Origin of the sequence: Paenibacillus sp. FSL K6-0108 (assembly GCF_045040695.1) — a bacterium.
GTDB lineage: Bacteria > Bacillota > Bacilli > Paenibacillales > Paenibacillaceae > Paenibacillus > Paenibacillus pabuli_B.
The window spans coordinates 3,921,659-3,979,329 of sequence record NZ_CP150288.1 but is presented as its reverse complement, the minus strand read 5'-3'; the positions used below and the strand labels follow the sequence as shown (position 1 = coordinate 3,979,329).

The 57,671-nt window shown below is 46.2% G+C and carries 47 protein-coding genes and 3 pseudogenes (2 of these 50 running past the window's edge); 43 read left to right on the top strand and 7 right to left on the bottom strand.

All coding sequences use genetic code 11. From position 1 onward, the window contains the following. The 5 genes from MHB49_RS17935 to MHB49_RS17915 form a co-directional block, all read left to right on the top strand. Window positions 1-1,233 carry the 3' portion of an alpha-galactosidase gene (locus tag MHB49_RS17935; protein WP_405152401.1) on the top strand. The gene continues 153 nt to the left of window position 1, outside the view, so the window shows 1,233 of its 1,386 coding nt (coding positions 154-1,386); its start codon lies beyond the left edge, outside the window; the stop codon is at window positions 1,231-1,233. 10 nt (window positions 1,234-1,243) lie between these two features. Beyond that, entirely contained in the window at window positions 1,244-3,367 is a 2,124-nt protein-coding gene (locus MHB49_RS17930; RefSeq protein ID WP_405152400.1) for a glycoside hydrolase family 3 N-terminal domain-containing protein, read from the top strand. A gap of 185 nt (window positions 3,368-3,552) precedes the next feature. Further along, window positions 3,553-4,464 (top strand): ABC transporter permease, encoded by a 912-nt coding sequence (locus tag MHB49_RS17925; protein WP_405152399.1) that lies wholly within the window; start codon window positions 3,553-3,555, stop codon window positions 4,462-4,464. Window positions 4,465-4,479: 15 nt separating this feature from the next. Then, entirely contained in the window at window positions 4,480-5,352 is an 873-nt protein-coding gene (locus MHB49_RS17920; RefSeq protein WP_405152398.1) for a carbohydrate ABC transporter permease, read from the top strand. Between the two features lie 20 nt (window positions 5,353-5,372). Beyond that, complete coding sequence (locus tag MHB49_RS17915; protein WP_405152397.1) at window positions 5,373-6,998, top strand: extracellular solute-binding protein; 1,626 nt, start codon at window positions 5,373-5,375, stop codon at window positions 6,996-6,998. A 247-nt stretch (window positions 6,999-7,245) separates the two neighbouring features. On the opposite strand, the gene MHB49_RS17910 is transcribed toward MHB49_RS17915, so the two are convergent. After that, on the bottom strand, window positions 7,246-7,368 hold the full coding sequence (locus MHB49_RS17910; RefSeq protein WP_405152396.1) for a hypothetical protein: 123 nt from the start codon (window positions 7,366-7,368) through the stop codon (window positions 7,246-7,248). Between the two features lie 151 nt (window positions 7,369-7,519). Between MHB49_RS17910 and MHB49_RS17905 the strand changes: the two genes are divergently transcribed. From MHB49_RS17905 to phnE, 12 genes are all read left to right on the top strand, one after another. After that, a complete protein-coding gene (locus tag MHB49_RS17905; protein ID WP_405152395.1) occupies window positions 7,520-8,323 on the top strand; it encodes an inositol monophosphatase family protein in 804 nt (267 codons plus the stop codon). A 297-nt stretch (window positions 8,324-8,620) separates the two neighbouring features. Next, window positions 8,621-9,409, top strand: coding sequence for a DeoR/GlpR family DNA-binding transcription regulator (locus MHB49_RS17900; RefSeq protein WP_405152394.1), 789 nt, complete (start codon window positions 8,621-8,623; stop codon window positions 9,407-9,409). A gap of 184 nt (window positions 9,410-9,593) precedes the next feature. Then, the gene (locus MHB49_RS17895) at window positions 9,594-10,811 is read left to right on the top strand and encodes a pyridoxal phosphate-dependent aminotransferase (protein ID WP_405152393.1); all 1,218 of its coding nucleotides are present in this window, start codon (window positions 9,594-9,596) and stop codon (window positions 10,809-10,811) included. A 104-nt stretch (window positions 10,812-10,915) separates the two neighbouring features. Further along, window positions 10,916-11,809: a carbohydrate ABC transporter permease gene (locus MHB49_RS17890; RefSeq protein ID WP_405152392.1), complete on the top strand. Its 894-nt coding sequence runs from the start codon at window positions 10,916-10,918 to the stop codon at window positions 11,807-11,809. 173 nt (window positions 11,810-11,982) lie between these two features. Next, window positions 11,983-12,648: a carbohydrate ABC transporter permease gene (locus MHB49_RS17885; RefSeq protein WP_405152391.1), complete on the top strand. Its 666-nt coding sequence runs from the start codon at window positions 11,983-11,985 to the stop codon at window positions 12,646-12,648. A gap of 62 nt (window positions 12,649-12,710) precedes the next feature. Further along, complete coding sequence (locus MHB49_RS17880) at window positions 12,711-13,991, top strand: ABC transporter substrate-binding protein (RefSeq protein ID WP_405152390.1); 1,281 nt, start codon at window positions 12,711-12,713, stop codon at window positions 13,989-13,991. A 52-nt stretch (window positions 13,992-14,043) separates the two neighbouring features. Beyond that, window positions 14,044-15,552, top strand: coding sequence for an alkaline phosphatase family protein (locus MHB49_RS17875; RefSeq protein WP_405152389.1), 1,509 nt, complete (start codon window positions 14,044-14,046; stop codon window positions 15,550-15,552). A gap of 6 nt (window positions 15,553-15,558) precedes the next feature. Further along, window positions 15,559-16,698 (top strand): M20 family metallopeptidase, encoded by a 1,140-nt coding sequence (locus MHB49_RS17870; RefSeq protein WP_405157166.1) that lies wholly within the window; start codon window positions 15,559-15,561, stop codon window positions 16,696-16,698. Window positions 16,699-16,814: 116 nt separating this feature from the next. Then, on the top strand, window positions 16,815-17,513 hold the full coding sequence (locus tag MHB49_RS17865; protein WP_405152388.1) for an HpcH/HpaI aldolase/citrate lyase family protein: 699 nt from the start codon (window positions 16,815-16,817) through the stop codon (window positions 17,511-17,513). A 44-nt stretch (window positions 17,514-17,557) separates the two neighbouring features. Next, window positions 17,558-18,484, top strand: a complete 927-nt coding sequence (phnD, locus tag MHB49_RS17860) for a phosphonate ABC transporter substrate-binding protein (protein WP_405152387.1) — start codon at window positions 17,558-17,560, stop codon at window positions 18,482-18,484. A gap of 23 nt (window positions 18,485-18,507) precedes the next feature. Beyond that, window positions 18,508-19,224, top strand: coding sequence for a phosphonate ABC transporter ATP-binding protein (gene phnC, locus MHB49_RS17855; RefSeq protein WP_405152386.1), 717 nt, complete (start codon window positions 18,508-18,510; stop codon window positions 19,222-19,224). Window positions 19,225-19,338: 114 nt separating this feature from the next. Continuing rightward, window positions 19,339-20,154 (top strand): phosphonate ABC transporter, permease protein PhnE, encoded by an 816-nt coding sequence (gene phnE, locus MHB49_RS17850; protein WP_405152385.1) that lies wholly within the window; start codon window positions 19,339-19,341, stop codon window positions 20,152-20,154. A 154-nt stretch (window positions 20,155-20,308) separates the two neighbouring features. Here phnE and MHB49_RS17845 read toward each other — a convergent pair whose 3' ends face one another. Beyond that, complete coding sequence (locus MHB49_RS17845; RefSeq protein WP_405157165.1) at window positions 20,309-20,374, bottom strand: hypothetical protein; 66 nt, start codon at window positions 20,372-20,374, stop codon at window positions 20,309-20,311. 349 nt (window positions 20,375-20,723) lie between these two features. After that, window positions 20,724-20,804: pseudogene (locus MHB49_RS17840) on the bottom strand (DNA-binding response regulator); the annotation flags it as partial. A 503-nt stretch (window positions 20,805-21,307) separates the two neighbouring features. Here MHB49_RS17840 and MHB49_RS17835 point away from each other — a divergent pair. From MHB49_RS17835 to MHB49_RS17805, 7 genes are all read left to right on the top strand, one after another. Then, window positions 21,308-22,855, top strand: a complete 1,548-nt coding sequence (locus tag MHB49_RS17835; RefSeq protein ID WP_405152384.1) for a spore germination protein — start codon at window positions 21,308-21,310, stop codon at window positions 22,853-22,855. Window positions 22,856-22,861: 6 nt separating this feature from the next. Beyond that, window positions 22,862-24,076 carry a Ger(x)C family spore germination protein gene (locus MHB49_RS17830; RefSeq protein ID WP_405152383.1) on the top strand — a complete coding sequence of 405 codons (1,215 nt, stop codon included), beginning with the start codon at window positions 22,862-22,864 and terminating at the stop codon, window positions 24,074-24,076. 38 nt (window positions 24,077-24,114) lie between these two features. After that, window positions 24,115-24,297: a hypothetical protein gene (locus MHB49_RS17825; RefSeq protein WP_405152382.1), complete on the top strand. Its 183-nt coding sequence runs from the start codon at window positions 24,115-24,117 to the stop codon at window positions 24,295-24,297. A 7-nt stretch (window positions 24,298-24,304) separates the two neighbouring features. Continuing rightward, window positions 24,305-25,408, top strand: coding sequence for an endospore germination permease (locus MHB49_RS17820; RefSeq protein WP_405152381.1), 1,104 nt, complete (start codon window positions 24,305-24,307; stop codon window positions 25,406-25,408). A 294-nt stretch (window positions 25,409-25,702) separates the two neighbouring features. Next, window positions 25,703-25,960 carry a hypothetical protein gene (locus tag MHB49_RS17815; protein ID WP_405152380.1) on the top strand — a complete coding sequence of 86 codons (258 nt, stop codon included), beginning with the start codon at window positions 25,703-25,705 and terminating at the stop codon, window positions 25,958-25,960. Between the two features lie 128 nt (window positions 25,961-26,088). Further along, window positions 26,089-26,316: a hypothetical protein gene (locus MHB49_RS17810; protein ID WP_405152379.1), complete on the top strand. Its 228-nt coding sequence runs from the start codon at window positions 26,089-26,091 to the stop codon at window positions 26,314-26,316. Window positions 26,317-26,377: 61 nt separating this feature from the next. Beyond that, window positions 26,378-26,989, top strand: coding sequence for an NAD(P)H-dependent flavin oxidoreductase (locus MHB49_RS17805; RefSeq protein ID WP_405152378.1), 612 nt, complete (start codon window positions 26,378-26,380; stop codon window positions 26,987-26,989). An 80-nt stretch (window positions 26,990-27,069) separates the two neighbouring features. Here MHB49_RS17805 and MHB49_RS17800 read toward each other — a convergent pair whose 3' ends face one another. Then, on the bottom strand, window positions 27,070-27,864 hold the full coding sequence (locus MHB49_RS17800; protein WP_405152377.1) for an AraC family transcriptional regulator: 795 nt from the start codon (window positions 27,862-27,864) through the stop codon (window positions 27,070-27,072). Window positions 27,865-28,082: 218 nt separating this feature from the next. Between MHB49_RS17800 and MHB49_RS17795 the strand changes: the two genes are divergently transcribed. Continuing rightward, window positions 28,083-30,323 carry an AraC family transcriptional regulator gene (locus MHB49_RS17795; RefSeq protein WP_405152376.1) on the top strand — a complete coding sequence of 747 codons (2,241 nt, stop codon included), beginning with the start codon at window positions 28,083-28,085 and terminating at the stop codon, window positions 30,321-30,323. A 129-nt stretch (window positions 30,324-30,452) separates the two neighbouring features. On the opposite strand, the gene MHB49_RS17790 is transcribed toward MHB49_RS17795, so the two are convergent. Further along, complete coding sequence (locus MHB49_RS17790; RefSeq protein WP_275446193.1) at window positions 30,453-31,337, bottom strand: carbohydrate ABC transporter permease; 885 nt, start codon at window positions 31,335-31,337, stop codon at window positions 30,453-30,455. 421 nt (window positions 31,338-31,758) lie between these two features. On the opposite strand from MHB49_RS17790, the gene MHB49_RS17785 reads away from it, so the two are divergent. The 14 genes and pseudogenes from MHB49_RS17785 to MHB49_RS17720 all read left to right on the top strand — a co-directional run bounded on the left by MHB49_RS17785 (window position 31,759) and on the right by MHB49_RS17720 (window position 51,038). Beyond that, window positions 31,759-32,616 carry a sugar ABC transporter permease gene (locus MHB49_RS17785; RefSeq protein WP_247903179.1) on the top strand — a complete coding sequence of 286 codons (858 nt, stop codon included), beginning with the start codon at window positions 31,759-31,761 and terminating at the stop codon, window positions 32,614-32,616. A 122-nt stretch (window positions 32,617-32,738) separates the two neighbouring features. After that, complete coding sequence (locus MHB49_RS17780) at window positions 32,739-34,244, top strand: extracellular solute-binding protein (protein WP_405152375.1); 1,506 nt, start codon at window positions 32,739-32,741, stop codon at window positions 34,242-34,244. A gap of 33 nt (window positions 34,245-34,277) precedes the next feature. Then, entirely contained in the window at window positions 34,278-35,420 is a 1,143-nt protein-coding gene (locus MHB49_RS17775) for a glycoside hydrolase family 105 protein (protein ID WP_405152374.1), read from the top strand. Between the two features lie 234 nt (window positions 35,421-35,654). Then, window positions 35,655-40,739 carry a pectinesterase family protein gene (locus MHB49_RS17770; RefSeq protein ID WP_405157164.1) on the top strand — a complete coding sequence of 1,695 codons (5,085 nt, stop codon included), beginning with the start codon at window positions 35,655-35,657 and terminating at the stop codon, window positions 40,737-40,739. Between the two features lie 34 nt (window positions 40,740-40,773). After that, window positions 40,774-42,396 (top strand): glycoside hydrolase family 43 protein, encoded by a 1,623-nt coding sequence (locus tag MHB49_RS17765; RefSeq protein ID WP_405152373.1) that lies wholly within the window; start codon window positions 40,774-40,776, stop codon window positions 42,394-42,396. A gap of 783 nt (window positions 42,397-43,179) precedes the next feature. Next, window positions 43,180-43,857 carry an Lrp/AsnC family transcriptional regulator gene (locus MHB49_RS17760; RefSeq protein ID WP_405152372.1) on the top strand — a complete coding sequence of 226 codons (678 nt, stop codon included), beginning with the start codon at window positions 43,180-43,182 and terminating at the stop codon, window positions 43,855-43,857. 60 nt (window positions 43,858-43,917) lie between these two features. Then, on the top strand, window positions 43,918-44,397 hold the full coding sequence (locus MHB49_RS17755) for a hypothetical protein (RefSeq protein WP_405152371.1): 480 nt from the start codon (window positions 43,918-43,920) through the stop codon (window positions 44,395-44,397). 14 nt (window positions 44,398-44,411) lie between these two features. Continuing rightward, window positions 44,412-45,227, top strand: a complete 816-nt coding sequence (locus MHB49_RS17750; RefSeq protein ID WP_405152370.1) for a patatin-like phospholipase family protein — start codon at window positions 44,412-44,414, stop codon at window positions 45,225-45,227. Next, a complete protein-coding gene (locus MHB49_RS17745; RefSeq protein ID WP_405152369.1) occupies window positions 45,227-45,529 on the top strand; it encodes a phasin family protein in 303 nt (100 codons plus the stop codon). The genes MHB49_RS17750 and MHB49_RS17745 overlap by 1 nt, the downstream gene beginning before the upstream one ends. Window positions 45,530-45,568: 39 nt before the next feature. Next, on the top strand, window positions 45,569-47,200 hold the full coding sequence (locus MHB49_RS17740) for an ABC1 kinase family protein (protein ID WP_405152368.1): 1,632 nt from the start codon (window positions 45,569-45,571) through the stop codon (window positions 47,198-47,200). 170 nt (window positions 47,201-47,370) lie between these two features. Beyond that, window positions 47,371-47,508, top strand: a pseudogene (locus MHB49_RS17735) (putative ABC transporter permease); the annotation flags it as partial. Window positions 47,509-47,537: 29 nt separating this feature from the next. Continuing rightward, on the top strand, window positions 47,538-47,828 hold the full coding sequence (locus MHB49_RS17730) for a hypothetical protein (RefSeq protein WP_405157310.1): 291 nt from the start codon (window positions 47,538-47,540) through the stop codon (window positions 47,826-47,828). A 128-nt stretch (window positions 47,829-47,956) separates the two neighbouring features. Continuing rightward, complete coding sequence (locus MHB49_RS17725; protein WP_405152367.1) at window positions 47,957-50,416, top strand: RND family transporter; 2,460 nt, start codon at window positions 47,957-47,959, stop codon at window positions 50,414-50,416. A gap of 364 nt (window positions 50,417-50,780) precedes the next feature. After that, complete coding sequence (locus tag MHB49_RS17720) at window positions 50,781-51,038, top strand: hypothetical protein (protein WP_405152366.1); 258 nt, start codon at window positions 50,781-50,783, stop codon at window positions 51,036-51,038. A 378-nt stretch (window positions 51,039-51,416) separates the two neighbouring features. Here the strand turns inward: MHB49_RS17720 and MHB49_RS17715 are convergent. Beyond that, window positions 51,417-52,130, bottom strand: a pseudogene (locus MHB49_RS17715) (IS110 family transposase); the annotation flags it as partial. Window positions 52,131-52,182: 52 nt separating this feature from the next. After that, entirely contained in the window at window positions 52,183-53,781 is a 1,599-nt protein-coding gene (locus tag MHB49_RS17710) for a PucR family transcriptional regulator (protein ID WP_405152365.1), read from the bottom strand. 273 nt (window positions 53,782-54,054) lie between these two features. On the opposite strand from MHB49_RS17710, the gene MHB49_RS17705 reads away from it, so the two are divergent. The 4 genes from MHB49_RS17705 to MHB49_RS17690 all read left to right on the top strand — a co-directional run. Further along, window positions 54,055-54,852 (top strand): ABC transporter ATP-binding protein, encoded by a 798-nt coding sequence (locus tag MHB49_RS17705; RefSeq protein ID WP_110822780.1) that lies wholly within the window; start codon window positions 54,055-54,057, stop codon window positions 54,850-54,852. A 30-nt stretch (window positions 54,853-54,882) separates the two neighbouring features. Beyond that, a complete protein-coding gene (locus MHB49_RS17700) occupies window positions 54,883-55,761 on the top strand; it encodes an ABC transporter permease (protein WP_405152364.1) in 879 nt (292 codons plus the stop codon). A 26-nt stretch (window positions 55,762-55,787) separates the two neighbouring features. Beyond that, a complete protein-coding gene (locus tag MHB49_RS17695) occupies window positions 55,788-56,816 on the top strand; it encodes an ABC transporter substrate-binding protein (protein WP_405152363.1) in 1,029 nt (342 codons plus the stop codon). Between the two features lie 62 nt (window positions 56,817-56,878). Further along, window positions 56,879-57,671: the 5' portion of a cysteine hydrolase family protein gene (locus tag MHB49_RS17690; protein ID WP_405152362.1), read on the top strand. 20 nt of this gene lie beyond the right edge of the window; the window shows 793 of its 813 coding nt (coding positions 1-793); it begins with the start codon at window positions 56,879-56,881; the stop codon falls past the right edge of the window.

Here is a 57,671-nt window from a genome sequence, read left to right as displayed (position 1 = left end):
TATAAATATGCTTCGGATATGTTCACCGCGTTCTCGCATCCGGCGAACATTTGGCAGACGACCCGGCTGGAGACGGCGCTGGAAAAGGCTGATTTCGTCATCGTTGCCATCGAAGTGAATCGCTATTTCTACTGGTCCCAGGATTTCCACGTACCTCGGCGATTTGGCAGCAAGCAAATTTACGGGGAAAACGGCGGTCCCGGCTCTATGTTCCATACCTTGCGGAATCTGGGACCCATGCTCGAAATCGCCCGCACAATGGAACGGGTATGTCCAGACGCATGGTTCATCAACTATACCAATCCGGAAGCAAAATTGGTAGAAGCCATTTCAAAGCTCACCTCGATCAAAATCGTTGGTCTATGCCATGGGCTTGATATGGGAATCGAGCAGCTGTCCCATTTCCTCGAGATGGATATCAACGACATCGGAATGGAAGGCGGTGGCCTCAACCATTTCGGCTTCTTCACCAAAATCTGGAACAAAAAAACAGGGGAGGATTTGTATCCTTTGTTTGATGAAAAAGAACGCAAAGCCAACCGTCTGGCTCAATTCGATCATGTTGCCCTATCGAGAACGATGTACCGCACATACGGATATTATCCGTATCCAGGAACCAACCATTGTGGCGAATATGTATCTTATGCCGAAGATTTCTATGCGGGTCTGTCTTTGCAGTACAGATACGATCCTATTCGCGAAAAGCTGTGGGAGAGCGATTCAAGAACTCCGGATTTCGTATATTGTGCGAGCGGTAACAGTATCGATCAAGGCTTGTTCTCACAAGTTCAAACACAGGAGTTATGGGTGGAAGAGGCCTATATTTTCGACAAGGAAAAGGTGAGCTGCAGCAATGAATATGCCATTCCGATTATTGAAGCCATTTTCTTCGATGATGAGATTGAATTGAATGCTGTCAATTTGCCAAACAAAGGGGCGATCAAAGGGCTGCCTGACGATATGGTGGTTGAGACTCAAGCCATTGTTAACGGTAAAGGAATTACGCTGAAACCGATGACGGTTGAACTGCCAACCGCGATCATCGGAACGATTCATATTCAAGGAACGATTCACAAACTGCTGCTTGAGGCTTATGTAGAGAAGTCCAAGACGAAGCTTCTGCAGGCCATTTTATTGGACCCTCAATCCCCTACGTATTATCAGGCCTGCGCAATGATTGACGAGATGTGCAGACTGCAGCAAGATATCCTGCCTCCGCTGGAGTGGAAATAAAGGAGCAGTTATGGAAAATCGCAAAATCATCGAATTGCTTCAGGAAATGACGCTTGCCGAGAAGATCGGACAGCTTTCCCAGACTACCGGAGAGCATTACATCGGCAAAGTAGACAGCGAAATGGTCGAAACAGGCCCAGACTTTCCGGCCCATATGATAGAGGGAGATACCCTTTATACGATGGGAAGCATTATCGGCGTCTCGAGCGCCGGAATTACGAATCGGATTCAACGCCAATATTTGGAGAGGTCAAGACTCAAGGTTCCTCTCTTGTTCATGCACGATGCGATTCATGGCTACAAGACGATTTTCCCCATACCATTGGGCCTTTCCTGTACTTGGGATGAGCGTATTTTGCAGCAGGTTGCGGAGGACACCGCTTCCGAATTGCGTGCCACCGGTATTCATGTGAATTTCTCACCGATGGTCGACCTTGTGCGTGACTCCAGGTGGGGAAGGGTGATGGAGTCCTTCGGCGAAGACCATTTGCTATCCGGCAACCTTGGCCGGGCAATGATCAGAGGTTATCAAAAAGGAGAGCACGGCCTCATCGCCGATTCAGGAGTAGCGGCTTGTTTGAAGCATTTTGCCGCCTATGGAGCAGGCATCGGGGGGAAGGACTACAACGCCGTAGATATGTCCTGGAGAGAATTCTACGCCTACTATGGCAAGCCCTATGAAATTGCCTTGCAAGAGAAGCCTAAATTCGTCATGAGCTCTTTCAATAGTTTTAACGGCATACCTGTGAGTGCAAGCGAAGAGATGATGAAGGAAATTTTGAGAGACACTTATCAATTTGATGAGATCGTTATATCGGATTGGGGCGCTGTCTCCGAATTGCAGAACCACCGTATAGCAGCAAACGGTAAGGAAGCCGCCGAATTAGCCTTAAAAGCTGGCATTGATATCGAAATGGTTTCGACGCTGTACCTTCAGCACTACGAAGAAATTCTGGCGGAGAATCCGGCGCTTCTGCAGGAGATTGATGCAGCAGTATTGAAGATTTTGCAGCTCAAAAATGAACTGGGCCTGTTCGAAAATCCTTATGCAGACGAAGATCTGGAGCATGAAGTCCTTTTGAATCCACGTTTTCTGGAAAATGCAAAGAACGCTGCCAAACGAAGCTGTGTATTGCTGAAGAACGAACAAATGCTGCCTATAAAACAAGAATACAAAAACATCATCATCGTTGGCCCATTTGCCGGCAGCAATCAATTATTAGGAAATTGGAAATGCAAGGGGAGCTTCGATGACGTTGTTACTTTGCCAGAAGGAATGAAGCGAGCGAATGAATCCTTTAATCTGCAAGTCTACGAAACCCTCGAGGACTGTCCGACATCCCAATTGGAACAATGCGATTTCATTGTCGTGGCGATCGGTGAGCAATGGGAATTAAGCGGCGAAGGGCATAGCAGCGTAAACATCGAACTGGAGAGCAGCCAGCAGCAGCTGATCCGCGAAGTCAAGCAGACGAACAAACCGTATGCGTGCATCTGTTTCTCAGGCAGGCCGTTGGCTCTTCAAAACATTATTGATGATATTCCGGCTCTCTTGTGGTGTTGGTATCCAGGTACGCAAGCCGGAAATGCAATTGCCGAGCTGATTACAGGCCAGGGCACCCCTACCGGCAAGTTGACGATGTCTTTCCCTCGTCATTCGTCGCAAGCGCCAATCTATTACAATGAATACAGTACGGGACGGCCAGCCAATGAATCAAGCTACAGCAGCAGGTATCAAGACTGCGAGATTGGACCTTTATTTCCTTTCGGACACGGACTGACTTATACCGATACGCAGTATTCGGGCTTCCGGATTTCACGTCATGATCTGACAGATGATCAAGAATTAACGATCTCTTTTGAGGTAAGTAATCCAAGCAAATATGATTATGATGAGACGGTTATCTTATTCATTGAGGACCTCGTCTCAAGAGCGGTACGTCCCATCCGCGAGATGAAGAAATATCGAGTGATCAGCATTCCGGCATATCAGACCGTTTCTGTACAAATGACGTTGAGTGTGGACGATTTTCGTTATTTGGATCACCAGCTGCAACAAACGATGGAACCGGGGAAATTCAATATTTATATCAATCATCTTCAAAATCCCATTGCATCGGTAGAATATCGTTAACGAATCTGGCATCAAAAGGTTTTTCTGAAATGGCCACCAGACTCGCCCATTTATTAAATGAAATTAATTAATTGTGTAAAGTTTTTCTGCGCAGCAAATTGAACTCGATGAGGGAGTCTGGCGCCATTTTCGGATAATGCCTGGATTATGCAAAGCTTAAAGTGTGATAGAGAGGGGGTAAGGTGATGTTATCCAAATTGAGACACAAGTTTCTTTCCCAGTGGGAGCTTCAAGTCATGGTCTGGCCCAGCATCATATTGATGGTTGTTTTCTCATTTGTTCCGATGTTCGGACTGGTTATCGCATTTCAGGACTATTCTCCCTTATCTGGCTTTACGGGTTCTGAATTTGTGGGCTGGGATAATTTCAAAGCTTTTTTGGGGGACAACGATTTCTATAATGTGTTAACGAATACGTTAGGAATCAGTTTGATGAAGCTTTTGATTGGTTTTCCGCTTGAAATCGTTTTGGCTATTTTGATCAATCAAATCCGATTGAGTTTCTTAAAGAAATTCACGCAAACGGTTTCCTACTTGCCCCATTTCTTGTCATGGGTCATTCTTGGCGGCATGATTACATCATGGCTCGGATCGACCGGGCTTTTGAACAGTTTCCTGCTATCCACGCATCTTATATCTGAACCGATCTCTTTCTTGTCCAATGCAAATGCTTATTGGTGGATAGCAACGTTATCGGATATTTGGAAAGAGGTCGGCTGGGGAACCATTCTCTATTTGGCAGCCATAGCCGGGATAGATCCATCATTGTATGAGGCTGCCAAAGTGGATGGAGCCAAAATTTTGAAAAGAATCTGGCATGTCACGATTCCAGGCATCAAAAACATTATCGTATTGATGTTTCTGCTCCGCATTGGCTCGATTCTCGGGGCAAACCTGGATCAGACGCTGGTCCTGCAAAACGCTTCAAACATGCCGCGCAGTGAAGTCATTGATTCGTATGTGTATCACTTGGGCCTTGCGCAAGGAGACTTCTCGTTTGCAACGGCTGTCGGCATCTTTTCTTCTATTGTTTCGGTCACTTTACTTCTGATCGCCAATGTTCTGACCAAGAAGCTTAGTGACAGCTCCATTTTCTAGAAAGGAGGCAACCGCGTGGGACTGGATAGAGGCGAAAAAATATTCAATATGTTCAACATGCTGTTTATGATTGTTTTTATTTCCGTCATTGTATTTCCCTTGATCAATATCATTGCACTTTCCTTCAATAATGGTTATGACGCGATGAAGGGAGGCATCTACCTGATTCCCAGGAAGTTTACGCTGGTAAACTATGAGACCATTTTGAAAGATACGACTATTTACAGGGCGTTCGGCGTGACCGTAGCCAAAACTGTAATCGGTGTCATTGGGCATTTGGCCGTTACAGGTGCTGCAGCCTATGCTCTGAGCAAGTCCTATTTGTTGGGGAGAAAGATATTCATCCGTATGGGGATCATCACGATGTTTTTCTACGGAGGAATGATTCCATCATTTCTGGTCGTGAAATCGCTCGGTCTGGCAAACAGTTTCTGGGTCTACATTATCCCTGTATTATTCAGCTTTTACGATATGATCATATTAATGAACTTCTTCAGGAACTTGCCGGAATCCATCGAAGAATCGGCCAAGATCGACGGAGCTAGTGTATTTCAAATTTTCTTCAAAATCGTCGTTCCCTTATCTTTTCCGGTACTCGCCACGATTGCTTTGTTTCATGGCGTCTATCAGTGGAATGATTTCTTCGTCGCCAAGCTGTACGTGACGGATAAAACACTGTACCCGATTCAATATTATTTGTATCAGCTGTTAACGAGCGCTGGCGCGGCGAACTCTGCCAAAGCAGGGGTATATATATCCACAGCATTTACGACGCAATCGTTGCAGCAAGCAACCATGATCATTACAACCTTGCCGATTATGCTGGTTTACCCATTTCTTCAGAAATACTTTATTAGCGGCATGCTGGTCGGAGGCGTCAAAGAATAAGGATAAGAACGGGGGAGAACATGATGAAGAAATCGATCATCATTATGACTTTGGCTGCATTGACATTATCGTTGACAGGCTGCGGGGGGAAGGCAAACAAGACGGAGCTGCCGGACTCAACGATTGAAGTGGACAAAAATACGCCGAGTTGGAAGAAAGACACGGCCAAAGCCGAACTGGATTGGTATATTAACTTTGATTGGTTTGCCCAATCCTGGGGCAAGGACGTAGCCTCCAAATTCATTACAGAAGATACTGGAGTAAGCATCACATATCTGGGCGGCAGCGACGACAAGCTGAATACGATGATGGCCTCCGGAGATCTGCCAGATATCATTACGATGGATGGAAGCAACCCGTTAGTTAAGGATGCCGAAAAATTTGCGATTCCACTGGATGAGCTGGCCAAGAAATACGATCCTTACTTTTTGGAAACCGCTTCCAAACCTGAAACGCTCAAGTTCTTTACAAGGGATGACGGCCATATTTACGGGTATCCTAATTTCTCGAACACGAAATCCGATTATGAAAAGGGCGGCATTTATGGCAATCAGGCGTTTCTGGTGCGGAAGGATATCTATGAACTGCTGGGCAAGCCGGATATGACCACGCCTGAAGGATTTATTTCGGCATTGGAAGCCATGCAGAAGCTTGGTGCGAAGGATGAACTGGAAAAAAACATTATTCCGATTGGGGTGACCCCATTTACAGGAGATAGCTCTGAGAAGAACGGAGTGTTTAATAGAACGTTGGCTGATTTTATCGGAGTCCCGATGTTGACTGATGATGGTAAATACTACGACCGTTATACGGATGCCGATTTTCAGAAATGGCTTAAGGTGTTCGTTGAAGCACGTCAAAAAGGGTTGGCAGACCGGGATATGATTACGATGACCGGAGACGACAAGAATGCCCGGATAACGAACGGCAGCTACTTCGCCTATTTCGCTGCGGATTTGACCGCGGAGACGGATACGTTAACCGTGTGGGCGAAGGAACATCCAGGCAAGGAATACATCGCCGTTAACGGGCCCTCTTCTACGGTTGGACGAACGACCGCCTTGCCAGGAACGTCCATCGAAGGGTGGACCCAAACTTTCATAACTAAAAGCAGCAAGGATCCGCAAAAAGCGATGGAGCTCATAACATATCTGGTTAGCGAGGAAGGGAACAATGTAATGAATTTTGGACGAGAAGGGGAAACTTACAGTCTGGTGAATGAAAAGCCGGTCTTAAATGCAGACTTACTGGATTTCAAGCAGACTGATCCGGCGGGCTTTGAGAAGGAAATCGGCTTGACGACTCATCTGTGGCTGCAGGACAGTGCTTTGCTCTCGCGTCAAATGGGACTTTCGCAGTTTCCGAAGGCTTTGCAACAGGCCAAACAATGGACCAAAGACCACGTTGTTCCACAATTCGAAATCGCAGGACTGGACGTTTATTTATCTAAACAATCTTCGAGAAACGCAGAGAAGATCGAGCAGAACTGGTCGCAGACGATCGCCAAGATTTTGGATGCCAAGTCGGACAAAGAAGTCGATCAGGCGATGGCCGAGTTCATCCAATATCGAATGGATAATGGGTTCGATGAGTTGGTGAAGGAGCGAAATAGCCAAATTGAAGCGAATGTAAAGAAACTGGAATAAAATACAGGAACTAATCAAAAGAGGGCTCTCCGATCGAAGAGCCCTTTTCACTATATTCCGGCAGTGGTTATCGGCTTGCCGTTTGATAATGACAAATGCTTGTTGGCTATTCTGTCCGTCATTTTTTTACTTTTTAGCCCGCTCGAGTAAATTAGATATGTAATCCTTTTTTTCATCCGAATAAGAGAGTAGTGTGGTATACCCTTTTTGGATTGCGTTTAATTTTTTTTCATAATATTGCTTGGCCTCATTCGGATTGTTCCTCTGCGTTGTCTTCGAAGGCGTTAAGAAGTAGCGCTCTTTCACTCTCAAACAAAATAGGCCACTGTTCATCATAAGGCACTACACGAATCATTTCATCAATTCCCATTTTCGTTTGCCCCCCTTGTTGGCATTGTATCGCATGAATGGCTTGAAAACAACAAGATATAACGTGTTCGCAGTAGAGAAGTTGTAATCATGGAAGCAAAAACTTTTTTTGTGATATCATAGAAAAAAACACTTTGAATGGAGGTTTATAAATGTCTGAACAATACCTTCACGTACTCAAAGCATGTCTCATCGAGACCGGAAAAAATAGTTTGCGGCATTTGGAAGGCAACATTGATGTAGGTTCGAAAGCATCTCATAAAGAATTGGTTACATTTGTAGACCGCCAAAATGAGCAAATGATCATACAACGGATAAAGGAAAATTTCCCTCATCACAAAATTATGGGGGAAGAAAGTTATACAGGAGAAACGTTTGAACCGAATGATTTCGTTTGGATTGTTGATCCGATCGATGGGACAACGAACTATTTACATCAAAAACAAACTTTTGCGATCTCCATCGCTTTATATCAGAATGGACAAGGGATTTGCGGGGCTGTTTACAACCCTTCTTCTGATGAACTTTTTTGGGCAGAGAAAGGTTCAGGCGCATATCTGAACAATAAACGACTTTTGATGAATTCAACATCAGTGGCATTAACTGATTCATTATTTTCTACGTTTATTCGATATGATCAGCAAGAAGAGAGACTTGGATTTGAAAGGTTTGTACATCATATCGCTAATGAGTCAAGAGGAATCCGTATGATTGGATGCGGCTCTCTGGAACTGGCTTACGTGGCTTGCGGAAGATTTAATGCATATTTTAGTTCTCTTCAGAAACCGTGGGATTTTGCAGCAGGTAAATTGTTAGTCGAAGAAGCAGGAGGTAGAATTACTTGTTTAAATGGAGATCCGATAGATATATATATGGCAGGCAGCAGTATTCTTGCGGCCAGTAAGGAGCTTCATCAGGAAATATTAAATAAGTCCAAGAGAATCTTGTACACATAACATTTAGTAGATGTCGAACATAATCTTATCCAATTAATAATGGTTTTAGCACTAAAGGAGAACAATAGTCGAATAAATGAAACGGGAGCTCTGCGGTTGCGACTCCCGTTTATCGACAGGATTGTGGTTTTCATGTTGTGAATTCCGCATGGATGTGATAATGGATGGAATTACGTTGTTGTTGAGTTGTAAATGATCAAAAAACAAAGTTAAATATGTCATTTCCCCATGGATTCTTTGGTGTGATTCAGTTAAGATAAATGTAATAGAATGACATACAGAGTATGGAGGGTAAGCATGCATTCTTCCTATAGCGAAGTGGAGAAAAGAAGACAAGAGATATTGAAGGAACTAGAGGAACGGGACAAAGTCTATGTAAAAAAACTTGCCGAAAAATTCGGCGTGACAACCGAGACCATTCGGCGAGATCTGGACAAGCTGGAGAGTCTAAACAAACTAAAAAAAATATTTGGCGGAGCGATCAAAACGAGCGATCAAAAGCTGGAATGGGTATATAACGATCGAGAGTCGCTCAATTTGGAGGTCAAAAGAAAACTAGCAGCCGAGGCAGCCGAATGGGTGGAAGACAATGATATTCTATTCCTCCAGGCAGGGAGCACCATTGCCCAAATGCCGTCTTTCTTAAGAGACAAAAAGGAGCTTACGGTGGTCAGCAATTCCGTTCCAATCATTTTTGAATTCGCTCAATATAAGCGGAATGGGAAATTTGATGGACGAGTGATTCAGATTGGCGGAGAGCTTCAAGTTTCTTCGATGGGAATGTCAGGCGTACTTGCTCAAGACATGTTAAAGGACATTTCTGTAAACAAGGCTTTTTTTTCCTGCGGGGGTTTTACGCCTGAAAATATCAGTACATTTCAGAGCGAAACCGCGATAATGATGAAAAGCCTATTCAGTCAAAGCCAAAAGAAGGTGTTGGTAGCGGATGCTTCAAAAATGGGAGTCAATCATTTGTATAAAGTAACTGCCCTACATAATGTGGACATGATTATTACTGATACGAACTTGCCTGAAGAATGGAAATCACACACCGAATTGTCCTCATTACAATGGATTTCTATTTAAATTCAAGAGAATTGCTATAAAAACAACACCTCGTTTGTTTCCAAACGAGGTGTTGTTTTTATTTTGTTTTATATTTGTATTTATAAAATTTACAATATTAATATGTTGTTTTTACACTAAATTCACATTTGGGTGTTAAGATTCCATTGTAGAAACCACATGAAACGAAAGGGGAAACCAAACATTGAACTATCAACTGAGTCATCGTGCCAGCACGCTAAATCCTTATATCGGAGCAGAATTAAGAGATAAAGTCGAAACACTTCGCCGCTCAGGCCGCAAGCTTATCGCGCTTAACGTGGGCGAACCGGATTTTCCCACACCGGTCCATATCGCTCATGCAGGTATAGAAGCGATTATCAAAGGTGTGACGAAGTATACCCCCGTGCAGGGGACACATGATGTCCGGCAGGCTGTCTGTGACAAACTCGAGCGAGATAACGATCTTAGTTACAGCCCGGAGGAGGTGGTCATCACCACTGGAGCTAAGCAAGCAGTGGCGAATGCGTTGCTCTCAATTTGCAATGAGGGCGACGAAGTACTTTTGCCGATTCCCTGCTGGGGGAGTTACCCGGAAATGATCGCCTACGCAGGAGCGGTTCCTGTGTTTGTTGAAACCGAACCGGAACAAGACTTTCAGCTAAACGTGGAGCGGCTTGCCAATAAAGTAACTTCCAAGACGCGGGCTATTTTGTTGACAAATCCCAATAATCCGACCGGAACGGTGCTTGATCGAGAAACGTTGTATGCTATCGGCATGATCGCCGTTCGTCATGATCTTTACATTATTGCGGATGAAATCTATGAATATCTGAATTATGGTGAGAAAGTTCCCTCAATCGCGGCTTTAAGCGAGGAAATTAAATCGCGGACGATTACGATCAACGGGTTGTCCAAGGCGTATGCCATGACGGGCTGGCGAATCGGTTACGCCTGCGGCCCCTTACCCGTGATTCGAGCCATGACGGTCCTTCAAAGCTACACCACCTCCAATCCAAGTTCGATCGGTCAATATGCAGCGATTGTGGCGCTCAAAGATGAGGGGGATTCGGTCAATGAAATGACAAAATCTTTTGATGAACGAAGACAATATCTGATTCGTGAAATTCAATCGATTCGGGGATTGTCATGCCCCAATGCGAGAGGCGCTTTTTACTTAATGGTGGATGTGTCCCGTTACTTTGGTTCAGTTTATGAGGAGGGGACGATTGCTGATAGCAAGGACTTTGCCGAATATTTGCTGGATCAAGTGGGTGTCGTCGTAACGCCGGGGGACATGTTTCAGGCTCCACGATTTATTCGGCTTTCCTATGCTACATCCCTGGCACAATTGCAGGAGGCTGTTGCCTTGATCAGGGCGGCATTGTCTCTATTGAAAATGAGAGCGGAGAATCTGAAATGATTCCTAGTATGACTCGAATTCTGTAAGGCATCAATCGATGCAAAGGAGTGCATATGGATAAACATCTGGTTTGGGAAAGGAAGAGGGGATTGAGCGGGCAAACGGTGAAAAATAAAACAAGCATAGCCAAATGGATGTACACGAATTTAACGGCTTATGTATTGGTTTTTCCAGCCATTATGCTTCTTGTTGTATTTCATCTGTATCCGATGGGTATGACATTTTTTCTGAGCCTGACGGACTGGAATCTGATTACCCCTGATTTTAATTGGATTTTCGCAGGCAATTATTCGCGGATGTTTACCTCGTCCGAATTTTGGAGTGTTGTTGGACACACGTTTATATTTGGAATTTTCTCCGTCGGCTTTACGGTCTTGCTGGCTACTGTACTGGCTGTTGTACTGGACGAAAAAATGCGAGGCGTCAGGTGGTTTCGCTCGGTCATATTTTTACCCTACATTACGCCTATGGCGGCTATAGGAACCCTATGGGTGTGGATGTACAACAAGGATTTTGGTCTGATCAACTGGGTGCTGGATTTTTTCAATATTCCTGCCGCTCCTTGGCTGGCAAAGCCGGGGTGGGCCATGGCTGCGCTAATCATTACGAAAGTCTGGAAGGTGGTCGGCTACTATATGGTAATTCTGCTGGCAGGCAAGCAAAACATAGCGGACTCCCTGTATGAAGCAGCCAAGATGGATGGAGCGGGAAGGCTGCAAGTGTTTACCCGGATTACGCTGCCGCTGCTCTCTCCGTATATCTTGTTTGTTGTGATCGTCGCGTTAATTGGCGCTTTTGAAGATTTCGATCTGCTGTTTACGATGACCCGCGGCGGGCCGGCAGAGAGCACCAATATGATCATTTATTACATTTACCAGAATGCCTTTGAATTTTTTGATATCGGCTACGCTTCTGCAGCCTCATCGGTGCTATTTATTATCCTTATGCTCATCACATTTATCCAGATGAAAGTCTCCAAAAGGTGGGTGCACTATTAATGAGATTGCAGCAAGTTGCATTTAGATGGTTCGGATTCTTCCTTTTGATTCTTTTTTCAATTGTTATATTATTCCCCTTTATATGGATGTTGAGCAATTCATTAAAGAGCAACGATCAAGTGTACGTGTTTCCTCCTATGTTGTTCCCGGAAGTGTTCCACTGGGAAAACTACGTGGAAATATGGAAAATGGCTCCGCTGGGCCGGTATCTATTCAATAGCCTTTTCACAGCAAGCATCACGATCATGGTGCAACTGCTGTTGATCATCCCGGCTGCTTATGCCTTTGCCAGACTGCGTTTTAAGGGAAGCGGTTTTCTTTTTCTCTTGGTGCTGGCTACCATGATGATTCCGGACCAGGTTACGTTTATCCCTAATTTTTTGACGATCAAACAATTAGGGTGGGTGGATACGTATATGGGCTTGATCGCGCCATTCACCGTAAAAGCCTTTGGCATATTTATGCTGAGGCAAGCCTTTATGCAAGTGCCAAAAGAGCTTGAGGAGGCGGCCATTCTCGATGGCTGCGGACACACCAGAATCATGCGTCATCTCATGATGCCATTATCGGGTGCTGCTGTTGTGACGTATATCTTGTTATCCTTTATCTGGAATTACAATGAACTGTTTTGGCCGCTCATTGTAACCAATAATGAAAATTTGCGGACCGTTCAGTTAGGACTGTCGCGATTTATGGAAGAAGGCGGCGGAGGGAGCGGAGGAACGCAGTGGAATCTGGTCATGGCCGCTGCTACAGTCATTATCGCTCCATTAGTCGTATTATTCATTTCCATGCAGAAGTTTATTGTCAAAGGTGTGGCCACTACGGGTTTGAAGTAAGCGATAAGCCATTAAAAAACGAGGTGAAACCATTGAAAAGCAAATTCATTAAAAGTGTTCTCGTGGCGTCAAGTTTGGTTATGGTACTTGCAGGTTGCGGGCAAGGAGCTTCGTCTTCCTCCTCATCAGATCAAAATAGCAAGCAGAGTCCGGTACAAATCGAGTTCTGGTACGGCAATAGCGGCGTGATCGGGGACACCATCAAAGATTTGACCGAACAATTTAATAAATCGCAAAATGAAGTGAAGGTCAATGCGGTGTTCCAGGAAAGTACGAATAATATCGGCAAGAAATTATTGACGGCAATTGTGGGCAATGCTGTACCAGATGTTGTTCAGTTGAACGCGAGATTCTGGCCGGCCTTTGCTTACAATAAAGCATTGCTGCCGCTTGACTCTTATATTCAAAATGATCCGGAGTTTAAGTACAACGATTTTGTGGACAGCTTTGTAGACGACACTTTAATCGAAGGAAAGACATACACCCTTCCCTTCAACCGGAGTACACCGATCATGTACTACAACAAAGATGTCGTGAAGGAGATCGGGCTTGATCCAGAGCACCCGGTAACCACTTGGGATGATATGATGGCCGCCGCGAAGAAAGCGACCGTCGTCAAGGATGGGAAGACAGAACGATTCGGCTATGCGTCATTGCTGCCACCCCTCTACTACTACTCGTTGATGTGGTCCAATGGTGGAGATATTCTTACCCCGGATCATAAGGATGTTGTTATCGACCAAGCGCCGGCGATTCAAGGTCTGGAAATGTACCGGAAAATGATATATGACGATAAAACCATGATGCAGCCTATGGGTGGGAATAGAGATGGCGATCAGGAAATGATCAATTTCCAAAACGGCAAGGTAGCTTTCCTGCTGGCCTCGACAGGAGACCTTAACCAGATCCAACAGAATGTCAAGTTTGATCTTGGCGTTGGTTTTGTACCAAAGTTTAAAGAATATGCCGTTCCTACAACCTCTGGGGGAAATCTCGCTATTGTGGCGAAGGCACCGAAGGAAAAGCAAGATGCAGCCTGGAAGTTCATGAAGTTCCTTACCGATAAGCAGCAAACCATTTATTTTGCTCAGCATACCGGATATATGCCAATTCGCAAATCTGCCGTTGATGCGCCTGAAATGGCGAAGTTTTATAAAGAAAATCCGTTCTTCAAAATCACTATCGATCAACTTCCTTATGGTAAGGGAATCCCGGTCGTGCCTAACTTCGAAAAGATTGAGACTGAAATCCAAAATGCGCTCGGAAGAACCTATGCCGAAAACGTTCCGGCCCAAGAATCAATGAAGGAAGCTGCCGACAAGATACGTGAGCTGTTGAAATAATAAAGTGTAGCTAAAAAACGAATGATAATTTGATAGAAAAGGACTGAGAACCATGGGGAAAACGGCTGAGAAGAAAAGTCCTTCGGGACGGCGGGTACTCATTATAGGAACGGATGGATTAAGGCCCGATCAGGTTAATGCCGACACGACGCCCACTTATTGCCAGTTAATGGAAAGCAGCACGCTATTCAAATCTTTTTATTCCGCTTATCCATCGCTGACACGGGTGTGCATGGCCTCATTAACGACTGGATCCTATCCAGGGCAGCATGGTTTGATGGGCAATCTCATGTACGCGCCTCACTTTTCGGAAGACGGACTGCTCCAGACAGGTGACCATCGGGAAATATTGCAATTCCAGCATCGAACTGGGGAAGAGCTGCTCTTGCGTCCGACGCTCGGGGACCGATTGGCCCAAGCGGACTTGCGCTTGACGGTTTCGGGCGGAAGTTCGCCCGGAGCTTCATTGCTCTGGAATTTTAACCATCCGCAGCATGTCATGAATCCGTCTACCGACTATGGTCTTCCAGAGCTTAGCGAATTGCATGCTGCCCGAGGCCCAGTCGCTGACGAAACTGATGTCTTGATCCACAAGAAGGAACGCACTTTATGGGCCGTTCGCACGCTCATTGAACAGCAATTGCCCGATGAGCAGAATACCGTTATGGTGCTGTGGCTTCCCGAACCGGACGAAACACAACATTATTGCGGCATTGGTTCGCAAGAGGCTAAACAAGCCCTAAGACTGGTGGATCAATGTTTGTCCGAGATTCTGGAGGCTGTCTCGCAACTTGGCCTCGAGGATGAACTGGATATCATGCTCATCAGCGATCACGGACATTCGACAGCGAACATGGTCGGTAGTCTGGAGCACTATTTGAATCAAGCTCGGAAAGAATTGAATAGAGAACTGAATTTTATCGCGGTGGACGCTTTTATTTATGGGGACGAGAATCAAGTAGAGGAATTGCAGGCGCTCGCTGACTGGCTATCCGCCCAACCCTGGTGCGGTATGCTATTGGCGAGAGAACCGCTTCATCAGCAACTGAACAATGCTCTTCCTTTGAGTGCGGTGATTGGAAAAATTACCCACGAGAGAGCCCCTCTGTTGGCCGTTGTTCCAGAGTGGACCGATGAAATAAATCAGGATGGCATTCAAGGCGTTGTTCATTATTTAAACTCAAAGACGGAGAATAAAGCCTACCATGGCTCTATCCGGAATGAGGATATGCGACCGTTTTGCATGGGAATCGGCCCAAGCTTTAAAAAAGGTCATGTGACGGACATTCCGGCAGGCATTATTGACATTGCGCCAACGGCTTTGCACCTGGTTGGGGTTACGGGTGAAAGCGGCTTTACAGGAAGGGTTTTATTTGAAGGTTTAAAAGATTGCGAAGAGCAGGCGGTTCAGCACGACGCTGTGAAGTATGAAGAATTATATACGGATTCCGAACGAGTAAAAGGAATTCAGATCGCTAATGTGAATGGATCGACATATCTCACCGATTGTTTTTGTGAAAATACGAAAGAAGCTCTCGCGAAAGCCGCGAAGAAAGGATGAGATATGATGCTGACAAATTTTTGGGATAACAAGGAAGCGGACATGCTTGACCTGATCGAGAAGATTGTCAATATCGATAGCGGGACGTTTTATAAAACGGGTGTGGAGCAGGTGGGGGATGTGCTGGCCTCTGCTTATCAGGCGCTTGGATTTCAGGTTGCAGTCGATCAGCAGTCTGAGCGGGGGGATCATTTGGTCATTACTCATCCTGAGGAGCAGCACCCGGACATCTTGATTATTGGGCATATGGACACGGTATATCCTGTGGGTACCGCACAAAGCCGGCCATTTTCACGCGATGAATCCTTTGCCTACGGACCCGGCATATACGATATGAAGGCCAGTCTGGTCATGACGCTGTTTGCGATAAAATCATTGATTGAACAAGGCGGCGAGAGCTTCAAGCGGGTCAAAATCATTCTAAATTCGGATGAAGAGCACGGTTCGATTTTTTCCAGGGAATTGATTGAACGGGAAGCGGCAAGTGTTAAGTATGCTTTGATCGTTGAACCGAGCGATATGACGGGGAGGCTTATAACCGGTCGGCGCGGCGGCGGTAAATTCGAATTGCATGTAACCGGTAAGGCGGCGCATTCTGGAGAAGAACCGGAAAAGGGACGAAGCGCCATTGGTGAACTTGCTCATAAAATTATTCAACTTCATGCGCTGACTGATCCAAGTGCAGGCGTACATGTCAATGTCGGGGTGATTAGCGGCGGAACGACGCCCAATACAATTGCTGCCCAGGCCAAGGCTTCTATTGATGTACGAATGGAGACATTGGAACAGGCTGTGGAGTTGGAGCGCAAAATCAGAGAGATTTGCGGGGCGGCAACGACTGAAGGAACAACGTTAGTCTTGCAAGGCAGTATTACAAGACCTCCGATGATCAAAACTGCGAAATCTGAGCATTTATTGAAAATCGTGCAAGAAGAAGCGCTGCAGCTGGGAGAGTCGTTAACGGATATGAAAATAGGTTCAGGATCGGACGGCAACCTGACTGCGGCAGTAGGAGTAGCTACGATTGATGCGCTAGGTCCCCGTGGAGGTAACGCACATACTGCGGAGGAGTTTTTGGATATCGAAAGCTTGGTGCCGAGAACAAGACTTCTGGCTAACCTGATTAAACGATTAAGTCGTGAATAAATAATTAACTTGCATGGATTAAATAAAAATACCAATGTTTTAAAGGGGATATGACATTGCGAAACAAGATGAAGCAAAAACTTTTAGCAGGTAAAGCGGCTTTAGGGGTCTCCATTATGATCCCTTCTGTCCAGCTTGTAGAAATGGCCGGGAAATTAGGATACGATTGGGTGCTGATTGATTGCGAGCATGGTTCCATAACCTTGGAAACCGTTGAATACATGGTCATGGCAGCGGAAGCGAGCAACATTACACCTATCATTAGACCGCAAAAAAACGATCCGGAGCTGATCGGGCAATACATGGATCGTGGTGTGATGGGGATACAAGCACCCCATGTCTGCTCTGCGGAAGAGGCTCAGAAAATCATCAACGCTGTAAAATACCATCCGATCGGCAACAGAAGCCTGGCCGTGGGAACACGCTCCGCCAATTACGGATTCGGGATCACGTTAACCGAATATGCCGAGCAGGCTAATGAAGATCTGTTGGTCTGCGTCCAAATTGAGGACAAGGAAGCTGTTGATAACCTTGATTCTATCGCAAAAGTTGAAGGGATTGACGTGTTATTTATAGGTCCGTCTGACCTTTCTCAATCTCTTGGACACCCCGGAAATGCCGGGCATCCTGTGGTACAAAAGGTTATGGATGATGCTTTCTCCAAAATCATTGATTTGGGTATGGTAGCGGGTACGGCAGGGAATCTTGAAATAACGCCGAGACGTTTGGAGCAAGGGATTCAATATTACTATACGCACTTAACGACGCTGCTGGCTTATTCATCTTCCGCATTCTTAGGGAATGCCAAGGATTGAATCCCCAAGCTACACACATGAACGGATTTGAGAGGAGCAATATCATGTCTAACATTAGAAAAGCACTCATCCCCTTATTGTGTATCCTATTCATCTTCGGAACGATTGGATGCACGGCACAAGGCACTCCAAACACTGGTTCTGCTGAAAGCGGCCAAAAGGAAGGTTCATCCTATACGCCTGACAAGTTGAAAATCGGGGTTATTCCCAGCGAAGACAGTGAAAACGTTGAATCCAAAATGGAGCCTTTAAAAAATTATCTTTCCAAGAAGCTTGGCCTGGAAGTTGAAATCTTTGTGGCCAATGATTATACGGCTGTAGTGGAAGCAATGAGAAGCAAGCAAGTTGACGTTGCTCATTTAGGACCGTTTTCCTATCTGCTAGCTACCGACAAGGCTAATGCCGAGGCTATCGTTTCGAAGGTTGACGCAGACACTGGATTACCAACATACAAGAGCGTTATTCTAACACGCAAGGACTCGGGAATAAAGAAGCTTTCCGACCTGAAAGGTAAGACATTTGCCTTTATCGATCCAGCATCTACTTCAGGAAATTTAGTGCCTAGAAATGAGCTGTTGAAAAATGGGATTGATCCAGAAAAAGATTTTTCCACTAGTCTCTATGCGGGTGGTGGGGATGCTTCAGCACTGGCAGTGCAGAATAAGAAAGTTGATGCTGCCGCCACTTCCGATACTGTTTATAAAGAAATGCTAGCGAAAAACATGCTCCCGGATGTAGAAGTTCTACATGAATCAGCCCCTATCCCAACCTCTCCGGTAGCAGTACGAAAAGACCTGGACAGCGGATTGGAAGAAAAAATTAAGCAGGCTTATCTTGATATGGATAAGGAATCTCCTGAATCTTTGAAGGCCTTGGGGTTGGATAAATATGGTGAAATAACGGATTCGGCTTATGACAATTTACGGGAAATAGCTAAGATACTAAATTTGGATCTTTCTGAATTGAAATAGACTGAATAAAACGGAGGAAAACAATGATTGAAGTAGTTGACTTGGTTAAATCTTATGGTCAAGAAACCATTTTAAATAATATTAATTGCTCTTTTGAGAGCAATGACGCGGTAGTGCTGCTCGGCCCCAGTGGGGCCGGCAAATCAACCTTGCTAAGGTGCTTAAACGGGTTGGTTGAAACAACTTCCGGCAGTATCTACATCGATGGAAAAAAGCTTCCAACCAATAAAAAGGAAATACGGCTGTTAAGAAAAAATATCGGAATGATCTTTCAGAATTTTAACCTTGTCAAGCGACTCACAGTGCTGGATAACGTGCTCTGTGGGCGCCTGTCCTATAATCCGACCCTGCCGTCTTTATTCAAGGTGTATAAAAAGGAAGACTATGAATTAGCTCTTCATTACCTGGAGAAGGTAGGTTTGATTGAGAAACGAAATCAAAGAGCCGACAGCTTAAGCGGTGGGCAAATGCAACGGATTGCTATTGCGAGAGCCTTGGTTCAACAGCCAAAATTACTGCTTGCCGATGAGCCTGTTGCCAGTCTGGACCCCAAAACGTCCCATTCTATCATGGATCTTTTGATGGAAATCTATGAGGAAGAGAAACTAACCATGATTATAACCCTGCATCAGATTGACCTGGCTCCAAAATACAGCAAAAGAATTCTTGGTCTGAACTCCGGGAATATCGTGGCGGATTATCGTGGCGGATTATCGTTCCGATCAGGTCAATGCTTCTGATTTGTACCAACTTTACGAGAACAATCAGGAATCAGGTGAAGATAGAAATCATCTCAGAGCTGTCGGTGACATCCATGGATTGAAAAAGAGTTTATAGATATGAGGAGCAAAGACATGATTGTTGATCAGAAAAAAAGTATGAGTGCCAAGGTTGGCCGCGAGCCTTTTGACTTTAAAAAAAATTTCCCGAAATTGTTATCAACAATAGTTGCTCTTGTTGTATTAGGCTGGAGTGCTCAGCAGGTTCATTTTAGTATTTCCGATCTGATCAAAGGGCTCCCCAACATATGGGATTTTATTTCCAGATCATTTCCTCCTGATTTTTCACAATTAGGTAAATATTCACTATCGGTTCTTCAGACTGTTCAAATGGCACTTGTTGGTACTGTACTTGCCATCATCATTGCAATTCCGCTCGGAATAGGTGCAGCCAAAAATATCAGTCCACATCCTGTAATTTACAATATTTGCCGCACTATTCTCAACACCATCAGATCGATTTCAGAAATGATAGTGGCGTTAATTTTTGTAACTGCTGTTGGCTTGGGACCGTTTCCCGGCGTACTAGCTCTTGGCATCCATTCCGCAGGAATGCTTGGTAAGTTTTATGCTGAAGCTATTGAGAATACGGACAGAGGCCAAATAGAAGCTCTGGAAGCATCAGGTGCCAATCGTTGGCAGGTGATCCGCTATGCCATCTGGCCGCAAATTTTACCAGAGTTTATATCAGTAAGCCTCTTTCGCTGGGAAATTAATGTAAGGTCAGCAACAGTACTGGGATTGGTCGGAGCCGGGGGGATAGGATTTGAATTGACCAGTACCCTTCGTCTGTTCCGCTACCAAGAAACGCTTACCATTGTTATCTTGATTTTGGCTACAGTCATGATTTTGGATAAGTTGTGCACAAAAATTCGACAGCATATTATATAGGATGCGGAAATGATGTATTAAAAACGAATATTATAATTCGAGAGGGCGTTCCTGAATGACAAGGGAGCGCCTTTTTACAGAAACGGACAACTCAAGGGGTCATCTTCTTTGATAGCCGCGTCACTTAGGCTAGCCGTTGAAGGAAGCTAGCACTTCATTCAAATCCATGTCCTGCCATTCGAGCCACCAGATCGTCGTCTCCACCCGGGTTATCCCGCAGATCAATGACGACTTCCTTTACGTGTTTTTCTCGAAAGTTTTAAATAAATCATCCAGCGCCTGCGCGGGATCGGATTGTGTCGTTCCGGGAAGGAAATAGTTGATCTTTACGTTCCCTTACTTTTCCCGAAGGATCTCTCTTTCGGTCGCAGACGGATTCTCGCTCCAGAACCTTTGGTCAAATCCTCCTAAATGCTTTTCCCATCCATGAAACCGAGCTTAATTCCGCCGTTGTAGGCTGGGCCGCCCGCCACCAACAAGCTCACCAGCACCTTGCCGTTATTCAATCGGACCGCGCTCATATCGACTCCGCCGCCGACTTCATCTTTAAACACGGCATTATCGCCGTACAACGCTTTCACCCTCATCACAAGCTCGACAGGGTCGAATGGCTTCGTCATATAATCGTCGGTCCCGAGCTGGAAGTCTTTTATCCGCCTCGATCAGATCGAATCTTTCATTCTTCAAATAAAGGCGCATCAAGGCGCGAATGTTCGGATCGTCGTCGATGATAAGAATTTTAACCATCTTTATCCATCCTTCAATGGAAGATTAAGTTTTTCTCACAGATCAGCATGGTGAGCTGATAAGAAACGTTTTTTTGGCTTCCCAATATCCAATCCATTCTCCCGGTCTATAGTGAGCTGGCACTCTTCGATAATCATACTATTCGGAAGACCTTTTGGGCTGCCTCTCGTCTTAACGGAACCTTAATTATGAAGCGTCAGAAGCCATGACAAGATGAGCTGGATGTAAGAAAGAGTTAAACGAAGGGGTAGATACCGACTGTACATTTGAACTGAGAGGAGATGTGTAGATGCCCAGATTTATGAATAAAAAAATAAATTCAGATTTTTTGGTGAAAATAACGAAAAGAGGAAGGATATACAAATCATGATCGAATTTACTTACGAGATAGGTAAGGTGGCCCGTTATGCAAAAATGGTCTTTGCACCCGCCAAAAACGAAAGGAGAAAACGCCTCATCCGGTTCTACGACATTAGTATCATCGCTCGACCGGAACGTCGACACGCTGAAAAGCATTTTGGGCGAAGCCGATGACGTTGTATTTCGTTCCTTCCTGGTAGGCGGCGAGCTTGAGGCGCAGCTTGTCTACATTCCCGATATGTCGGACAGACAGGAAATCGACAACAACGTCATGAAGCCGCTCATGATGATGACCGATTCGGAACCAAGAGATATTTTGTCGATCAAGAACCGGGTTTTGCCTATCGGGTCGATCGAGGAGCTCGCAGATCTGAGCGAATGCGCCAGGCAGTTGATTAAAGGTTATTCTTTGCTGCTGTTCGAGGATTGCGACCGTGCCCTGCTGCTTAAAATCGCCAAATGGGATAAACGATCCGTGGCAGAACCGCAGACCGAGCCGTCGCTGCGCGGGCCTCGCGAAGGCTTTACTGAATCCATTTCGACCAATTTGTCGCTCCTGCGGCGAAAAGTCCAGAGCGTCAAGCTGAAATTAAAATCATTCCAGTTTGGCCGCAATACCGAAACAGAGGTTTATATCGCTTATATGGAAGGCATCGCGAAGCCGTCCTTGATTCAGGAGGTAGAGAGCCGCCTGGAGCGCATCGATATGGACAGCCTGCTGGAAACCGGATACATCGAAGAACTTACGGAGGACGCTCCCTATTCGCCGTTTCCACAACAGCAGTTTACGGAGCGGGTCGATATCGCCGCCGCCGGCTTACTGGAAGGCCGTATCGTGATTCTAGTCGACGGTACGCCAGACGTGCTGATCGTTCCCGTAACGCTCGTTACTTTGCTGCAGGCGGCGGACGATTATTATAACCGTTCGTTATATTCAAGCCTGCTGCGTATTTTACGCTACTTCACGTTGTTTATTTCACTGATGCTTCCGGCGGTGTATGTTGCACTGCTGACCTTTCATCAGGAGATGATCCCGAGCAAACTTTTGACGAGCATCGCATCCTCGCGAGAGGAGATCCCGTTTCCGACCATCGTGGAAGTGTTGATGATGCAGTTGGCGTTTGAGGTGTTGCGGGAAGCAGGGCTTCGTCTTCCACGGCAAATTGGTTCAGCGGTGACGATCGTCGGCGCGCTCGTTGTGGGTGAAGCGGCGGTCTCCGCCGGCCTCGTATCCGCACCGATCGTCATCATCATTGCTTTCACGGGCATTGCGGGATTTACGGCACCGCATTATGCGCTGGAATTCGCCGTCCGTCTGCTGCGCATCCTGCTCATCCTGGCTGGAGGGCTGCTGGGGATTCTGGGTGTCATGTACGGACTGCTTGCCATTGTCATCCATCTGTGTACGCTGCGCTCTTACGGGGTGCCTTATATGTCCCCGATCGCGCCGTTTGTGGCGAGCGACATGAAAGATGCAGCGGTTCGGCTTCCGTGGTGGAAGATGATCACACGTCCGAGCTTTTCGGGAAAAAGGAATCGACGGCGCATGACGTCAGGGCAGCGGCCAAATCCGAGGAAAGGTGGCGAACGTTGAAGCCTTATGCGAAAAAGTAATCTGATATCCGCCATGCTTCAGCTTTGCAAATGGCTGCTGCCTTTAGTGGCAGTAGCGGCTCTTCTGCCCTTGACCGGCTGTTGGGACAGGGAGGAAGTGAACGGTTTGGCGATTGTCACGAGTGCTGGATTTGACCGCATGAAGGACGGAGCCATCGAAATGACTTTGGAAATCGCGGCCCCACAACAGAAGGAAAGCAGTAAGACGCAAAGCGGGGATCGTAAGGAACAGAAAGGAAAAACGATTATACACTCCGCAGTCGGCGAAACGGCAGGAGATGCGCAGGGCCGGCTGCAAATGATGCTGCCGCGCAAGATTTATTGGGGACAGCTGCAAGTGCTGATTGTCGGAGAAGCGCTTGCGCGTGACGGGTTTCGCGAACAGCTGGATTACCTGGTGCGCCACGATGAGATTCGCCTGCGGGTCGCGCCATTCGTCACCCGCGGTAAAGCACGAGATTTTTTCGAATTGCCTTATTTATTGGAACAGACTAGAGCAGATTTTCTCCAAAGAGAATCCGCGCGCGTCTTTCAAAAACCGATAACGATAAGTCAATTGGTGCAGCGTTTTAGTAGCGATCAGCAATCGGCTATCCTGCCCTTCGTTGATTCCTCGAAGGAAGGAGGGGGCAGTGAAGGGGTTCCGTATATTAAGGGTTATGCAGTATTTAACCAGGGGAAGATGGTTGGAACAATGACGGGGAATTCGTACTTTGGGATGAGATTGACAATGAATCAATTGAAAAGAGATGTACAAACCGTAAACGTAGGAGGAGAGTCTCCTTCCCACGTAACGCTCACGACCATCCGCTCGAACTGTCGCTTACTTCCATCGCGTAAGGAAGGGGAATGGCAAATGAATATCCATATCTCTTCAGGGCTTAGCATGATTCAAAACACAACCCGTCTGCCTATGTCGGAACCAAAACATATCCACAAGGTTGAAGCAGCGATGGCTGAACATATTCGGGAAAACGTAGAACAGACGGTAGCGGAGCTGCAGCGTATGCGCGCCGATATTTTCGGTTTCGGGGAGGCAATCAATCGTCAAAATCCCCGGGAATGGAGCAAGCTTAAGCCCCGTTGGGATAACTTCTTCCCAAGGATGAAAGTTAATGTGGCGGTCGACATTAACGTACGCCGCATCGGTATGAATAGCGCACCCGCAGGGTTGCCGCCAGAGGAGCAAAGGAAGCCATGATTTGGGTGAAAATTGCGGGAGTTTCGCTGGTCTTAGCTATGATCGTCAGGTTCGAGTGGCTCCGTCTGAACCAGGGCCTTGCCCGGGAGCGTGCAGCGCTTATCATCATGGCGGCTATTGGATGGATTGCCGCCCTGCTGGTCATTCTATTTCCGGAAATGCCGGGGCCGATTATGTTGATCGACTGGCTATACCGGCCGCTTGCCGGCTTAATAAGTTGATGAGGTGATGCAGATGGTGGAAAAAGGGAAGATTTCTCCGGGGCAATTTGCGCTCCTATTGTACTCACTAACCGCCTATGACGGGCTGCTGCTGATGCCTAAAATTACAGGGGAGGCGGCGGGACGCGATTTATGGTTGTCGCCGATCTGGGCGCATCTGGTCGGTGTATCCTTCGTGCTGGCGATGCTGTGGCTCAGCCGTATGTTTCCAAAAGAGACGAGCATAGCGTACAGCAAGCGGGTATTTGGCAAGTGGGCGGGGAAGGTGGCTGGGATTGTTATTCTGTTTTATGGCTTTTACCTGACCAGCGTTGTTTTAAGGATTTACAGCAACTTCATTTCCTCTGTTTTTTTGGAAAGCACACCCTCCTTTATTATCGCCGGGGGCATTATGTTTCTGGTGTCCTATGCGGTAAGGGGCGGAGGGGAAGTGCTGGGACGCCTGGCGCAGCTTTTTTTACCGGTTACGATCGTTGTGTTCGTGCTGCTCACCATCCTCACCATCCCCGAATGGAACGTGTCCAACGCTCTGCCGATTATGGGAAAAGGTATGGCTCCATCGCTTAAGGGAGCGATCGTTCCGATCACCTGGTTCTCAGGGTATCTATTGTTGGGCATGTACTTCCCGTTATTGTCGAATCAGCGGAAGGCGAAGTTGTTCGTGTTGATCGTCTGGTTGGGGGAGATGGTTACGCTAGCCATGTCCGGACTTGTGTCTGTTTTTCTTTTTGGCGAGTATTCAAGTATGCTGAACTATCCGTTTGTCGAGGTCGTTCGTTATATTGGACTTGGTGATTTTTTCCAACATATTGACGCCTTGCTGCTAGCTGTATGGCTGCCCGGCACATTTATCGAATTGACCACTTATCTTTATGCGGCGGTGACGGGAATGGCCGAGTGGACCGGACTCAAGGATTATCGGGCACTCGCCTTTCCACTTGGATTTCTGGCTTTAGTTGTGAGCTTCTGGGGTATTTCCAGCGATGTTGATTTTGACAGATATTTGGCGACCAGCCACATTTTTCTTGATTCCACGTTTATCGCCTTTGGCTTGATCCTCTTCTTGACGGCTTGGATCCGCAGCAAACTGGGGGCTTGGAAAGCCAAATAGTCCCACCCTTCATGTGTCTCCAGGGGGGGAACTATCCAATATAGCGAATGACTATCCTATGTTACTCTACATCTGCTCTTGAACCTCAATTGGTGGGCCGAAGTACTGTCCATGATCCGGAGAAGCCTCCAACCACAATTTTAAGGTGGTATAGGGGCCTCTTCTTATTTGGCCATGAAAAAATCTGTCCGTTGGGCAAGATGAATTCATCTTACATATGGAAGAGAAAAATCCATCAGAATGATAAAACTATTTGGGGCGCTGACCTGTCTAACATGCATTATACAGTAAACAATGAAAGTCGAGGTATCACCGGCAATGGAGGTGTATCATCTGAATAAAGCTAATGCGGCGTTAACCGTACAACAGTTCAGCGACCGGTTGATGGGATGCAAGGAACGAAACTTATCATTTGATATTATAGGCAGTTTAGGGATAGATTCTAAAACTGTTATAGGTCTCCAAAGTAGTGCAGGCTATGGTAAAGTAATTGGAAGACAATCAGCTGATGGAAAGTTGATATGGAGATTGGATTACGATCCTAACAAATGAACTCATATAAATATTGAAGATTATCGAGAAGGAAAGGGAAATAAAGCTATTAAGCTAGTTATTCCTTTTGAAGGTAATGAGAGTACTTTCCAATCTTTATTAAGGCATTTTCAAAAATAACAGTTGTGATGGAAGAGACGAAGCAGCCGTTAGTAATGCTGGAGGACTGGGGGGTGCTGGGACCGAATGCAGGACAAACCCTGAATCCCAACAGTTTGGAAGAATATGCTGAGAATATACGAAACGAGATTCGTAAAGTGAAGAAGTTGACGAATAAGAGCTTTGCGGTAAATTATATCTTTCCGTTTGATGAAAGAGGTACTAATTCGTTTACTACCTTGCTTTTCAATATTTAGTTGAAGAAGAGGTGAAATATGTTCTCGCCATTGGTAACCAGATGATCGCAAGGCAAGCGAAATGGTTAAGTTAAAAAAGCACGGCATAACGATAACGGTTCTGTATCGACCGATCACACCTACAGTTCAGAACATCATGGAAGCGGAGAAACATGGAGCTGACGCTGTCATTGTCACCGGTAGCGAAGCGGGAGGGCATATCAGTCAGTGCAATGTTAGTCTGTTTACCTTGCTACCTCAAGTCACTGCAGCAGTTAGAATACCTGTAATTGCGGCTGGCGGTATCATTGATGGACGAGGAGCTAAAGCAGCCTTCGCGATGGGAGCACAGGGCATATACATGGGAACAAGATTTATCGCGACAATGGAGAATCCTGCGAGTCATGCGGCTAAACGAGCAATTGTACAGGTTAACAGCGAAGATATGCTTGAACTTGAAGGAGTTCATGAGCGAACGATTTCAACACCAGGTGGAGTAATAGCTTATCGGTTCATTAAGGAAGGGGAATCTCAAGAGGCTATTCCGTATCATAAAAACGGATATAAAGAGGCGCTCCTATTAGGGAACTTAGATCAAGGAACCATTAGTGTTTCTCCTTCAGCAGGAGGAATCCACGAGATTCTGACTTGTCAGGAAGTTATAGACGATATTGTAAACCAAATTAATCATTGATGAGTCATTGATAATTAACGTATTACCACTCTTAAAGCCAGAGAGCCATTGTAATCAATGGTACTCTGGTTGTTCTTCATTCATTTTAGATAATTACTTACATTGTTCTTAAAATCTCGTGGTGTCATGCCGTAAATCGCCTGGAACACCCGATTAAATGTACGCTGGCTATCGAATCCTGCATTCATCCACACCGTTGTCAGAGACGCATCAGTTGTACGAATTAACATGGAAGCATACTCTACCCGAAGCATCGATAGATAGTTTCGCAGATTCATCTTGAATCGCTTGGAGAAGATACGAGAGATATAATATTTACTTACGTTAAACTCGGAAGCAAGAGTGTCTAAGGTGATGGGCTCGGTGAAATGTGTTGCTAAGTATTCCATCAGCTTCTTGGATAAATCCTGTACGGGTAGTTGCTGTACTTGTTCAAATTCAATTTCGCGTATTAGATGCGCGATGATGATGTGAGTCCAACCAAGCTTAATGGCATAATCATCATCCCGCTTCACTTTCTCAAAAGCGACAGCAACATCTTCATGAATATATGGTTTAGTGATAATGGGATTCTTGGGATGGAAGCGAGTCAGATCAGGAAACAGACCGCCTAAGAGCTTGGGATGGACAATAATTAACACCTCGCTCGTAGAGGAATGCCCAGTTGTTTCGTAATGGTGAACCATATCAGGGAATATCATTGCTGCATCACCTTCGTACAAATCATACGTTTGATCATTCACTTCAATTCGTTGAGACCCTGAAATGATATATAGAATTTCAAGATACCCATGCATATGTGGAGGGAAAGAAATCTCCTTCAAATTCCGGATAACCGATAATTCATCCTTACGAATCTCATAAAAAGGTAACATCCTTCTTAACCTCCAGTGCAATTTTTGGCTAGTTTTAAATTCTTTATGTCTATATTCTTGTTAGATGCCATGATAAACTTCTAGTGTGACGAGTTATACAAAGGCGCAGATTTTTTATAATCGGTAAAATGCAAGCGATTACATATTTGGTGTGAGGGATTTTATGAGAAATGGAATCAGATCTGATTGACTATCTCAAACAGATGGAGGAGCCGGACATGCGAAAGAGTAAAACATTTACGAATATCTTTGTCTCGATCCTACTCCTTAGCATTGGACTCGTTGTAGGTTTTGGGAGTTATATCTATGTCTCAACTACAAAATCTGTAATAGAGCGCGTAAGCGAAGGTCACCAAAGCTTAATTCTGCAGGTGAGAAATACACTGGAACAAAAAATTCAAACCATTGAATATGCATTTGCCACGTACAGCACGACGCCATCGTTTCGTAAGGTCATTAACAGTCCATTAAGCGGGCAAGATTATGAAGCTTACCGGGAACTCAATTCTCAGTTAGGGTATATTGCGACGATGGGGCTTGATGGCGTGCAGTATTCGCTTGTGAGTCTGAAGCAGAATTGGAGCCTGTCTAACGGATCGTTAACACGAATTACAGATGAAGAGAAGCAACAGATGCAAGCCTTATTTGCTGACCCTGAAGGCAATAACCTCTATTGGACCAAAACAAAGGAAGGTCTTCGTTTGCTGCATGCTTTGCCGATGTATTCTAAGGACAAAGAAGCAATTGCCATGTCGGACATCTCTTTGCGAACTCTGAATCAATCCCTACAGACACAATCAGATGCTCCGATCTACATTTTGAACAAACAGGGTGAATTGCTCTATGCAGCTTTAACCGAACAAAGCCCTATATCTGCTGAGCAAATGAGCTTCATCAGCAAACAAATGGTTAATGAGCCTCCTTCGGGACAGATTACAATTCCTGATGTATCGGGTGATTCAATCCTGGGTTTATATGCTCGTTCAACGTATAATGGCTGGACTTATATTACATTTCCGAATCAAAAAGAAGTCAGCCAGGCTCTATCATCAACCCGTTTGGGTTTAATTGTAATGGGTGCCGTCATTATGGCTCTGATGATCATTCTTGCATACATCATAGCCTTACGTCTCGCTAAGCCGGTTCTTCAAATTCAGCATAGTCTTGGCGGACGTGCTGAGAGAACGGTCAGGGACGAGGTCGGTTGGATCATTCAGTCGATCCATTCTATTGTTTCAGAGAAACAACATCTCGAACAGCTTATCCATCTTGAAAAGCCTAAACTTGAAACACAATTTGTTCTAAATGTACTACAGAATAGGTTAACCAGGGAAGAGATCCATAGCTATCTCGAACGATTCGCGTATACGAAGATGCACAACGAGAAATATGCGACCATGTTGATTCAGATTGACCGTCCCGGGAAAGGCTCGCTGGCTGACAAAGATACACTGCTGTTGGCCGTTAATCAGTTAGTGCAGGAGATCATCCCCCTGTCCCAACGGATGTTACCCGTCGTGTTGAATGAACGGACTCAAGCAACGATATTATCCTTTGCTTCCAGTTCTTCCGACAAGCGAGAAGTGATGATGCAATATGCCAAAAGGGTTATCCAATTGTCACGCGAGTATTGGTCCGCTTCAGTCAGTGTGGGCTTTAGTGGGCTTTATGAAGACCTAATGAATACACGAGAAGCCTGTGATATGAGTCTTGAAGCATTGTACCAGCGCCTTAAACTAGGTAAAGAGTCGGTTATTTTCTATGAGGATATCTTACGTGTTGGCAGCGGGCCAACCTTACTTCACTACCCTACAGAGCTGGAGAGCCGGTTGTTCGATGCCATACGTCTTGGTGACAAAGAAGAGGTGACACGTACGTTATACCCGCTGTTAGCGGATATGATGAAGCATAGCCTTAATCCAATGAATCTGGAGATTACATTGATTCGATTCGTGAACAATTTGATTCAGTTGGAGCAGCTCATTGGTACGGACGTGTTGCTTACACAGAGTAACGGCACGTTGTATCATCGACTGCTGCACACGCTGAATCCGGAAGAAGTTGAGCACATTCTTGTTCACGAGGTCATCTATCCTATGGTAGATAGTATGCAGGAGAGAGCCAGCCAACAGTTTCGCACACTTGCAGATCGTATGGCGTCTATTGTACGTACGGAATACGATCAGGACTTGTCGCTGGAATCCATAAGTGAACGATTGCATTATACGCCGAACTATCTAAGTAGCATTTTCCGTAAAGAATACAATATGACCTTTAGCGAGTACTTAATGAATATCCGATTGGATGTAGCAAGAAAATGGTTGGTGGACACGAACATGCCCATTAAAGATATAGCCGAACGACTGGGATATCAGAATTCCCAGAACTTTATACGTACTTTTCGAAAAAAAGAGAATCTCACCCCTGGTGCATATCGAAGGTTGCGGATGGATAGCTGAGCATCCCCGTATATGTTAGCAGTATCCGATAATCCGTAAGCATCTACGAAATTTAACTCCATTCTATGTAAGCGTAAATCCCCTCAGGTATAACCCGAGGGGATTGTTATTTTCACTCTGTATCTACGCTTAACCTTTCACTGATCCAAGTAAGGCGCCTTTGGTAAAGTGCTTCTGCACGAAAGGATACGCGAGCAGCATCGGTACAGTAGCTACAACGATGACACTCATCTTAATGGTCTGAGATGGGGGAACGATGTCTACTACCGAGCTGTTACCATCCATGCCGCTGGAGACAATTACAATCTGGCGGAGCAATACTTGGAGAGGCCACATCGTGGACTCGTTGAGATATAGGATCGCATTCATATACGTGTTCCAATAGGATACGCCATAGAACAGGGATAAGGTTGCGATGGAAGGTAAAGCCAGTGGAATCATAATTTGCAGCAAAATGCGAAAGTCATTGGCACCATCTATTTTGGCAGATTCCTCTAGACTATCCGGTAAAGCCTGGAAGAAATTGCGCATGATGATCAGATTGAATGCATTGATCGCAGTTGGGATAATCATGGACCAGTACGAGTCGATTAATCCAACCGCTTTCACAACGAGGAAGGTAGGAATCATCCCCCCGCTGAACAACATCGAGAAGACGACCAAGAAATTGATAAAATTTCGCCCCAAGAGATATCTTCTGGATAACCCATAGGCCATAAGTGCTGTCAGCGTCATACTGACAACGGTTCCTGCCAGCGTGATGAAGATGGATACGCCGAGTCCTTTGAAGATGGTAGGTGTGGAGAAGATGTAACGATAAGCATCAAGCGAGAAGGATGTCGGAAACAGAATAAACTTCTTCTGCACAATCTCCTGCGTGGAAGCGAAGGAACTGGCAACGACGTTTACGAAGGGTAATAGGCAGGCCAGAGAGAAAAGAAGCAAGAACGTATAATTCATTACATTGAATATGACGCCACCGAGTTGTTCCTTTTTAACATTGTGTTTGGACATTTTGATATGTTCCTCCTTGTTAAGTAGTGGTGCTCCCTTACCATAACAAGCGAAGAATATTACGTACATAATCCTGACCTACTGACTTGAAATGGAACGTTGTAGTGATGCAAAAGCATTGAAATTCCATGATAATCCATAGTACCAATAATAATCATGAACTACGATCTACACCTGTTCATCTGGCCACAATCCGCGCTGGACGGGGAATCCTTCAACTACAATAGCTAATGATTATGTACGGAATCGCTTACATCTCATATGCTTAGGAAGCATTCAACTACACAATCCCAAACAAGGAGGTCAGCAAGCAGTGAGAGAATCTGAGCCCTCAGTCGTTTCGTTGCAACACAAAGCATATGGGAAGACAGGATTAGGTCATTATTTGAGAAACGCTGCATCCAACAAGCTTCTTTATTTAATGATTCTTCCCGGCTTTATATACTTTGTGATCTTCAAGTATTTTCCGATGGGCGGACTTATTATTTCCTTTCAGGATTATCAGCCGTATCTAGGAATTAAGGATAGTCCATGGGTGGGCTTCAAACATTTTGTCCGTCTGTTTACGGAACCAACCTTCGCCATGCTACTTAGTAATACATTGATCTTGTTCGCGCTTGAATTAGTGATCTTCTTCCCAATTCCGATCATCCTTGCGCTCATGATGAATGAAGTACGACACAGATTATTCCGAAATTCCATCCAGACGATCGTGTATATCCCACATTTCATGTCATGGGTGATTATCGTCTCCATTACGTACGTGTTTCTTAGTGTGGATGGGGGCGTCGTTAATGAAATCATCGCTGCATTTGGTGGTAGCAAGATTAGTTTCTTAACCTCACCTGAATGGCTTCGTCCGATGTACATTTTGCAGATTATATGGAAGGAAGCTGGTTGGTCAACCATCATCTACCTCGCAGCCATTACCGTTGTAGATACCCAGCTCTATGAAGCTGCCGAGATGGACGGCGCGTCTAGATTGCGCAAAATGTGGCACGTAACTTTGCCCGCAATTCGTCCGGTCATTATTACATTGTTGATTCTCAAAATCGGAAACACGCTAGAACTTGGCTTTGAACATATGTACTTGTTATTGAATTCGCTTAATCGGGAGGTCGGTGAGATATTTGATACGTATATCTTCACGGCAGGTTTGAAGAATGGACAATTGAGCTTTAGTACAACGGTTGGATTGTTCAAAGGTCTGGTAGGTTTGGTGCTGGTTATGTTCGCTAATCGTCTCGCCAAAAAATTAGGAGAAGACGGCGTTTACTAGCAGCTATCCCAAATGACAACCATGATGTACTGGTAAAATCTAATCGTTGTTATGCTTCAATAGTTCGTATGGTGTGGGAGCAACTCGGATTGACCATAAATTGGTGAAAAGGGGATTGAACGATGAGATATAGAACTTCCAAATTGTTAGCGCTTACGTTAAGCGGAGCCTTACTGTTATCTGCCTGCGCGGGAGGAAGTGGGGATTCAGGAACCAATGCTGATGGAAAAACAACGATTAGTTGGTTGAATATCATGCATACCGCTTCACCACCTACAGACACTGTGCTTAACAAAATCGAAGAGATAACGGATGTGGACATACAGTTTTCCTGGATTCCGGATGCTTCCAAAGAAGAACGGCTTAATACTTCCCTTGCTTCCGGTTCACTGGCTGATATCGTATCCTTAACCATTTTGGAGAATTCATCGGTCCGCAATGCGCTCAAAGCAGGTGTCTTCTGGGAGGTTGGGCCGTATCTCGATGAATTCCCGAACCTGAAAGGCATATCTCAGGATATGCGCAATTCGGCATCCATTGAAGGGAAATTATACGGTATACCCATGCAAAAGCAGGTAGCCCGCAATGGTGTTATTTTACGTAAAGACTGGCTCGACAAGGTTGGTTTGCCTGTGCCCAAAACAACGGCAGAACTCATGGAAGTGGCAAAGGCATTTACAGAACAAGATCCTGATGACAATGGTGTGAAAGACACGACCGGATTCATAGATCGCAGCGATTTGGTATTTGGTGCATTTAAGACCCTGGGATCTTACTTTGGTACACCAAGCGGTTGGGCAATTAGTGAGGATGGCAAAGTGACACCTGAGTTTGAGTCCGAAGGTTACATTCAGGCGATGGAGTATATGAAAGAGCTGTACACCAATGGATACATTAATCAGGATTTTGCCGTAACAGCCAAGAAGGATCAGCAGGAAGGCTTCGCACAGGGCAAGGCAGGGATCTATGTGGGTGCTCTATTTGATAGCAAGGGGCTATTCAATCTTGCCCAAGGTGTTCAAGATGATATGGAGCTTGTCATGGTCAATGATATTACGTCCACAGGCAATGAAAGTGATCGAGCTATCTGGTCCACATCCAATGGTGTAGGTGGGTTGCTTGCTTTTCCTAAATCGGAGGTCAAGGACGAAGCTGAATTGAAACGTATTCTGAAGTTTATGGATGATCTGATGAGTGAAGAGGTATTTACCTTGATGACGTATGGTATCAAAGATGTACACTATAGCCTCGACGAGAACAATGGAGCCACAATTATTGATACCAAGTTATGGGAGCAAGAGGTACAGCCATTTTCTTCTTCGCGTCCTAACGAGAACGGATATGCCATTGTGGATGCTGACCCACTCCGTATTGAATCCACACGCCTGATTGAGGAAAATACAACCTTTGCCGTGCTGAACCCCGTGTATTCCCTGGAATCACCAACGTTCTCAGAACAAGGCTCGGAACTGCAGAAGATCATTACGGACGCCACTTACAAGTATATTCTCGGCAAGACGGATCGTGCCGGGTTCCAAAATGCAATTGATACCTGGAGAAAATCAGGTGGAGACAAAATTATTACCGAATATGAGGCCGCGCACCAAGCCGTATTAAACAATAAATAAACAGCAAATACGTACGGAGGAGGAATTCTAAAGATGCTTGAAACGAAATCTGCTAAGGATCTATGGGCAGCCAAAACGGCTGCATCCATCATGGAGCGAACCCCTAAACTGTATGAAGAGAACGGGCATCACGGCAAGTGGTCTTATGATTATGGGGTAGTGCTAAAAGGATTTGAACGTTTATGGCAAGCGACTGGTGATGAGCAATATGCTCAATACATTCAGTCTAACATGGATTATTTTATTCAAGATGACGGATCGATTGGGGGATACCGGATGGAAGAACATAATATCGATCATTTGAATAACGGTAAGCTGATGTTCGGCCTTTATGACAGGACAGGGAAAATAAAATATAAGCTTGCGGCAGGGCTGTTACGTCAACAACTTGTGACTCACCCGCGCACGTCAGAGGGAGCTTTCTGGCACAAGCAAGTATATCCTTACCAGATCTGGTTGGACGGTCTTTATATGGGAGCACCGTTCTATCTGGAGTACTTGCGTCGTTGGGAACCGGAAGAGGAGTTATTCAATGATGTAACCAAACAATTCATATTGTGTGCCAAACATACTCGAGACGATGGTACAGGACTACTCTATCATGCTTGGGACGAAAAACGTGTTCAGCCTTGGAGCCATTCGGTAACCGGGCAATCACCTAACTTTTGGGGCAGATCGATCGGTTGGTTTGTCATGGCTCTAGTGGATGTCCTGGAGTTATTACCAAGCCATCATCCCGATTATCGCAAGTTGGTTGATATTTTCACAGATACGATGACTGCGCTGCGCACTTATCAGGATACAGCTAGCGGGGTATGGTATCAGGTGGTGAATGAGGATGGTCGCAAAGGAAATTACCTGGAAGCTTCAGCATCCAGCATGATTGTCTACGCCATGGCCAAAGGGATTCGCCTAGGATGGTTACCACGGGAATGGGAGCTGATATTGAATCATGCTTATGCAGGATTAATCTCTGAATTCGTAATGGAAACCAATCAGGGTTGGGTGAATCTCTACAAAAACTGCCAGGTTGCAGGGCTCGGTGGAGATGCAAGGCGTGACGGAAGTTACGCGTATTATATAAGTGAACCGATTATAACGAATGATCAAAAAGGAATGGGTGCCTTCTTGCTCGCATGTACCGAATACGAGTACCTGCTGCATGCCAAAGTTTAAAAGACCTATGACGAGACCCGTTGGATCGGAAACCTAGAACGTGATCGCAGTAAGAATACGGATAGGTTTCATATTACAACGGGTTTTCGCATCCTTTTACTGATAACGCTTACATTATGTTGAGGAGGTGATGCCATATCACAGAAAGGTTTATTGCATGAGCATCTGGCTCTTAGTGAGGTAACAATCTGCACAAATACATGTAAACCAGAGGAGGAAGATTCGTTGAAAAGAATGGTATCATTCGTATTGGTCGTTGCGATGTTATTCAGTTTGCTACCAGGTATGGTTGCTGCAGAAGATGAAGCTACTTCATTATTGCCCGCATTTCCCGGTGCTGAAGGCGGCGGTAAGTACGTGACAGGTGGTAGGGGAGGGTCAGTGTATGAAGTAACCACCCTCGCCGATTCCGGCCCTGGATCTCTTCGAGATGCTGTTAGTCAGAGCGATACCACCGTAGTATTCAGAGTGGGAGGAACGATTCATCTGGAATCCCCTCTAGCGATTACCGGATCTAATATCACGATTGCTGGTCAGACAGCTCCAGGAGAAGGGATCACTGTATCCGATTATTGGACTACATTCCAAGCGGATAACATTATCGTCAGGCATATGCGCTTCCGTCTCGGGGATAAGCACCCAAGTGAGGATGACGTATTTGGCGGCCGATACCACAAAAACATTATGATCGATCACTCCTCGTTTACCTGGTCTGTTGATGAAGTACTGAGTATGTACGCCAACGAGAATACAACTGTGCAGTGGTCTGTCATCGCTGAGAGCATGCTGATGACCACGCATCAAAAGGGTCGACATGGATATGCAGGCATCTGGGGCGGGAACAACACCTCGTTCCATCACAATATCATTGCTCATAACGTGAGCCGCAACCCGAGATTTGCAGGAGCGCCTGGTTTTAATACCGAGTCTTACAACAATATTATCTATAATTGGGGGTTCTTCTCTGCTTATGGCGGTGAGGAAGGCAACTATAATCTCATGAATAACTACTATAAATACGGACCAAATACGTATCGTAATGCGCGGGACCAAATTTTCCTCGATGTTGGCCCCGATACACGTATACATGTGAGTGGCAATGTCGTGGATAGTTATCCCGATGTCACAGCGGACAACTGGTTAGGTGTGGGAGAACTTGCGAATCCAGATTCCAAACTACTCTCTCCTGTGCAGATGGCTAATCCCGTATCCATGGACGATGCAGAAACAGCCTATGAGCAAGTTCTTGCAAAAGCAGGTGCAAGTCTGCCTAGACGGGATGCCATCGATGCTCGAATTGTAAATGATGTGAAAAACCGCACCGGACAACATATTAATTCACAAAAGGAAGTTGGCGGTTACCTTGAGTTCGAGGAGACGGTTTCAGCTCTGGTTGACTCGGATCATGACGGTATGCCTGACGAATGGGAGATCAGTATGGGACTCGATCCGAATGATCCTGCTGACCGTAACGAGATACATGAATCAGGTTATACCTATCTGGAGGCATACCTGAACAGCATTGCTGGCAATGGATCTATGAATCCTACGGTTGCAATTCAGTCACCTGCCAACCATACCGTTCAGACTGAAGGGTCTTCCGTTGAGATCACGGCTTCTGCGTCAGATATAGACGGCAGGATTGCCAAAGTGGAATTTTATCAAAATGATGTGAAACTGGGGGAAGATGATACAGCGCCTTACACATTTACATGGGAAGATGTGCAGGATGGCACGCATTATCTCACTGCCCGAGCGATTGATGACTCAGGGACTTCAACGCAGTCCAACAATGTCACAATTCACGTTAACAAGCAGAACAGTATTGCACCGTGGTCATCCACTGATATTGGAGAGCCGGGCATTACGGGTCATACACAATTGGGAGCTGGCAATACTGACGTTACCGTAAAATCATCTGGAGATATCAGTGGAGAGACGGATCATTTCCACTATGCTTACCAAACCTTAGAAGGAAATGGTGAAATTGTAGCTAGAGTTGATCAGGTGACAGCTACCGACGATGGAGCCGAAGCAGGTGTCATGATTCGTAAAAGCCTGGATGCGTCATCTCCGTTTATTGCCGCCATGGTCACTTATGTGAAGGGTGGACAACAAGCGGTTAGCCTCGTTCGTAATGGTGCAGACAACGAAGTTGTACATCAGGAAAAGGGCAGCATGGTCACACTACCGTATTGGGTAAAGCTTGTACGACTTGGGGATCAAGTGACTTCACTCGTATCCAAGGACGGTAACGATTGGTTTGTTATCGATTCACAATTATTCCCGGCTGACGAAACGGTCTACATCGGATTGGCAGCCGATGCTTCCAAACCGGATGATGAAGTTGATAAGCTCAATACATCTGTTTTCTCCAATGCATCTGTTCAGGAGTTGCCTGCTGATTTCCCGACAGCACCTACTGACCTTATAGCTGAGCCAGACCTCAAGTCGATTCAGTTACATTGGGATGAAGTGCAAAGTGCGGACTCTTATTCGATATATAGAGCAGAGATTCCGGGTGGTCCATACACGTTGCAGCAAGAGGGGATTACGACCACCACCTACACAGATCCCAATCTCACTGTAGGAAAAGCTCATTATTATGCTGTAAAGGCTACGAATGATCATGGCACAAGCTTCTATTCCAATGAGGCTAGTGCAGCAGCGAAAGGAGAGCTGGAAACTATCTATTATTTGGAAGATGATTTTGAAGATATCGAGATCAATACGACACCAGCAAGTTACACCGTACTACCTGATCCACAGACGAATGACCTTAAAGTCGTTGTTACCCCGATTCCCACAGGAACGACAGGGAACTCTTCTACGAAGGCGCTCATGCTGTACGACAATGAGGCTGGGATTGCCCAATTCGTAAGGTCCTTTCCACCACAACAGGGTAGCTTTGTGTTTGAGGCAGATATTATGTCTCAAGGCTGGCCAGGCACATCAACCGTTCTGCAATTGCAAAATGGAACGGGCAGTCGCACCGCACTCTCCATCGAGCTACGCAAACCTTCTGCTCCGGTAGCAGAGGATCAATATACGCTAATTTACAAAAAAGACGGCAAAGATCACAAATTAATGGATGCACCGGTCAATAACCAATGGTACAACTTCAAGATCGTTGGTAATGTGGCCTCGCAAAAAGCGGATATATACGTTGATGACGTCCGCGTCGCAGATGATGTCCCGTTCCAGGCCGATGTGGCTACCGATGGTATTGGACGAATGTTTGCTAGAACACCAGGTACTGGTAAAGGCACGTTGTTTTATGACAATGTAAAACTTTATGTTGAACCGGTTAGTTCTCCGAAAGGGCTTCGTACCGAGCCAGGCAATGGTATGGTGAGATTACACTGGGAGGAAGCGGATGGGGCTTCTACTTACAATGTAAAGCGTAGTATCCAGTCCGAGAACGAATATGAATTGATTGCTTCTGAAGTAACTGAGACAACCTACATTGACGAAGAGGTCACCAATGGAACGACCTACACTTATGTCGTGACTGCAATAGGTTCCTTGGGCGAGAGCGGTAATTCCAATACGTCTTCAGTGACACCCTCGGAGGATGCTGTACGACCAGAAATGCCTGAGAATCTGATGGCTGTTGCGAGAAACGCACAAGCAGATTTAACATGGGGAACAGTCGAAGCAGCTAACTACTACACTGTAAAACGCAGTTTGCAGGCTGAAGGCCCGTATACAACTGTGTCGTCTCGTACAGCTGTTCCTACGTTTCGGGATGGGGGACTGGATAATGGAACGACCTACTATTACGTTGTATCTGCTACTGGCATTGGAGGAGAGGGGGCAGATTCTTCCCCAGTTGCTATAACACCAACCATGGCTCTATCTACTCCCCAAGTCACAGTAGAGTCTCTTCCCGAATCCGTTTCTATTACATGGGAAGCTATAGAAGGAGCTTCGACTTATGTGATCAAGCGTGCAACGTCCGTGACTGGAACTTACGATGTTATTGCTGATCAAGAATCAGGAACTTCCTACCTGGATACAGGACTCGTAAACGGTAAGCCATATTATTACAAAGTGACCGCACTGGCTCAAGGTACCCGAAGCCTTGACTCCGCAGCCGCTGGCACACGGCCAGCAGTAGATGATGGTAGACCTCAAGCTCCATCAGAGATTCGTGCTGAGCCAGGTGAAAGTACAATCACTCTTGCTTGGCAAGAATCCGAGGGAGCTAAGGATTATGCAGTGAAACGAAGTGAATCACCCCAAGGGCCATTCGTTACTGTAGCTTCCAATGTAAATGATACTTCATTCTCTGATACACAGTTAATCAATGGCACTGCCTATTATTATGTCATTACGGCATTGAATGAAGTTGGCGAGAGTATGTCGTCCGCTCCAATATCTGAAATTCCTGCACCAGTTCTAACCGTGTCATCTGATGGAAGTGCACAATATGAACAGGTTCAGGCAGCTATACATGCTGTTCCGGACAATAGCACGCTTCCTACCATCATACGAATCAAGGACGGAATTTACCGTGAGAAGCTGGACGTACCGTCCAGCAAAAAACATCTGCGAATCATTGGAGAGAGCCGGGAGGGCACTGTGCTGATCTATGGTGATTCTGCCAGCACATTGGATTCATCCGGCAATGCACTCGGTACCTCAGGCAGCTATAGCTTCCGGGTGCAGACAAACGATTTTACGGCTGAGCATCTGACGATACAAAATGATGCTGGTGACAATGCTGGTCAAGCGGTTGCTCTGCTCGCTCGTGGTGATCGTCTGGTATTCCGGGACGTTAGCTTAAAGGGGTGGCAGGACACACTTTATGTGAACGATGGAAGGCAATATTATGTGGATAGTTATATTGAGGGTGATGTCGACTTTATCTTTGGCAATGCCACTACATTGTTTGAAAATAGCGTCATTCACAGCTTAAGCAGTGGTTACGTTACTGCAGCATCGACTGCGGAGGGGAAGCCTGGATATGTATTTTTGAATAGCCGTATTACTGGCGATTCTAGTCTTGCTGGAACTATACCTCTTGGTAGACCATGGAGACCTTATGCCAATGTAGTTTATATCAACAGCTATATGGGTAATCACATTAGTTCATCCGGATGGAATAACTGGAGTAACCTGGATAATGAACGTACGGCACGTTTTGGCGAATTTGCCAGTTACGGGCCAGGAGCGAATCCCAAAGCACGTTTTAACTGGACGACTCAGTTGACGGCGGAAGAAGCAGAGAAATATCTGCCTGCCCAGCTCTTTGCCGGAGCGGATGAGTGGAATCCAGCCGCAGAACTTTCACTCGTGCAAGAGAGCGTTGATTGATAATCCATAACATTTGAATGAAGGAGAACTTGACGTGAAAACATTTCGCAACCCCGTGTTACCGGGATTCCATCCAGATCCGTCGGCCATTCGTGTAGGAGAAGACTATTATCTCGTTACGTCCAGTTTCGAATACTTTCCCGGCGTACCGTTATTCCACAGTAAAGATCTGGTTCATTGGCAGCAGCTAGGCCATGTTCTTGATCGTGCTTCACAACTTAATTTGGATGGGATTATGCCTTCTCGGGGCATATGGGCTCCAACAATTCGGTATCATAACGGCACATTCTACATGATTACTACATTCGTTGATAACGAAAAGAAGGAACATAACTTCTATGTAACCACTACTGATCCGTCAGGTGATTGGTCTGATCCCATTTGGTTGGAAGATGCTCCAGGCATTGATCCATCGCTATTTTTCGACGAAGACGGCAGAGCGTACTATACGGGAAACCGGATCCCACCTGAAGGTCAGGAATACTCCAAACATATGGATATCTGGCTTCAGGAGATCGATCTGGAGCAGGGCAGGCTTATCGGTGAAAAAGTGAGCATATGGCAGGGTGCGCTTAAGGTGGCTCATGCTCAGGAAGGGCCGCATATCTATAAGAAGGATGATTGGTATTACTTGTTGATTGCGGAGGGAGGAACTGGACATACTCATGCCGTGACCATCGCGCGTAGCCGTATCATCACAGGACCTTATGAAGGGCACCGCGCCAATCCGATTTTAACGCATCGACATCTGGGAAGAGCGTATCCGATTGTTAATGTAGGTCATGCGGAACTGATTGAAACACAACAAGGTGAGTGGTGGTTACTATGTCTAGCATCCAGAATAGCCGGAGGATACTACCGAAACCTGGGTCGGGAAACTTTCATGGCACCCGTACAGTGGGAACAGGAGTGGCCTGTTGTTAGTCCAGGGGTGGGCAGATTGGAGCTGGAAACGAGATCACCTAACCTGCCTGAAGTGCGGTGGCCAAGCGTATCGATTAGGGACGATTTCGAAGAGAGTTCTCTATCTCCGATATGGAATTTTCTGAGAACGCCGCGCGGAGAATTTTGGAGCGTGACAGAACGACCTGGGCATTTACGTCTACGATTGAAACAGGAACAGCTGACTGAACAGAGCAATCCTGCTTTTGTTGGTCGGCGGCAGCAGCACCTGATGTTCAATGCATCCACACACATGGAGTTTAATCCTCAAAATGAGGGTGAAACCGCAGGTCTGACCTTATTTCACAACCAGAATTACCACTTCCGAATGGAGCTGGCATTGGAGCAAGGAAAGCCTTTTATTCGCCTTGTAGAGAGGGAGGCTGGGGTAGATAAACTTCTGAGCTTCCATCCATGGAGCGATGATCATATTCAAATGAAGGTTGTTGGACATGAGCAGGAGTACAGCTTTTATTATCGTTCCAATGAGTGTGCTTCGTGGATCGTGTTATTCGAAAAAGCCGATGGCCGATTGCTTAGTACCGATCGTGCTGGTGGCTTCACTGGAACCTACATCGGTCTGTACGGAAGTAAGCAAGCCAAACCAAATTCAAATGAAGCATTATATCAAGATGGCATCCATCATAATTTTCCATTTGTTGATTTTGATTGGTTTGACTATAAAGAATTGCAAAACAGTAAAAATTTCAATTAATATATTAAACACAATTTAAAAGCGAGCTAAAAGATGTTGGTCTGATATAGATCAACATTTTTTTTATTCTCTAAGTCAAAGAGATAAACGCCATCAACTAATTAAGCTAACAGAGCATGGTAAGGGAGAATAAAGAAACTGAAAGCATATCAAGAACATGTACAATTGTCGCAGGACAAGAACATTGTGTCATTTCGGCTTAGGTAGTTATCTAAGCGTGAATAGATTACAATTTGTGCTGATATGTCATCGTAGAGGGACAAGAACTTGAACAGATTAGAAGTATATCCAATCAATTATTTTTTTCGTTAATTCATTAAGCTAACGGACAGTTAGGCTACTTCAATACCTTCGAACCGAGTAATAAATGAAGCCGCAATAATTGATGTAAACGATGATACTATCGACCGCATAAAAAAATTAAAGTTAGCTATCGGCAAGAGGGATATGCGGCTTTTGAAGATAAACGAGGAAATCCTTCTCGGAAAGAAACGGATCAAGAGCGCGAACTTCGAAGATTATAGTTAAAGGAAGAGAAGCATAGTTTAAAATGCAAAGCTCCCTGGTGTAAAAACTATGGATTAGAAGGAAAGACCCAAAAATAAAATATACTCCTCATACTTGCAACGTTGAGACAAGGCAGCATGCTAAATTCAAGGCAGTACCATTGAAACACAAAAAACTAAAAAACACAATTATACCTTAGTCTCAGATTGACGGGCGAAGGAAGTGAGTGGTAATATTAAAACACACAAAAAACCAAAAAACTCTTGAGGTGCATCCATGCCACTTACGAAACGACGGTTGCAATTATTGGGGCAACTGGTTGAGCTGTATCAGCGAACCCGTTTGCCTATTCATTATGAGACACTGGCCCGATCATTGGGAGTCAGTAAATGGACTGCTTATGACATGCTGAAGGAAATTGAAAAGCTCGGCTTTGTAACACGAAGCTATGAAGTGAACTCCAAGGAAACCGGCCGTTCGCAGGTAGTATTCTCGCCCACGGTCAAGGCGTCCGAGCTGTTTAAGCAGAACCGAAGCGATTCCTTTAATCCGGCGGACTGGGAGCAGACGGTAGCGCATATCCACAAGCTGCTGCAAAGCGTAAAGAGCGGCAGTGTGAACGAACTGATCCGAAGAATGATGAACGAGATTCCTTCCAAGGCATCCAGTATTGAGTTTTGCGGCTATATTCTCGGCCTGCTGCTTGTGTATGTAAAGAAGCTTGGCGGTAAAACAGAAACGTTGATCCGTCTGGTAGTCAGCAAAACACCGGGCAGCGAGAATGGAACTCTGATGTTTGTGGGGACGGTTCTCGGCACTATTATTCAAACGATCAATGACGAGCTTGGCACCGAATTTACAGAACTGGTATCCGAATTTCTCAGCATCATGAATCAACTGTCGAATCAGGACCAACGATTGTTGTCAAATATGCTGCACGAAGCTTTAGCTTGACAAAGCTTCTGCTTTTCAATAGTTTTTGGGTCTTTTAGGTTTTTTGAAAGAGGGTTGTCTGTGAATTACTACGAGGAGTTTTATAATCATCCTACTGTCCGTTTCAACGTGAATATGAGCTTTATAGGGATTGCGCTCACCTGCATTTACTTCGATTGGATTAGGACGTCTATCGGTTTCATCCTCGGGGTCGTACTGTTCGCTGTTTTTGAATATTTCGCGCACCGTTATGTATATCATCATTACGCATTAACTGTGTTGAGGAAGGCGCATCTTAAGCATCATCAGGACCCGGAGAATATCAAGCACTTGTTTTTTTCGGGCAGCGTTGGATTGATGTACTGCCTTATTCTTACGATCCTGCTGTGGCTGGTGGTTCACGATTTGTCCATAGGCACTGCAATGCTTACCGGAACCTTCTTATACTACTTTTACACGCAATGGCGGTATTATGTGGCGCATCGTCCAGTTACGCCGGGAACAGCGTTTGCGGACAGTAATGAGCATACAAATTATTCTGAGATAAAGTCAAACGAATAGAAATGGAGTGCATTATGGGAAAAACAGGACTTGTTTTGGGCGGCGGAGCAGTCAGGGGGCTGGCGCATCTGGGCGTATTGAAAGCTTTTGAGCGACATGGAATCCGGATAGACCGTATCGTAGGCACAAGCATGGGCGGGGCAATTGGAGGCTTGTACGCGGCAGGTGTCTCCGCTGGAGATATTGAACAACTGCTGCTCAGTACACCAAAATATCGTTTGATCGATTTTGGTATTCGTCACCGTGGCTTGCTTGCCGGCAATGCGGTCCATAATACGATCAACGAATTGCTGCAAAGGCACGGTAAACACGACTTGCCGATCGAACAATTCCCGATTGAATTCAAAGCAATCGCAGTTGATCTGATGATAGGAAAGCAGGTGGTGCTAGATCAAGGGAATCTCGGGACTGTCCTCAGAGCAACCACCGCATTTCCGGGTGTTTTTGCGCCGCTGATGGCAGGGGATCAGATGCTGGTGGACGGTGGGGTACTGAACAATTTGCCGGTGGAGGAAGCGCTGGCTGAGGATACCTGCTTTGTCATTGCCGTGGACGTGGCGAGAGAGCATGAGAAAAAGCCGCCGCGCAATATGGTCGAAGTGGTGTACCGCTCGTACAGCCTGATGACGGCAGAGCGCAAACATGCCAGTCTGAGGCAGGCGGACTTTGTGATCCGGCCTGACGTTGGAACTTTCGCGGCCTTTGACTTTACCAAAACACAGGAATGCATCAAGGCGGGCGAGGATGCTGCGGAACAAAGCATAGAAGAGCTTCAACGGCAAATCCGTATAGCAAAAGCAAATCATCTTATCAAAGGAGCTGGAAACTAATGAAAACAACGTTGGAAAAAGCGATGATGCTAGGGATCGGACTCGCGGCTGCGGGTAAGGAACAAATCGAACTAACCGTGGGTGAGTTGGTCAAAAAAGGAGAGGTGGGACGTTTGGAAGCCCGTGCGCTGGCGGAGAAGCTTATTCATCGCAAAGAAGAAGAAGAGCAGCGGATGGAGGAACGAATTACCGAACGGGTTCAGGCGATTTTGTCGGAACAAAACCTGGCGGCCTTGGAGGAGATTAAGCAGTTAAAGCTCCGTGTGCTTGTGCTTGAACAAAGTAAAGGTCTAAACAACTAACGGAGGTGCAGGTTTGGGGGCGCAAAAAAATTCAGACAATTGCAGCGCTACCGGACGATCAGTTCGGCACTTGCCCGCAGCGGATTCGAATTTATCGTCTACAGCAATAGCGGGGAGGTCGCTGCTTCCGCAAATGGTGCAATGGATTGGCACAACGCTGGCAAGCGTATCCGCATGCTGCTGGAAGAACTGGGCACCACGTTCATCAAGCTGGGACAGCTGGCAAGCACCCGGCCGGATTTGGTTCCGCAGCCCGTTTTGAAGGAGTTAGCCAAGCTTCAGGATGCCGTCGCCCCGTTTCCGTATGCCGACGTATCCAGAGTGATTGAAGAGGAATTGGGGGCTCCCATATCGCAGCTCTTTCGAACCTTTGAGCCGGTACCTCTGGCTTCCGCCTCGATCGGGCAGGTTCATCTTGCTGTTCTGGCTGACGGCAAGGAAGTGGCAGTCAAGGTTCAACGGCCACAGCTTTCCGCAATTGTCGAAACAGATCTGGATATTTTGGCAGATCTGGCGCGGCTTGCCGACCGCCGGGGCAGTTGGACGGCAAGCTACCGTTTGACCGAGGTGGTGGAGGAACTGGGCCAGGGGCTGCTTGCTGAACTCGATTACAGGCAGGAAGCTGCTCATTTGGAACGCTTTACCCGCGCGGCGGACGAAATGAGGCATGTACGCATTCCAGCTGTTTACAGGCCTTATTCCAGCCAAAAAGTATTGACCATGGAGTATATCCAAGGCATACGCCTATCGGATACAGCGCAGCTCAAGGAGCAGGGCATACGGACCCGTGTAGTGGCCGAACGGATTGCAAGTGCTATTTTTCAGCAAATACTGGTTGACGGTGTGTTTCATGCCGATCCCCATCCCGGCAATATTCTGGTTCTTCCCGGGGAAGAGATTGCGCTTCTGGATTTCGGGATGGTGGGGCGGCTATCCGCTCATACACAAAAACATTTTGCTTCCTTTATTATCGCTTTACGGAACAGAAGCTCCAAGGGGGTGATGCGTGCCATCGGGCATTTAGGTATGATCCCTGCAGAAGTGGACCAGGGGAAGCTGTACGCGGATGTTGAGCAGATGCGGACCAAGTTCTACGATGTTCCTCTAAAAGAGGTGCGTTTGGGAGAAATGATTAAAGATTTATTCGGTGTGGCTTTTAAGCACCGGATTCGTATCCCCTCCGAGCTGACCATGGTTGGAAAATCCATTCTCACTACCGAAGGGGTGGTTGCCGAGCTTGATCCGGATTTCAGTGTGTTTGATGTCGCAGAACCGATTGGGAAAAGGCTGTATTTGGAACGCCTAAACCCCTGGAGCTTTCTGAAGAACACGCTTGAGGATGTCCCGGAATACTTACAGATTGCGAGCGAACTGCCCGTAACTATGGGCCGGTTAAGTGCAATGCTGCGCAAGGGAAAGATGCAAGTGGAAGTGGTTGCTCCGCAGCTTGAGCAGCTGGTGAAGAAGCTGGACCGGATAAGCAATCAGATGTCCTTCAGCATTGTGCTGCTAGCGCTTAGTCTCGTGCTGCTCGGCCTGATTATCGGCTCCTCCATCAGCGGGGCGCAAACGATACTGTGGAGGCTGCCGATGCTGGAAATCGGCACTGTAATTTCACTGTTAATGTTCGCGTGGCTGTTGTATGCTATTTTCCGCTCAGGTCGCTTCTAAGACGGGGCATCATCATTTGGTCCATTGAGTTACTTCCAGCAGGTGGAGTCTATCTGTTTCTTGTATAGTTTTTTGGTCTTTTGTGTATTGTGATTCCTTTTTTAAATGGGGAGTCAGGCAGTTGAATAAAGGTTTCTCCATGGAGCTTCTATTTTTTTGCTGTCTATGCTTTGAGCGGCTGGCTGCTGGAGAAAGTATATGCCAGTGTAAGACAACAGCATTTTGTGAATAGAGGATTTATGTTTGGCTGCTTTTGCCCGATTTATGGTGTCGGTGCGTTGCTGATCATTCTTGTCGCGGGTGCAAGCTTGATTATCGCTCGGCGGCCAGAGGCGGGTTGCTTCATGATTTGTTTTTATATGATTGGCATGATCCGGCTCCGGGAGGAAGAGGGCATAGCTTCACCCACCCCAAGGCTGCATTGCGCAATGCTGAAGACATCTCGTCGCTCAACAGGATCGAGCGGGATATTATTGTCAAACATATGTGGCCTTTAACACCAGCCGTCCCTCGCTTTAGAGAATCCTGGGCGGTGTGCTTCGCCGACAAAATTGTGACCTGCCATGAATTTATGGAGGGAGTGATGGGAAGACACGAACATTGGAAAAAGGGAAAAAATGCTTTATAAACAGCCGTTCATTCTGAAAGGGTATGACGCGCCTTGTTTCGCGGGTAAAGGGATAAAGGCAGAGAAAGATGCTGAGTTTTTTGGTTTTTTGGGATTAAATATATAGAAATGGAGTGAGGGAATTGTTCTTGAGAAATGTAACATCGGAAGCCGGAAAACTGATTTCCAAACATGCGGTTCTGCTGCTCGTCATTCTGGCTTTGATTACTGGGGGAATGGCTTACGGACTAACCCGTATTGAGGTAAAGACAAGTGTAGATATGCTGCTGTCCAAGGATGATCCGGTTTCGATTCATAATGAGCGCTTTCAAAAGCAGTTTGGAGGGGAAAGTCTGGTGCTGCTGCTACGCGGCGGCGACAATCTGCTTCTGAATGGTGATTCACTTCGAGAGATGAATGCGCTGCAGCAGGAGCTTGCTTCCGTTGAAAAAGTCTATTCGGTGACCAGTCCAGTTTCCTTGGCAGGCGTGTTTGCCGAACAAGCTGAGCGGCAAATGACGCAAATGCAACAGCAGATTGCAGAGCAAGTGCAGCAAGCGATGACGGAGGGCGCCGCGGCCGCTAAAGCAAGCGGGGGCGATGAAGAACAGCAGGCCCAGGCGGCGGAGGCCGCGAAAAAGAAAGTGGAACAGGCGATTGCAGCTCAATATGGAGAGCAAATCCGGCAAAAGGATGAGATTGGCGAGTTGTCCGCAACCAATAAGGCTTTTGTGCGCTACGCCTTGTTCGATGAGTCCGGCGCTCCTCAATCAGCTGTAGCACCGCTCTTGCCCGAAGACGGGCAAATCGTTCTATATAATATACAGCTGGACAGCGGACTTACGATGCAGCAAATGGCAGAGGTGACCGACGAGTTGGAGCGGATCATCGCGGAGCATCCGATAGAGCATTCCAATTCCTTATTTTCGGGTATTCCGGCCATTTCAAAGACGATAGAGGACTTCATTACGCAAGATATTGTGACGATGCTGCTCACAGTCATTGTGCTGATGGTCATTGTGCTTATGGTCGTATTTCCCGTCCGGTGGCGTCTTCTTTCGTTGCCAGTTGTATTGACCGGCATGATCTGGGTTTTTGGTTTGATGGGTTACATCGGCATGCCGCTGAGCATTGCGACAATGGCCTTGCTTCCGATTCTGATTGGTTTAGGGACGGATTTTGCGCTGCAGTTCCATAACCGCTATGAAGAGGAGTTGGTCAAAACAGAGGATTCCTCCAAAGCAGTAACCCATGCCGTAAAACATATGGCGCCGGCGGTGGGCATCGCGGTCATTATTATGGCGGCGGGCTTCCTGACGCTGTTGTTGTCGGAAATGCCGATGATCAAGGAGTTCGGCCTGATGCTGGCGGTGGGAGTCTGCATAATGTACATTGTGAGCTTACTCCTCCTGCTCCCGGTGCTGGTGCTGAGAGACCGTAAAGGTATCAAACTGCGCAAAGGGAAAGAGGGGAATGTGGTTGAACGCGGTCTTGGGGCATTGGCGAAGAACGTCATTCAGCGGCCGAAGCTGATGCTGGTGATTCCAGTTGTTATCGCAATTGCCGGATTTTCCGTGGACCACAAGCTGAATGTGGAGAGCAATATTGAGAAGCTGATGCCGCAGGAAGCGCCGGCGCTTATCGAAATGAACGAGATTCGCCAGGTTCTGGGCAGCACGCTGACCCTGGACTGGATGGTTGAGGCAGAGGACGTAACCCGTCCGGACATTATCAAGTGGATGGATACCTTCCAAAAACGTGCCGTTACGGAAAATAGTGAGATTACAGGCAGTTCAAGTATCGTTAGCGCTATGTCGGCGGTCCAGCCCAATATCGCTGCCGCAGATTCATCTGTGATCGGGAATGTGCTTGACCAACTGCCGTCCGAGATGACCGATCCGCTGTTGTCTGCAGATCGGCGAATGGCGCATATTGTTTTTAACCTGGAAAATATAAGCTCACAGGAGCAGGAGAAGCTGCTGGGACGGCTGCAACAAAACATGGATCTTCCTGAAGGCGTAAGTGCGAATCCGGTTGGCATTCAGGTGTTGCAGGTGAAAAGTTTGAACGGCCTGACAGACAGCCGGCATACCTCGCTCATTTCAGGATTACTGGCTATACTAATCGGATTGTTTATTGTCTACCGGAATATTAAAAGGGCGTTCTTTCCGCTTCTACCTATCATTCTGGTCAACGGGTGGTCAACCGCTCTGCTCTTTGTGCTGGGAATTGATATTAATCCGTTGACCGCAGTACTTGGCTCATTGGTGCTTGGAATCGGAACAGAGTTCACTATTTTACTGATGGAACGCTATTTGGAAGAAAAGGCGAACGGAATGAATACCGAGGCAGCCATTATTACGGCGATGACCAAAGTCGGCCGCGCCATTTCGGCCTCCGGTCTCACGGTTGTGGGTGGCTTCAGCGCCCTACTGTTTACCAACTTTGAGGTGGTTAAGTTGTTCGGAGTATCAACCGTCATGGATACGTTGTTATGCTTGCTCAGCACTTTAATCGTATTGCCTGCCATCATTGTGCTTTTGGATAAAGAAAAAGAGACAGTCAATGCCGATAAGCGCTTGTTTGTGGCCTCGCCAACAAAGGAATAGCTTATACGACTAATAAGCCGGACATCGTCGGACTGCCAGGGACGAATAAGCCTATAACAGTCTGATGGAATTCGGCGGCGGGATCAGTTGAAAGATCTAAAAGCCCATATTTTCTAGAATTTAGCGTCAATTAATCGGTGTACTATTTGGTGTACTTTCGGGAAATTCGGTTACAGGCATAGAGACGCAAGGACAAAAAAACTTGCGGCGTTTTAACGGTATACGGCTATTGGGCAGCAAATATTTTCGCAAAAGTTTCTCCGCAGGTGTGATACGATACATGGTAATATCCCTTTTTAGTAGACAAGAGAAAAAGACATCTGTTTAGATGGACTTAATTTTGTCAAACGAAGGGGATTTTTTCATGGCTAAAAAAGGACAAACTTTCCGGCGGTACTCCTTGAAATTGAAGTTGGAGGCGGCCTGGCTGGTCAACGAGGAACATATGAGTATACGTGAAGTAGCGACACGTTTAGATATTCAAAATAAATCTCAGGTACAAGTATGGGCTGCGAAAACGAAACTCGGAATAAGCTTAGAATCTGCCACATCTAAACGAGGACGCCAAAACAAAGTTCTCCAGTATGGAAGAAGAAAAGGCTTACTTACGAGCAGAGATTGAATATTTAAAAAAGCAGTATCCAAATCTACACAAGAAGTGACGAGTAAAGCTGCCAAATTTCAGATCACCTGAAATCTCTGCATATCCTGAAAACAGTGATTGGAGCTTCACTAGATATTTTTTTCGGGAAGGTTATGAGAAGGTCATCGGTTGGAAAATGATGCTGCTTTAATTTATCAACAATTTCAAAATCTTCGAAGAGAGCACGGAGTGAATTCAAAACTTGAGATTCCTTGGTTTCATCGTGATTTGTATTGGTGTTCGAAGTGTATGGAGGGGGGGGGGATCACTCTTGGCTGCATCAGTTTAAACTTCTGGATGAATGCGCATTTCATGATCTCAAATTGAATAATGCTTGTCCTACCTGCAGGTCAACGGTACCGTCATGATGAAATGCGCAACAGCAACAGCTGCGCGGTGCCTTCCTTTGCGAGCTGCAATTCGCCTGTATTGGGCACCAAGATAATGATCAGATCCTCGTATAGAGTGAGAAGCTTCGATGAGCAGATATTTATTGCCTTTGCGTGTTTTGGAGGACTTGCGTTTGCCTGCGCTTTCATTGTGACCTGGAACAAGACCAACCCATGAGCATAAATGAGCTGCACTTGGGAAACGAGAAGCAATGTCGGTGCCAATCTCAGCAAGGATTTGTTCAGCCGTTCGGGCCGCGATTCCCGGAATGCTATCCAGTCGATCCAGGTCTTTTTTGAAAGGGGCGAGCCGTTTGGCTACCTCCATGTCCAGCTCGATGATTTGTTCGCTCAGGAAGTCGATATGGGTAAGCATGGTTTTTAACATCATTCGTTGATGTGAACTCATGTTGCCTTTCAGCGCGAGCTCGAGTTTTTCTTTCTTTCTCTTCATGGACCTGCATGCCAAGCCAGCCAGTGTCTCCGGATCGGTTTCACCACCCACCATGGCCTCAAGCATGTCCCGACTCGAGAGCCCCATCATGTCTGATACGACAGAAGCGAGCTTGATATTGGCGCCTTCAAGAACGTTTTGAACACGGTTATGTTCACGAGAACGTTCTTGAATCAGACTCCGGCGATAGCGAACAAGTTCTCTCATTTCACGTTGGTTGCGATCAGGTTGGCTAACGGGCAACCAGGAATCGAGGCTTTCTAGGACCCCTAGTCCTTTCTCAAATTGGTCTCTCGGGTGACATCAAATGCCTAAACATAAGTCCCATCTTTAAGAGCAGCAGATGATCGGTATTCTTCAAATCCAGATTCAGCAGCCCCGAAATTTTCTCCAGCCTGTACAGCACTGTGTTGCGATGGATAAATAGCTCACGTGCCGTTTCATTCACTTGGCCGTTGTTGGCGAAATAGGCTTCAAGTGTGTGCATCATCTCGCTGGTGTATTCCTCTTCTTTGTCCAGCAGTGGACGGAATAAATAAGAGCAATACCTGACCATAACCTCCTGTGGAATATGCTTGAAGAGATAAATAAACTCCAGGTCAGCAAACATGACAACCGGTTCGCTTAAACCAAGCTCCGTACTGATTCTCTCAGCATCCCCGCACTCCCGGAAGCCGTCGATGAACTCCTCCATGCCCGTTCTTACTTTACTGATAAAACATGTCCTTGTTCCGTGGTCCCATGAATGCATCAAATCTGCATACAAACGTACCGAATCCTCATACTTCCTTCGATCCTTGGCCTCTTCTTCTAGAAGGGGGAAGAGTGAATATATGCGGTTCATCACATAAAAATGATGGGATTCCAAGGAGGATGTTTTGGGATGATCCTGAAGCCTATTCTGAATCTCCCTCAGTTTGCGCTTCTGACTTTCATGGTCCCAAGCATCCGCTCTTGAGGAAGATACCATGCATACGTAAGGCGTGCTCCAAAATGTGCTTCCCAATGCTTCGGCAAATTCGAGCACCGTTTTCAGAGAGGCGTTCCCCTTCAAGTAACGTTCCATGGTCGTGCCAAGACGACTGCCTGCCGCAGTAGCCTCCTGATTCTGGATGACCTCCAGATGATAGGAAAGAATCACGGCAGCTTGGTGAAAAATGCCCTCCATTTCATGTGCTTCCAGCAAATTTTCAGTTTGTATCAGCAAATAACCGTATGACTTTCCGTTTTTCAGCAGGGGAACACGATACAACAGGTTGCTCGCCGACTTGTAAAACCGATTGTCCTGATTCCAGGGCCAATCGCTCAATAGCTCCATATCGGAACAGCGGGTCATGTTATACAAGGTCTGTCCTTCAGAGGTAACGATGGCTAAAGGAATCCCTATAATGTTTGTGATACTTTGAAAATAATTGGTGTACTCATCCGCCTGCATCGCAAAATCAACCAGCTTCTTCTGTGTTTCAAGCAATTCATTCAGCCGGCGGGTATCGCGTTGGAACTCGGATTGGTAGAGAGCGGTGATCTGCTCGGAGAAGGTGAATTGAAAGGGCAGCTCAATTAGGGGCAAGCCCAGCCGATCGGCTTCCAGCAGGGCAATCTCTGGTATTTCCGCCCAGTATCGACCAAGCTTGATGCCAAGCCCGGAGGCCCCACGTTCATTCAGCTTTTGCAGCAAATTAACAAATTCCTCGGGTGAATCCCTAATCGCATACGCTGTAGTCAACAAGAGTTCCCCTTCTTTCATCCAGTTGATCACATCCGGCGCATCCATCAAATTGATGGAGCTAATCGTTCGAGAAATTCCTTTTTTACCGGCTGCCAACTTCCCTTCCGATAATGGGTACACTGCCAACGCATCTTCTATAGTTAAATGCATGTCAATCAATCCTCCTAAACGATACATATCTGAATCAGGTACCGGACATCACGTAACTTTTTAAGCAATTATATAGGGTCTTGTCGAATTTCTGCAATCCCTTTTGTTATATATATGTCATATAAGTTAACCCAAAACATAGAATGTTCTGTTTTTGAACCAACGTAAAGCGTATACCGTTAGATAAAAAACCAAAATTGTGTCAGGAATATTTACACACATATTTTTTGGCTATATGATAGGACACAACTTCAAAGAGAAGAGGGGATTCAGATGCAGCTCACCCAAAATCAACAGGCAGCGGCCCAAAAGGACAGCCGTTCCATGCTTGTAATCGATGATGTCGGCAAAATCTACCCCAATGGCACTGTAGCTGTGCAACATGCGAATCTGCATGTAGGGGAAGGAGAATTTCTATGTTTTGTCGGTCCTTCCGGTTGCGGGAAATCTACCATTTTCAATATGATTGCCGGTTTGACAGAACCGACCTCCGGTCATCTGACCGTGCTGGGTACTTCCCCAAAGGAAGCACGAAAACAGAATGAAATTGCCTTTGTATTTCAGGAGCATACCCTGCTCCCGTGGGCCAAGCTGATTGATAATGTCACCATGCCTCTTACTTTGCGTGGCGTATCCAAAAAGGAGCGGATTACCGAAGGGGAGCGGGTTTTAGAGTTGGTAGGGCTGAAGGATTATATGAAGGTGCTGCCCCGTGAGTTGTCAGGCGGAATGAAGATGAGAGTATCTATTGCACGAGCGTTGATATCTCGCCCCAAGCTGCTGTTAATGGACGAACCGTTTGGCGCTCTTGATGAAATTACCAGGCAGACGCTGCAGAATGAACTGCTAAATATTTGGGAACAGGACAAGAAGATGTCGGTTCTGTTCATTACGCATAACGTGTTCGAAAGTGTGTTCCTATCAACAAAAGTCGTAGTGATGACGCCTCGTCCCGGTAAAATTTCGGATTTCATTGATATTCCGTTTGCCTATCCGAGAGATGATGAATTCCGGACCCAGCCTGAATTCGGTGAATATGTACGCAGCGTGTCCAATGTACTGAATCATTGATAGCCAGAAATGAGAGGAGAGGGAAGCAACATGGAAGAGATGGTAGCTAATCCAGCCGTTGAAACGACACCAGGTATCCGAGCTTCTGGGAAGGACAATGCCCGCAGCCATCATCCGGCAGAAGAGAGACCAGTCATTGGACTGCTGAAAAAAATTCTGCCGCCAATCGTCGTGTTTGTCCTGTTTATCGGCGGATGGGAATTAATCGTGCGGATACTCGGAATGCCCCCATATATCTTGCCCAAGCCATCCGATATTGCCGCAGCCGCTGCTGAGAACAGCGCAAATCTGATTACGTCGGTAAGCACAACCATTGTTGAGGCGTTGATCGGTTTTACGATCAGTGTAGTGCTCGGTATTTCATTGGCCATTCTACTGGCCCTGTCCAAAACGGTAGAAAAAAGCGTATATCCCTACGCTATTATCCTACAGACTATTCCGGTCGTTGCGGTAGCGCCAATCATAGTGATCTGGTTCGGAGCTGGAATAAATGCCATTGTGATCATTTCATTCTTAATCAGCTTTTTCCCGATTTTATCGAATACGCTGATCGGATTGAACTCAACGGATCAGAACATGAAGAATTTATTCTATTTGTATAATGCAAGCAAGCTGCAAACCATTTGGAGGCTTAGATTTCCGGCGGCACTCCCGTACATTATGGCAGGGCTGAAAATTTCATGCTCCAGTTCGGTTGTCGGAGCGATCGTAGGTGAATACATTGCAGGCATTGGTGGCGGACAAGGCGGACTCGGTTACGGGATTACCGTTGCGGCAACCCGCCTGCAAACGCCTTACCTGTTCGCCTGCGGTTTAGCGGCATCCGCCCTAGGAATCGCATTTTTCCTGATCATCAACATGGTGTCGAACAAACTTTTGAAGTCCTGGCATGAATCAGCAATGAAATGATACCAGAACCGGGGGAGAGATCCAACATGTCCAAACATCATATGAACTTTCGTTACAAGAAATGGCTGCTGTCGGCTGCTTCTTTGATCCTACTGCTTCTGAGCGCATGCTCCAATTCCACCGCTCTAGAATCCGCCGCCCCGGCTGGAGGGGAAGCCGGAACAGATTTGAAGCAGGTGAAACTGATCGAGGGCTGGTACGCCAAAGGGGAAGATGGAGGCTATTTTGCGGCATTGCAGCAGAACTTTTATAAGGACAAAGGGATCGACATGACGATTCAGCCAGGAGGCCCCGAGGTGTCAACCATGCAGCTAGTCGCTGCAGGCAAAGCTGAATTCGGTATCTCTTATGCGGATGAAATTCTGAAGGCGCGGGAACAGGGAATCCCTGTTGTCGGTATCCTTGCCGGTTTTCAAAGCACACCGCAGGTTCTGATGTACCACAAGGGGGAGAACATTCAGGATTTCACAGACCTGAACGGCAAAACCGTATACATCGGTACAGCGGTACCTTACTGGGAATATATCAAGAGCCAATACAATCTGACAGATGTAAAAGAAATGAAGTATAACGGGCAGCTGGTCAATTTTATCAATGACCCCAGTTCGCTCAATCAGGGTTACATCACGAATGAGCCTTACGCACTTTCTCAGCAGGGGGTTGAGGTGGACTATCTGAAAATCGCCGATTCCGGTTATGCGAACTATGCAGACGTTCTTTTCACGACGGAAGATTATCTCAAAGAGCACCCTGATGTCGTTGAAGCTGTGGTGCAGGCAAGTCAGAAAGGTTGGAGCTATTATCTAGACAACTATGAAAAGGTAAACCCGTTTATTCAAACCTACAATCCCGATATGACGGTAGAAGCAATGAATTATGAGGCAGTGCAGGAAAAACCCTTTATTCTTAACAAGGATTCCGAGGCAAATGGTATTGGTTACATGACAAAGGATCGCTGGAGCACCCTGCAGGATCAGATGATCAAGGGCGGAGGATTAACGAAGGCTCTAGATGTTACCCAGGCATTTACAACGGAGTATCTGACGAAGCCATAAACCTGAACCAAAAGTATTAAAGCTTCAAATCAGAAATTTCAGAAAAAATGAGGGGACTTAATATGTTCAAACTTGGAAATCGAAAGAGCTATTGGCAAGTGTCCGAAACGCTGGTGGATCTAAGGCGAACGCAAAAGTACGGCAAGTCAGTAACCCTCCCTGCACAGCCGCAGGAAGTCATATTTGATCTCGAGCATACGGCAATTATTGTCATCGATATGCAGAATGATTTCTGTACACCGGGTGGATGGCTGGATTCCATTGGGGTCGATACTTCTCCCCTCCTTAACCCGGTCAGCCGGTTGAACCGACTGATGCCCGAGCTGCGCAAAGCGGGAGTGCCTGTGATTTGGGTGAACTGGGGCAATCGGGAAGACCGAATGAACGTGCCGCCATCCGTGCTCCATGTATACAATTCGGATGGGCGGGGCAACGGCATCGGGGACCCGCTGCCGGGGAACGGCTCCAAGGTGCTGGAAAAAGGCAGTTGGGGAACGGCAATTGTCGATGGTTTGGATTCGTCCCCCGATGATATCTATGTGGATAAATATCGCATGAGCGGGTTTTGGGATACACCACTGGACAGTATTCTACGCAATCTTAATATTCAAACGGTGTTGTTTGCCGGGGTAAATCTCGATCAGTGTGTCATGCATACACTGCAGGACGCGGCTTGTCTCGGATATGACGGCATACTTCTGGAGGATTGCTCGGCAACAAGCTCCCCGGATTTCTGCATAGAAGCGACATTGTACAATATCAAGCAATGTTATGGCTTCGTTACAGATTCCACTTGGTTGGTACAAGAGCTGAACGGGGGAGCGACTCCTATAGAGAGAAATACCTCGGAAGAGC

Coding starts and splice junctions, on each gene's coding strand:
- MHB49_RS17930 (WP_405152400.1), top strand. CDS start 1,244: ATGGAAAATCGCAAAATCATCGAATTGCTTCAGGAAATGACGCTTGCC.
- MHB49_RS17925 (WP_405152399.1), top strand. CDS start 3,553: ATGTTATCCAAATTGAGACACAAGTTTCTTTCCCAGTGGGAGCTTCAA.
- MHB49_RS17915 (WP_405152397.1), top strand. CDS start 5,373: ATGATGAAGAAATCGATCATCATTATGACTTTGGCTGCATTGACATTA.
- MHB49_RS17910 (WP_405152396.1), bottom strand. CDS start 7,368: ATGGGAATTGATGAAATGATTCGTGTAGTGCCTTATGATGAACAGTGG.
- MHB49_RS17905 (WP_405152395.1), top strand. CDS start 7,520: ATGTCTGAACAATACCTTCACGTACTCAAAGCATGTCTCATCGAGACC.
- MHB49_RS17900 (WP_405152394.1), top strand. CDS start 8,621: ATGCATTCTTCCTATAGCGAAGTGGAGAAAAGAAGACAAGAGATATTG.
- MHB49_RS17875 (WP_405152389.1), top strand. CDS start 14,044: ATGGGGAAAACGGCTGAGAAGAAAAGTCCTTCGGGACGGCGGGTACTC.
- MHB49_RS17870 (WP_405157166.1), top strand. CDS start 15,559: ATGCTGACAAATTTTTGGGATAACAAGGAAGCGGACATGCTTGACCTG.
- MHB49_RS17865 (WP_405152388.1), top strand. CDS start 16,815: ATGATCCCTTCTGTCCAGCTTGTAGAAATGGCCGGGAAATTAGGATAC.
- phnD (WP_405152387.1), top strand. CDS start 17,558: ATGTCTAACATTAGAAAAGCACTCATCCCCTTATTGTGTATCCTATTC.
- phnC (WP_405152386.1), top strand. CDS start 18,508: ATGATTGAAGTAGTTGACTTGGTTAAATCTTATGGTCAAGAAACCATT.
- phnE (WP_405152385.1), top strand. CDS start 19,339: ATGATTGTTGATCAGAAAAAAAGTATGAGTGCCAAGGTTGGCCGCGAG.
- MHB49_RS17835 (WP_405152384.1), top strand. CDS start 21,308: ATGCAAAAATGGTCTTTGCACCCGCCAAAAACGAAAGGAGAAAACGCC.
- MHB49_RS17830 (WP_405152383.1), top strand. CDS start 22,862: ATGCGAAAAAGTAATCTGATATCCGCCATGCTTCAGCTTTGCAAATGG.
- MHB49_RS17825 (WP_405152382.1), top strand. CDS start 24,115: ATGATCGTCAGGTTCGAGTGGCTCCGTCTGAACCAGGGCCTTGCCCGG.
- MHB49_RS17820 (WP_405152381.1), top strand. CDS start 24,305: ATGCAGATGGTGGAAAAAGGGAAGATTTCTCCGGGGCAATTTGCGCTC.
- MHB49_RS17815 (WP_405152380.1), top strand. CDS start 25,703: ATGAAAGTCGAGGTATCACCGGCAATGGAGGTGTATCATCTGAATAAA.
- MHB49_RS17810 (WP_405152379.1), top strand. CDS start 26,089: ATGGAAGAGACGAAGCAGCCGTTAGTAATGCTGGAGGACTGGGGGGTG.
- MHB49_RS17805 (WP_405152378.1), top strand. CDS start 26,378: ATGGTTAAGTTAAAAAAGCACGGCATAACGATAACGGTTCTGTATCGA.
- MHB49_RS17800 (WP_405152377.1), bottom strand. CDS start 27,864: ATGTTACCTTTTTATGAGATTCGTAAGGATGAATTATCGGTTATCCGG.
- MHB49_RS17795 (WP_405152376.1), top strand. CDS start 28,083: ATGCGAAAGAGTAAAACATTTACGAATATCTTTGTCTCGATCCTACTC.
- MHB49_RS17790 (WP_275446193.1), bottom strand. CDS start 31,337: ATGTCCAAACACAATGTTAAAAAGGAACAACTCGGTGGCGTCATATTC.
- MHB49_RS17785 (WP_247903179.1), top strand. CDS start 31,759: ATGATTCTTCCCGGCTTTATATACTTTGTGATCTTCAAGTATTTTCCG.
- MHB49_RS17780 (WP_405152375.1), top strand. CDS start 32,739: ATGAGATATAGAACTTCCAAATTGTTAGCGCTTACGTTAAGCGGAGCC.
- MHB49_RS17775 (WP_405152374.1), top strand. CDS start 34,278: ATGCTTGAAACGAAATCTGCTAAGGATCTATGGGCAGCCAAAACGGCT.
- MHB49_RS17770 (WP_405157164.1), top strand. CDS start 35,655: ATGGTATCATTCGTATTGGTCGTTGCGATGTTATTCAGTTTGCTACCA.
- MHB49_RS17760 (WP_405152372.1), top strand. CDS start 43,180: ATGCCACTTACGAAACGACGGTTGCAATTATTGGGGCAACTGGTTGAG.
- MHB49_RS17750 (WP_405152370.1), top strand. CDS start 44,412: ATGGGAAAAACAGGACTTGTTTTGGGCGGCGGAGCAGTCAGGGGGCTG.
- MHB49_RS17745 (WP_405152369.1), top strand. CDS start 45,227: ATGAAAACAACGTTGGAAAAAGCGATGATGCTAGGGATCGGACTCGCG.
- MHB49_RS17720 (WP_405152366.1), top strand. CDS start 50,781: ATGGCTAAAAAAGGACAAACTTTCCGGCGGTACTCCTTGAAATTGAAG.
- MHB49_RS17710 (WP_405152365.1), bottom strand. CDS start 53,781: ATGCATTTAACTATAGAAGATGCGTTGGCAGTGTACCCATTATCGGAA.
- MHB49_RS17705 (WP_110822780.1), top strand. CDS start 54,055: ATGCAGCTCACCCAAAATCAACAGGCAGCGGCCCAAAAGGACAGCCGT.
- MHB49_RS17700 (WP_405152364.1), top strand. CDS start 54,883: ATGGAAGAGATGGTAGCTAATCCAGCCGTTGAAACGACACCAGGTATC.
- MHB49_RS17695 (WP_405152363.1), top strand. CDS start 55,788: ATGTCCAAACATCATATGAACTTTCGTTACAAGAAATGGCTGCTGTCG.